The organism is Streptomyces sp. NPDC002004 (genome assembly GCF_053593975.1).
The window spans coordinates 1-55,847 of sequence record NZ_JBSFDP010000010.1; the positions used below are offsets into that span (position 1 = coordinate 1).

49 protein-coding genes (1 of these 49 running past the window's edge) are annotated in these 55,847 nt (G+C 72.2%); 18 read left to right on the plus strand and 31 right to left on the minus strand.

Annotated elements, in window-relative coordinates; all coding sequences use genetic code 11:
- Positions 1-720: 720 nt before the first annotated feature.
- Entirely contained in the window at positions 721-1,812 is a 1,092-nt protein-coding gene (trpS, locus tag ACWCP6_RS17305; RefSeq protein ID WP_450933295.1) for a tryptophan--tRNA ligase, read from the plus strand.
- On the opposite strand, the gene ACWCP6_RS17310 is transcribed toward trpS, so the two are convergent.
- Positions 1,725-2,777, minus strand: a complete 1,053-nt coding sequence (locus tag ACWCP6_RS17310) for a GlxA family transcriptional regulator (protein ID WP_450933296.1) — start codon at positions 2,775-2,777, stop codon at positions 1,725-1,727. The genes trpS and ACWCP6_RS17310 overlap by 88 nt on opposite strands.
- 74 nt (positions 2,778-2,851) lie before the next feature.
- Here ACWCP6_RS17310 and ACWCP6_RS17315 point away from each other — a divergent pair, with 74 nt between their 5' ends.
- Entirely contained in the window at positions 2,852-3,439 is a 588-nt protein-coding gene (locus ACWCP6_RS17315; RefSeq protein ID WP_450933297.1) for a cysteine hydrolase family protein, read from the plus strand.
- Positions 3,440-3,558: 119 nt separating this feature from the next.
- On the opposite strand, the gene proC is transcribed toward ACWCP6_RS17315, so the two are convergent.
- From proC to ACWCP6_RS17330, 3 genes are all read right to left on the minus strand, one after another.
- The gene (proC, locus tag ACWCP6_RS17320; protein WP_450933298.1) at positions 3,559-4,371 is read right to left on the minus strand and encodes a pyrroline-5-carboxylate reductase; all 813 of its coding nucleotides are present in this window, start codon (positions 4,369-4,371) and stop codon (positions 3,559-3,561) included.
- Positions 4,372-4,533: 162 nt separating this feature from the next.
- On the minus strand, positions 4,534-5,271 hold the full coding sequence (locus tag ACWCP6_RS17325; RefSeq protein ID WP_450933299.1) for an ABC transporter permease: 738 nt from the start codon (positions 5,269-5,271) through the stop codon (positions 4,534-4,536).
- Positions 5,272-5,305: 34 nt separating this feature from the next.
- On the minus strand, positions 5,306-6,181 hold the full coding sequence (locus ACWCP6_RS17330; RefSeq protein WP_450933300.1) for an ABC transporter ATP-binding protein: 876 nt from the start codon (positions 6,179-6,181) through the stop codon (positions 5,306-5,308).
- Positions 6,182-6,812: 631 nt separating this feature from the next.
- Between ACWCP6_RS17330 and ACWCP6_RS17335 the strand changes: the two genes are divergently transcribed.
- A complete protein-coding gene (locus ACWCP6_RS17335; RefSeq protein ID WP_450933498.1) occupies positions 6,813-8,312 on the plus strand; it encodes a SulP family inorganic anion transporter in 1,500 nt (499 codons plus the stop codon).
- Here the strand turns inward: ACWCP6_RS17335 and ACWCP6_RS17340 are convergent.
- From ACWCP6_RS17340 to ACWCP6_RS17350, 3 genes are all read right to left on the minus strand, one after another.
- The gene (locus ACWCP6_RS17340; protein ID WP_450933301.1) at positions 8,279-9,142 is read right to left on the minus strand and encodes a class I SAM-dependent methyltransferase; all 864 of its coding nucleotides are present in this window, start codon (positions 9,140-9,142) and stop codon (positions 8,279-8,281) included. The two genes, ACWCP6_RS17335 and ACWCP6_RS17340, sit on opposite strands and share 34 nt — an antisense overlap.
- 338 nt (positions 9,143-9,480) lie before the next feature.
- Positions 9,481-9,981, minus strand: a complete 501-nt coding sequence (locus ACWCP6_RS17345) for an EamA/RhaT family transporter (RefSeq protein WP_450933302.1) — start codon at positions 9,979-9,981, stop codon at positions 9,481-9,483.
- 124 nt (positions 9,982-10,105) lie between these two features.
- On the minus strand, positions 10,106-10,444 hold the full coding sequence (locus ACWCP6_RS17350) for an SH3 domain-containing protein (RefSeq protein WP_450933303.1): 339 nt from the start codon (positions 10,442-10,444) through the stop codon (positions 10,106-10,108).
- Positions 10,445-10,606: 162 nt separating this feature from the next.
- Here ACWCP6_RS17350 and ACWCP6_RS17355 point away from each other — a divergent pair, with 162 nt between their 5' ends.
- The gene (locus ACWCP6_RS17355) at positions 10,607-12,883 is read left to right on the plus strand and encodes an outer membrane protein assembly factor BamB family protein (protein WP_450933304.1); all 2,277 of its coding nucleotides are present in this window, start codon (positions 10,607-10,609) and stop codon (positions 12,881-12,883) included.
- Between the two features lie 7 nt (positions 12,884-12,890).
- Here the strand turns inward: ACWCP6_RS17355 and ilvD are convergent, their stop codons facing one another.
- The 4 genes from ilvD to ACWCP6_RS17375 all read right to left on the minus strand — a co-directional run bounded on the left by ilvD (position 12,891) and on the right by ACWCP6_RS17375 (position 18,094).
- Positions 12,891-14,741 (minus strand): dihydroxy-acid dehydratase, encoded by a 1,851-nt coding sequence (ilvD, locus tag ACWCP6_RS17360; RefSeq protein ID WP_450933305.1) that lies wholly within the window; start codon positions 14,739-14,741, stop codon positions 12,891-12,893.
- 278 nt (positions 14,742-15,019) lie between these two features.
- Complete coding sequence (locus ACWCP6_RS17365; RefSeq protein ID WP_450933306.1) at positions 15,020-15,658, minus strand: TetR/AcrR family transcriptional regulator; 639 nt, start codon at positions 15,656-15,658, stop codon at positions 15,020-15,022.
- On the minus strand, positions 15,655-16,479 hold the full coding sequence (locus tag ACWCP6_RS17370; RefSeq protein WP_450933307.1) for a sugar phosphate isomerase/epimerase family protein: 825 nt from the start codon (positions 16,477-16,479) through the stop codon (positions 15,655-15,657). Before ACWCP6_RS17370 ends, ACWCP6_RS17365 begins: the two co-directional genes overlap by 4 nt.
- A 682-nt stretch (positions 16,480-17,161) precedes the next feature.
- Positions 17,162-18,094 carry a Ppx/GppA phosphatase family protein gene (locus ACWCP6_RS17375; protein ID WP_450933308.1) on the minus strand — a complete coding sequence of 311 codons (933 nt, stop codon included), beginning with the start codon at positions 18,092-18,094 and terminating at the stop codon, positions 17,162-17,164.
- Between the two features lie 302 nt (positions 18,095-18,396).
- On the opposite strand from ACWCP6_RS17375, the gene ACWCP6_RS17380 reads away from it, so the two are divergent.
- Complete coding sequence (locus tag ACWCP6_RS17380; RefSeq protein WP_450933499.1) at positions 18,397-19,275, plus strand: hypothetical protein; 879 nt, start codon at positions 18,397-18,399, stop codon at positions 19,273-19,275.
- 295 nt (positions 19,276-19,570) lie between these two features.
- On the opposite strand, the gene ACWCP6_RS17385 is transcribed toward ACWCP6_RS17380, so the two are convergent.
- Positions 19,571-21,316 carry a BACON domain-containing protein gene (locus tag ACWCP6_RS17385; RefSeq protein WP_450933309.1) on the minus strand — a complete coding sequence of 582 codons (1,746 nt, stop codon included), beginning with the start codon at positions 21,314-21,316 and terminating at the stop codon, positions 19,571-19,573.
- 273 nt (positions 21,317-21,589) lie between these two features.
- Between ACWCP6_RS17385 and radA the strand changes: the two genes are divergently transcribed.
- Positions 21,590-22,999 carry a DNA repair protein RadA gene (radA, locus tag ACWCP6_RS17390; RefSeq protein WP_450933310.1) on the plus strand — a complete coding sequence of 470 codons (1,410 nt, stop codon included), beginning with the start codon at positions 21,590-21,592 and terminating at the stop codon, positions 22,997-22,999.
- 70 nt (positions 23,000-23,069) lie between these two features.
- Positions 23,070-24,194, plus strand: a complete 1,125-nt coding sequence (gene disA, locus ACWCP6_RS17395) for a DNA integrity scanning diadenylate cyclase DisA (RefSeq protein WP_450933311.1) — start codon at positions 23,070-23,072, stop codon at positions 24,192-24,194.
- A 52-nt stretch (positions 24,195-24,246) separates the two neighbouring features.
- Here the strand turns inward: disA and ACWCP6_RS17400 are convergent, their stop codons facing one another.
- Both ACWCP6_RS17400 and ACWCP6_RS17405 read right to left on the minus strand, forming a co-directional pair.
- Positions 24,247-24,915, minus strand: a complete 669-nt coding sequence (locus ACWCP6_RS17400; RefSeq protein WP_450933312.1) for a hypothetical protein — start codon at positions 24,913-24,915, stop codon at positions 24,247-24,249.
- 105 nt (positions 24,916-25,020) lie between these two features.
- Positions 25,021-25,824, minus strand: coding sequence for a hypothetical protein (locus ACWCP6_RS17405; protein WP_450933313.1), 804 nt, complete (start codon positions 25,822-25,824; stop codon positions 25,021-25,023).
- A gap of 169 nt (positions 25,825-25,993) precedes the next feature.
- On the opposite strand from ACWCP6_RS17405, the gene ACWCP6_RS17410 reads away from it, so the two are divergent.
- The 6 genes from ACWCP6_RS17410 to cseC all read left to right on the plus strand — a co-directional run bounded on the left by ACWCP6_RS17410 (position 25,994) and on the right by cseC (position 31,502).
- Positions 25,994-26,644, plus strand: a complete 651-nt coding sequence (locus ACWCP6_RS17410; protein ID WP_450933314.1) for a phosphatase PAP2 family protein — start codon at positions 25,994-25,996, stop codon at positions 26,642-26,644.
- 339 nt (positions 26,645-26,983) lie between these two features.
- Positions 26,984-27,916, plus strand: a complete 933-nt coding sequence (locus ACWCP6_RS17415; RefSeq protein WP_450933315.1) for an A/G-specific adenine glycosylase — start codon at positions 26,984-26,986, stop codon at positions 27,914-27,916.
- A 203-nt stretch (positions 27,917-28,119) separates the two neighbouring features.
- Positions 28,120-28,659, plus strand: a complete 540-nt coding sequence (locus ACWCP6_RS17420; RefSeq protein WP_450933316.1) for a SigE family RNA polymerase sigma factor — start codon at positions 28,120-28,122, stop codon at positions 28,657-28,659.
- A complete protein-coding gene (locus tag ACWCP6_RS17425) occupies positions 28,647-29,318 on the plus strand; it encodes a hypothetical protein (RefSeq protein ID WP_450933317.1) in 672 nt (223 codons plus the stop codon). The genes ACWCP6_RS17420 and ACWCP6_RS17425 overlap by 13 nt, the downstream gene beginning before the upstream one ends.
- 131 nt (positions 29,319-29,449) lie before the next feature.
- On the plus strand, positions 29,450-30,166 hold the full coding sequence (gene cseB / locus ACWCP6_RS17430; protein WP_450933318.1) for a two-component system response regulator CseB: 717 nt from the start codon (positions 29,450-29,452) through the stop codon (positions 30,164-30,166).
- Between the two features lie 7 nt (positions 30,167-30,173).
- The gene (cseC, locus tag ACWCP6_RS17435) at positions 30,174-31,502 is read left to right on the plus strand and encodes a two-component system sensor histidine kinase CseC (protein ID WP_450933319.1); all 1,329 of its coding nucleotides are present in this window, start codon (positions 30,174-30,176) and stop codon (positions 31,500-31,502) included.
- A gap of 22 nt (positions 31,503-31,524) precedes the next feature.
- Here cseC and ACWCP6_RS17440 read toward each other — a convergent pair whose 3' ends face one another.
- From ACWCP6_RS17440 to ACWCP6_RS17450, 3 genes are all read right to left on the minus strand, one after another.
- On the minus strand, positions 31,525-31,968 hold the full coding sequence (locus tag ACWCP6_RS17440; protein ID WP_450933320.1) for a VOC family protein: 444 nt from the start codon (positions 31,966-31,968) through the stop codon (positions 31,525-31,527).
- Between the two features lie 58 nt (positions 31,969-32,026).
- Positions 32,027-32,485, minus strand: coding sequence for a helix-turn-helix transcriptional regulator (locus ACWCP6_RS17445; protein WP_450933321.1), 459 nt, complete (start codon positions 32,483-32,485; stop codon positions 32,027-32,029).
- Positions 32,486-32,581: 96 nt separating this feature from the next.
- Complete coding sequence (locus tag ACWCP6_RS17450) at positions 32,582-34,183, minus strand: MDR family MFS transporter (protein WP_450933322.1); 1,602 nt, start codon at positions 34,181-34,183, stop codon at positions 32,582-32,584.
- A 252-nt stretch (positions 34,184-34,435) separates the two neighbouring features.
- Between ACWCP6_RS17450 and ACWCP6_RS17455 the strand changes: the two genes are divergently transcribed.
- Complete coding sequence (locus ACWCP6_RS17455; RefSeq protein ID WP_450933323.1) at positions 34,436-35,011, plus strand: TetR/AcrR family transcriptional regulator; 576 nt, start codon at positions 34,436-34,438, stop codon at positions 35,009-35,011.
- A 45-nt stretch (positions 35,012-35,056) separates the two neighbouring features.
- On the opposite strand, the gene ACWCP6_RS17460 is transcribed toward ACWCP6_RS17455, so the two are convergent.
- Complete coding sequence (locus ACWCP6_RS17460) at positions 35,057-35,746, minus strand: M23 family metallopeptidase (RefSeq protein WP_450933324.1); 690 nt, start codon at positions 35,744-35,746, stop codon at positions 35,057-35,059.
- A gap of 585 nt (positions 35,747-36,331) precedes the next feature.
- Here ACWCP6_RS17460 and ACWCP6_RS17465 point away from each other — a divergent pair.
- Entirely contained in the window at positions 36,332-39,478 is a 3,147-nt protein-coding gene (locus ACWCP6_RS17465) for an NACHT domain-containing protein (protein WP_450933325.1), read from the plus strand.
- An 82-nt stretch (positions 39,479-39,560) separates the two neighbouring features.
- Here ACWCP6_RS17465 and ACWCP6_RS17470 read toward each other — a convergent pair whose 3' ends face one another.
- Positions 39,561-42,086 carry an ATP-dependent Clp protease ATP-binding subunit gene (locus ACWCP6_RS17470; RefSeq protein ID WP_450933326.1) on the minus strand — a complete coding sequence of 842 codons (2,526 nt, stop codon included), beginning with the start codon at positions 42,084-42,086 and terminating at the stop codon, positions 39,561-39,563.
- Between the two features lie 430 nt (positions 42,087-42,516).
- Here ACWCP6_RS17470 and ACWCP6_RS17475 point away from each other — a divergent pair, with 430 nt between their 5' ends.
- Positions 42,517-43,197: an SCO3374 family protein gene (locus tag ACWCP6_RS17475; protein ID WP_450933327.1), complete on the plus strand. Its 681-nt coding sequence runs from the start codon at positions 42,517-42,519 to the stop codon at positions 43,195-43,197.
- On the opposite strand, the gene ACWCP6_RS17480 is transcribed toward ACWCP6_RS17475, so the two are convergent.
- The 10 genes from ACWCP6_RS17480 to ACWCP6_RS17525 form a co-directional block, all read right to left on the minus strand.
- Positions 43,170-43,508: a histone-like nucleoid-structuring protein Lsr2 gene (locus ACWCP6_RS17480; RefSeq protein ID WP_450933328.1), complete on the minus strand. Its 339-nt coding sequence runs from the start codon at positions 43,506-43,508 to the stop codon at positions 43,170-43,172. The two genes, ACWCP6_RS17475 and ACWCP6_RS17480, sit on opposite strands and share 28 nt — an antisense overlap.
- A gap of 273 nt (positions 43,509-43,781) precedes the next feature.
- A complete protein-coding gene (locus ACWCP6_RS17485) occupies positions 43,782-44,324 on the minus strand; it encodes an amino-acid N-acetyltransferase (RefSeq protein ID WP_450933329.1) in 543 nt (180 codons plus the stop codon).
- A 9-nt stretch (positions 44,325-44,333) separates the two neighbouring features.
- Positions 44,334-44,786, minus strand: a complete 453-nt coding sequence (locus ACWCP6_RS17490) for a BlaI/MecI/CopY family transcriptional regulator (RefSeq protein ID WP_450933500.1) — start codon at positions 44,784-44,786, stop codon at positions 44,334-44,336.
- A 518-nt stretch (positions 44,787-45,304) separates the two neighbouring features.
- Positions 45,305-45,490 (minus strand): hypothetical protein, encoded by a 186-nt coding sequence (locus ACWCP6_RS17495; RefSeq protein WP_450933330.1) that lies wholly within the window; start codon positions 45,488-45,490, stop codon positions 45,305-45,307.
- A gap of 14 nt (positions 45,491-45,504) precedes the next feature.
- Positions 45,505-46,176, minus strand: a complete 672-nt coding sequence (locus ACWCP6_RS17500) for a hypothetical protein (RefSeq protein ID WP_450933331.1) — start codon at positions 46,174-46,176, stop codon at positions 45,505-45,507.
- Positions 46,177-46,331: 155 nt separating this feature from the next.
- Complete coding sequence (locus tag ACWCP6_RS17505) at positions 46,332-47,129, minus strand: type III pantothenate kinase (RefSeq protein WP_450933332.1); 798 nt, start codon at positions 47,127-47,129, stop codon at positions 46,332-46,334.
- Positions 47,129-48,145, minus strand: a complete 1,017-nt coding sequence (nadC, locus tag ACWCP6_RS17510; RefSeq protein WP_450933333.1) for a carboxylating nicotinate-nucleotide diphosphorylase — start codon at positions 48,143-48,145, stop codon at positions 47,129-47,131. Before nadC ends, ACWCP6_RS17505 begins: the two co-directional genes overlap by 1 nt.
- Positions 48,146-48,149: 4 nt before the next feature.
- A complete protein-coding gene (locus tag ACWCP6_RS17515) occupies positions 48,150-49,931 on the minus strand; it encodes an L-aspartate oxidase (RefSeq protein WP_450933334.1) in 1,782 nt (593 codons plus the stop codon).
- Positions 49,928-50,917, minus strand: coding sequence for a pantoate--beta-alanine ligase (gene panC, locus ACWCP6_RS17520; protein ID WP_450933335.1), 990 nt, complete (start codon positions 50,915-50,917; stop codon positions 49,928-49,930). Before panC ends, ACWCP6_RS17515 begins: the two co-directional genes overlap by 4 nt.
- A 64-nt stretch (positions 50,918-50,981) precedes the next feature.
- Positions 50,982-51,902, minus strand: a complete 921-nt coding sequence (locus ACWCP6_RS17525; RefSeq protein WP_450933336.1) for a Rossmann-like and DUF2520 domain-containing protein — start codon at positions 51,900-51,902, stop codon at positions 50,982-50,984.
- Positions 51,903-52,270: 368 nt separating this feature from the next.
- Here ACWCP6_RS17525 and ACWCP6_RS17530 point away from each other — a divergent pair, with 368 nt between their 5' ends.
- Positions 52,271-53,410 (plus strand): threonine aldolase family protein, encoded by a 1,140-nt coding sequence (locus tag ACWCP6_RS17530; protein WP_450933337.1) that lies wholly within the window; start codon positions 52,271-52,273, stop codon positions 53,408-53,410.
- 26 nt (positions 53,411-53,436) lie between these two features.
- Here the strand turns inward: ACWCP6_RS17530 and ACWCP6_RS17535 are convergent, their stop codons facing one another.
- Entirely contained in the window at positions 53,437-53,652 is a 216-nt protein-coding gene (locus ACWCP6_RS17535) for a hypothetical protein (RefSeq protein ID WP_450933338.1), read from the minus strand.
- A 394-nt stretch (positions 53,653-54,046) separates the two neighbouring features.
- Here ACWCP6_RS17535 and ACWCP6_RS17540 point away from each other — a divergent pair, with 394 nt between their 5' ends.
- Positions 54,047-55,156: a DUF5937 family protein gene (locus ACWCP6_RS17540; RefSeq protein WP_450933339.1), complete on the plus strand. Its 1,110-nt coding sequence runs from the start codon at positions 54,047-54,049 to the stop codon at positions 55,154-55,156.
- 189 nt (positions 55,157-55,345) lie between these two features.
- Here the strand turns inward: ACWCP6_RS17540 and ACWCP6_RS17545 are convergent, their stop codons facing one another.
- Positions 55,346-55,847 carry the 3' portion of an AAA family ATPase gene (locus ACWCP6_RS17545; protein ID WP_450933340.1) on the minus strand. It continues 131 nt past the right edge of the window, so the window shows 502 of its 633 coding nt (coding positions 132-633); its start codon lies beyond the right edge, outside the window — the gene reads right to left on this strand; the stop codon is at positions 55,346-55,348.

The window sequence follows — 55,847 nt, forward strand, 5'->3', positions numbered from 1 at the left end:
CCGATCGGCCGGAGACGGGGTATCAACATATCTGGCGTTGATTTTTGGCACGCTGTTGAGTTCTCAAGGAACGGACGCTTCCTTTGTACTCACCCTCTCGGGCTTTCCTCCGGGCGCTTCCCTTCGGTCTTGCGTTTCCGACTCTATCAGATCTTTCCGATCCGATTTCCTCGGTGCTTTCCGGCCCTTCGACCTTTCGGTCTCCGCGGCCTTCCGGCGGTTCCGACTCTATCAGATCCTTTCGGGCCCGATTCCCAGTCAGGGGGTTTGCCTTCCCGGCCGTTGCGGCCGTTCCGACGAGTGAGACTTTAGCGGAATCCCGGCTCCCGAGCTAATCGGGGCCGCGCCCTTTCGAACGCGATTCCTCATTTCGCAAAAACGCATGAAAACGAGACGACAGCGGACCGTCGATCGCTTGGATGGTTGGTGCGGAATGATGTCCGGGGACCGACCGAGGGTCGGCGCTCACGTCGGACAACTCGGAGAACAGTACGGATCGGCCCCAGGGGTGTCAACTCCGTGCCTGCCGGGTGTCGGGAGCGTACGCTGATGGACGTGACTACGCATGCGCACACCCAGCAGTGGTGGGCCGCCTGACGGCGGCCGTACTCACGCATGCGACAACGGCCGCCGCCTCGGCGGCCGTTTTCGTATCCCCCTCCTGGGGGCCCGGAGCCCGGCCGACGGGCAGCGGCGGCCCCGACCAGGAGATCTGGAGACATGACGCGCATCTTCAGCGGGATCAAGCCGACGGGGCATCTGACGCTCGGGAACTACCTGGGAGCCGTCCGCCGGTGGGCGGAGGTGGACCAGTACCGGGCGGACGCCCTGTTCAGCATCGTCGATCTGCACGCCCTGACGGTCGAGCACGACCCTGCGCGGGTACGCAGGCTGACCCGGCAGGCGGCGACCCTGATGCTCGCGGCCGGGCTGGACCCGGACCTGTGCACGGTGTTCGTGCAGAGCCATGTCGACGAGCAGGCCCGGCTCTCGTACGTACTGGAGTGCGTGGCGTCCGACGGTGAGATGCGGCGGATGATCCAGTACAAGGAGAAGGCGGCACGCGAACGGGCCCGCGGCGGGAGCGTCCGGCTGTCGCTGCTGACGTATCCCGTGCTGATGGCGGCGGACATCCTGGCGTACGGGACCGATGAGGTTCCCGTCGGGGACGACCAGACGCAGCACGTCGAGCTGAGCCGGGACCTGGCCGTGCGGTTCAACCAGCGGTACGGGCACACCTTCGTGGTGCCGCGGGCCACACGTCCCGCCGTGGCGGCCCGGGTCATGGACCTGAAGGACCCGAGGTCGAAGATGGGCAAGTCCCATGAGCAGGGAGCGGGCATCGTCTACCTGCTCGACGAGCCCGAGGTGATCCGTAAGAAGGTCCTCCGGGCGGTCACCGACAGCGGCAGCGAGGTCGAGTACGACCGGGAGGCACGGCCCGGAATCTCGAATCTGCTGGAAATCCTGGCGGCGTGCGTGGGCGGGAACCCTGGGGAGCTGGGCTCCGTTTACCACTCGTACGGGGCTTTGAAGAAGGACACGGCCGATGCCGTGGTGGAGCTTCTCAAGCCCCTTCAGGAGCGGCACAGGGAACTGGTTGCGGATCCCGGTTATCTGGAGGGGGTGTTGCGGCGTGGTGCGGAGAAGGCAAGGGATATGGCGCGGCCGAGGGTGGACGCGGCCTATAGCGCCATCGGACTGCTGCCGCCTCCGGAGCCCGTTCATACCCCCTGTTCGAGCGGCGTCGAGCCCTTGGGAGACGCTGCCGGACGCGATACACCGGCCGGGGCGTTGAACGCGGCGCGATAGGCGCGTGGGCTGGTGGCGAGGCGCGATGCGAAGTGCTGGCGCATCGTGACCTCGCTGCCGAAGCCCGAGCGGCGCGCAACCTCCGGCATGGGCAGGTCGGTGCGTTCGAGGAGCTTCTGGGCCGCCGCCATGCGCTGGTCCAGGAGCCATCGCAGGGGCGTGGCTCCGGTCGCCGCCGTGAAGTGGCGCGCGAAGGAGCGTGCCGACATGCCCGCGCGGGCGGCCAGCTGCGCCACGGTGAGCGGTTCGTGGAGGTGGCACAGGGCGTATTCGCGTACCGAGGCCAGGGCGTCGGCGTCGCGGTCCGCCCGGGGAGTGGGGTGCTCGATGAACTGGGCCTGGCCTCCGGTGCGGAAGGGCGCGGTGACCATCGATCGGGCGATGGCGGCCGCGGTCTCCGCGCCGTGGGTGATGCGGACCAGGTGCAGGCACAGATCGATGCCGGCGGCGGTGCCCGCAGCGGTCCAGATGCCGTCGTCCTCGATGAAGAGGGCGTCGGGCTCGACGGTGACGAGGGGGTGGTGCGTGCGCAGCAGCTCGACGAGGCCCCAGTGGGTGATCGCGCGGCGTCCGTCGAGGAGCCCGGCCTGAGCGAGGGTGAAGGCGCCACCGCACAGGGCCGCGATGGTGGTGCCCCGTGCATGGGCGCGGCGCAGGGCTTCGAGGAGCGGCGCGGGTGCGGGGGTGAGGTAGTCGTCCAGGCCGGGGACGACGATCAGGTCGGCGCGCGGCAGCCAGGCGAGGGTGCGGTCGGGGACGAGGGTGAGTCCGCCGCGCATGGTGACGGGATCGGAGGTGACGGCGACACGTCGCAGGTCGAAGGCGGGGACGCCGCGGTCGGTGCGGTCGGTACCCCAGACCTCGGTGATCACGGAGACGTCGAAGGCCCGGATGCCGGGGAAGGTCAACAGGGCGATGCGCTGGGGCCCGGGGGTCGCAGGGGCGTCGGCGGCGGTCTCGGTCACGATGGCAGTAAACCATCGATCGCTGACTTTTGCGCCTCTGGGGCGGCGGGGCGCAGAGCGGCAGCATGACGGGCATGGAGATCGCAGAGAACGCAGCGCTGGTCGTGGTGGACGTACAGAAGGGATTCGACGAGGAGGAGTTCTGGGGGCCGCGGAACAATCCGGCGGCGGACGACAACATCGCGTCGCTGATCGACGCCTGGCAGGCTTCCGGGCGTCCGGTCGTCTTCGTGCGGCACAACTCGCTCAAGCCCGAATCGCCGCTGCGGCCGGGGTATGGGGGCAACGACCTCAAGGAGTACGTCGAGCGGCGGCGTGGAAGGGGGGCGGGGCCGGAGCTGCTGGTGACGAAGACGGTGAACTCGGCGTTCTACGGCACGCCCGGTCTGGACGCCTGGTTCAGGGCGGAGGGGATCGGCCAGTTCGTGCTGGCGGGCATCCAGACCAATATGTGCGTCGAGACCACGGCTCGTATGGGCGGCAACCTCGGCTACGAGGTGCTGTTCGCGCTGGATGCTACGTACACCTTCGACCTCGAGGGCCCGTTCGGCTGGCGGAGCACGGCCGATGAGCTCGCGCGGGCCACGGCGGTGTCCGTGCACGGGGGCGGCTTCGCGACGGTGGTGACGACGGACGAGGTGGTGAAGGCGGCGGCCGGCTGACAGTGGCGGTTCGCGCCGTGTTCGGATCGCCGGTGGTCGGATCCCCGGTGTTCGGATCAGCCGGTGTTCGGCCGGTGGCGGGCGGCGTGCGTGCGGCGCCCGCGCACCGGGGCCGGGGTTCAGCTGCTGGTGCCGGAAGCCAGCTCCCTGCTCCGGTCCCGGGCCGCTTCGAGTGCGGCGATGAGTGCGGCGCGCACCCCGTGGTTCTCGAGTTCACGGATGGCGTTGATGGTGGTCCCCGCGGGCGAGGTCACGTTCTCGCGGAGCTTGACGGGGTGTTCCCCGCTGTCGCGGAGCATCACGGCGGCGCCGATCGCGGACTGGACGATCAGGTCGTGCGCCTTGTCGCGGGGCAGACCGAGGAGGATGCCCGCGTCGGTCATGGCCTCGACCAGGTAGAAGAAGTACGCCGGTCCGGAGCCGGAGAGCGCGGTGCAGGCGTCCTGCTGGGACTCGGGGACGCGCAGGGTCTTGCCGACGGCGCCGAAGATCTCCTCGGCGTGGGCGAGGTGCGCGGCGGTGGCGTGGGTGCCGGCGGAGATGACGGACATGGCCTCGTCGACGAGGGCGGGGGTGTTCGTCATGACGCGTACGACCGGGGTGCCTTCGGCGAGGCGCTCCTCGAAGAAGGAGGTCGGGATGCCCGCGGCACCGCTGATGACCAGGTGGCCGGCGGGGATGTGCGGGGCGAGCTCGTCGAGGAGGGTGCCCATGTCCTGCGGCTTGACCGTGAGGATCAGGGTGTCGGCCGTCTTGACGGCCTCGGCGTTGCTGACGGGGTTCACGCCGTAGCGGGTGCGGAGTTCCTCGGCGCGTTCGGGGCGGCGGGCGGTGACGAGGAGGTCGGCGGGGGCCCAGCCGGCCCGGATCATGCCGCTGAGCAGGGCCTCGCCGATCTTTCCGGTGCCGAGGACTGCGACTTTCTGGGTCATGAGCGGTGCCCTTCACACGTGTGCGTCGTCCGGTGCCATCCTCGCACCGCAGTGCCGGGAGCGGTGGGGATGTCCGCTGGGCGGACGGTGCGCGAGGCGCACCCGGCACCGCGGCCGGACGGCTGCCCGTGGCATGCGCAGGAGCGTTCCCGCCCGCACGGCTCAGGCGGTACGACGCCGTAGTGTCGCCGCGCCCAGGGCCAGGACCAGCACCGCGCAGGCCGCGACGATCACGACGTCCCGGACGAAGTCGCCGGTGACGTCGGTGTGGGTGAGGACGGCGTTCATGCCGTCGACGGCGTAGGACATGGGCAGGACGTCGGAGACGGCCTCGAGGACCGGCTGCATCGAGGAGCGCGGGGCGAACAGGCCGCACAGGAGGAGCTGCGGGAAGATCACGGCCGGCATGAACTGCACCGCCTGGAACTCGGAGGCCGCGAAGGCCGAGACGAAGAGGCCGAGGGCCGTGCCGAGGAGCGCGTCGAGAAGGGCGACCAGGAGCAGCAGCCAGGCGGAGCCGGTCACGTCGAGGCCGAGGAACCACAGGGCGAGGCCGGTCGCGAGGGCCGACTGGACGATGGCGAGGCCACCGAAGGCGAGGGCGTAGCCGCCGATGAGGTCACCCTTGGCGAGCGGCAGGGCGAGGAGGCGTTCCAGGGTGCCCGAGGTGCGTTCGCGGAGGGTGGCGATGGACGTGACCAGGAACATCGTGATCAGCGGGAAGATGCCGAGCAGTGAGGCGCCGATGCCGTCGAACGTGCGTGGGCTGCCGTCGAACACATAGCGCAGCAGGACCAGCATCAGACACGGGACCACGAGCATCAGCGCGATGGAGCGCGGGTCGTGGCGGAGCTGTCGCAGCACGCGGGCGGCGGTGGCGAGGGTGCGGGACATGTTCATGGGGTGGGCTCCCGGGAGGAGAAGGGCTGGGGGGTCAGCTGCGGGCGGTGGCCCCGGCCGCCGTGGCGGACCCGCTCGTCTCGGCGGCGACCGCCTCGTCGACGAGGTGGAGGAAGGCTTCTTCGACCGTGTCGGCGTGGGTGCGGGTGCGCAGGGCGTCGGGGGTGTCGTCGGCGAGCAGGGTGCCCTCGCGCATGAGGAGGAGGCGGTGGCAGCGTTCGGCCTCGTCCATGACGTGCGAGGAGACGAGGAGGGTCGCGTCGCGTTCGGCGGCGATGGAGTGGAAGAGGCTCCACAGGTCGCGGCGGAGCACGGGGTCGAGGCCGACGGTGGGCTCGTCCAGGACCAGGAGTTCGGGGGTGCCGAGGAGGGCGACGGCGAGCGAGACGCGGCTGCGCTGACCACCGGAGAGATTGCCGGCGAGGGCGTCGGCGCGGGAGGCGAGGTCGACGTCGGCGATGGCGCGGGTGACCGCTTCCCTGCGGCGTTCGGCGGCGGCGCGGCCGGGGTCGAGGATCGCCGCGAAGTAGTCGAGGTTCTGGCGGACGGTCAGGTCGTCGTAGACCGAGGGGGCTTGGGTGACGTAGCCGACACGGGACCGCAGTGCGGGGTCGCCGGCCGGGCGGCCGAGGACCTCCAGGGTGCCGGTGACCTTGGCCTGGGTGCCGACGACGGCTCGCATCAGGGTGGATTTGCCGCAGCCGGAGGGGCCGAGGAGTCCGGTGATCTGTCCTCGGGGCACATCGAAACCGAGGCTGTGGAGGACGGTGCGCGAGCCGCGTACGACGGTGAGCGCGTCGGCGTGGATCGCGGGAGCGCCGATGGCGGCACCGCCGGGAGAGTAATTCATCATGCGATGAATAATGGGGACGCCCGGGGGGCTCGTCAAGACGTCACGACGGGTGCGCATGAGGGCGCGCGCTCTCGGGAGGTGACCGGAGGGAAGAGATCCGCGCCCGTGTGCGCCCGTGCCCCCGGAACCACGGGGCGATGACGCCGAGAGGGGTGCGCCGCGAACGCGCTTTCCTGACAATGGATTTCAGTGCACGGTCATATGCCGCCGTATGCAGTCGCATGCGGCCATGCAGCCGCGTACCAGTCCGGAGCCGATTCCCCCCGCCTCCGGCGCCCGCGCATCTCCGTTCCTGTGCAGCTGGAGGTGCCCGTCCATGCGTGAGCAGTCCAGGCGCGAACCGTCCGTTCATGATCAGTCCGCCCGCGATCGGTCCAGTCCCGATCCGTCCGGGTCCGATCCGTCCGGGTCCGATCCGTCCACGTCCGACCCGTCCCCGTCCGGCTCGCCGGTGTCCGGTACGCCGGTGCCCGGCTCGCCGGTGTCCGGTACGCCGGTGCCCGGCTCGCCGGTGTCCGGTACGCCGGTGCCCGACCCGCCGGTGTCCGACCCGCCGGTGTCCGGTCCGCCGAAGTCGGGTGCGCCGAAGCCGGGTGCGCCGAAGCCGGGTGCGCCGGTGTCCGAACCATCCGTGTCAGGTCCACCGGTGTCCTTGCGACGGCCGTCCGGACGGCGGGCGTTCCCGCGGTTGTCCCGCCGCCCGCGCCCGTCGTCGTACCGCCCGCTGCTGCGCGCGGACTTCGGCGCCTCGCTCGTCGTGTTCCTCGTCGCGCTTCCGCTGTGCGTGGGCGTGGCCGTGGCCTCCGGTGTGCCCGCCGAGCTGGGCCTGATCACCGGGATCGTCGGCGGTCTGGTCACCGGCTTACTGCCCGGCAGCAGCCTGCAGGTGAGCGGCCCTGCCGCGGGGCTGACCGTCCTCGTGTACGAGGCGGTGCAGGAGTACGGGCTGGAGACGCTGGGCCTGCTCGTGCTGGCCGCGGGGCTGGTGCAGCTGGGGCTGGGCGCGGCGCGGCTCGGACGGTGGTTCCGTGCGGTGTCGGTGGCGGTGGTTCAGGGGATGCTCGCCGGGATCGGCCTGGTGCTCGTCGCGGGCCAGGTCTACACGATGGCGGACACGCCCCCGCCCGCGGGCGGGATGGCGAAGGTCGCCGGGCTGCCCTGGCTTCCGGGGCCCGCCGACCCACTGGCGCTGGCGATCGGCGGCGGCACCATCGCCGTCCTGATCCTGTGGCCGCGGTGGCGGCGCGGCGTGCGGCTGGTGCCCGCGCCGCTGGTGGCGGTCGGGGCGGCGGCCGCAGTCACCGGACTGCTGGATCTCCCGGTGCGGCGGGTCGAGGTGCGCGGACTGCTGGACGCGGTGCATCCGCCGTCGGACCTCGGACGGCTCACGGAAGTGGGAGTCCTGGGGACCGTACTGGCGTTTGCGCTGATCGCGTCCGCCGAGTCGCTGTTCAGCGCGGCCGCCGTGGACCGGCTGCACGACGGTCCCCGCACCGACTACGACAGGGAGCTGATCGCGCAGGGCGCGGGGAACGCGGTGTGCGGGGTGCTCGGGGCGCTGCCGATGACCGCGGTGATCGTCCGCAGTGCGGCCAATGTGCGGGCCGGGGCGCGGACGAAGGCGTCCCGGTTCCTGCACGGACTGTGGCTGCTGCTGTTCACGGCGGCATTGCCGGCCGTGCTCGGGGTGATTCCGGTGGCGGCGCTGGCCGGTCTGCTGGTGCACGCGGGCTGCAAGCTGGTGCCGGTGCGGGAGATCGGGCCGTTGTGGCGGGCCCACCGCGGGGAGGCCGTGGTGCTGGCCGTGACCGCGGGGGCGATCGTCGTCGGGAACCTCTTCGAGGGGGTGCTGCTGGGCCTCGCCCTCGCGGTGGCCAAGACCGCCTGGGACATCAGCCAGGTACAGGTGGAGACCGACGACCGGGGTGCGGCGGGGCTGGTCGTACGGGTCTCCGGCAACGCCACGTTCCTACGGCTGCCGAAGCTGCTGGACGCCCTGGAGGCGCTTCCGGACGACCGCGCCGTACGACTGGAGCTGGGCGGGCTGCGTCATGTGGACCATGCGTGCGCCGCTGCACTCGACCGGTGGATCGCCGGGCGGGAGGGGGCCGCGGTGGCCGAGGCCGCGGGCCGGGAGGCGGTGGAAGGGGCCGCTCAGGGCGTCGCGACCAACAGGTCGACGACATAGGCCTCTTCGAGCACGCCGTCCGGGAACTCCGAGAGCAGGATCGCGCGTTCCTCCCTCAGGAAGGTCCTCGCCTCCTCCTCGCCGAGGACCAGGAAGACCGAGTGGCTGCCCAGGTTCGCGAGATGCTTGTCGACCGGGACGCTCCGGCTCCAGCGCACCCGGCGGCGCCGGAAGTCGAGGCCCCACGACAGGGCCTTCGCCCGGTCGGCGCTGCCGACCGGGCCACCCTGCGCGCGGCGGGTGTGCTCGGGGGCCCGCGCGGCGAACCAGCGCTCGAGGCGGGCCTCCTGGGCGGCGTGCCACGGTACGTCCCGGTCGGGGATGTTCCACCAGAGGGCCAGTGCGCCACCCGGCCGCAGCACGCGCCTGGCCTCCGGCACGGAGCGTTCCGGGTCCGTCCAGTGCCAGGCCTGGGCGTAGGTGAGGAAGTCGGCGGATGCGTCGGCCAGAGGCAGCGCGTTGCCGTCGCCCCGCACGATCGGTACGTCGGGCAGAGCCCGGCGGAACTGCGCAGCCATGCCGTCGCCCGGCTCCACGGCGATCACATCGGCACCGCGGTCGCGCAGCAGCGCGGTGCCGATCCCGGTACCTGCCCCCACGTCCACCACCCGCGCCCCGTCGAGGGGCCGCCCGGCGGCGTCCTCGACTGCGTCGAAGAGGGCCGGCGGGTACGAGGGGCGGTGCGCGGCGTACTGCGCGGCGGCCTGATCGAACGAGCGGGCCCGCGCGGCATGGCCGAGGGTGCCGGGGGCCGGCGGGGCACCGGGGGCGTGTGCGGCTTCGTGAGCGGTCCGGCTTTCCTGCGCGGCATCGTTCGAGAGGTCTGGCATGGAGCCATCCTGCGCGGTGGGTGGCGACGCGGGAAGCAGCACCCACGCCGCACCCGAACGACTGGCCGAAACCGGATGGGCGGGCCCGGAAACCGGTGGGAGCGCGGGGGCCGGGGCCGGTTGCCGCGCCTCGGGCCGGACGGGGCCGGTGCCGCGCGCCGGGCCGAGCCCCGAGCCCGGTTGCCGCCCCGCCCCGGGCCACTCCGGCTGGTGTCCCACGGCAGGCCTCGGCCGCGGACGAGGATGCTGCCGCGGACGAAGGTGCCGCCCCGGACAGGATGCTGCCGCGGACGAGGGTGCTCTCCCCGGTGCTCGGCACTCCGCCACGGGGACTGCCCCTAGGCCTTGCGCTTCCTCCGGGAGGGGTTGCCCGTGCGGCGCTCGGTACGGCGCGCGTACTGGGCGCGCGCCTCCTCGTACTCCGCGCGGTGCAGCGCTTCCCCGGGGGCCTCGGTGAGGGAGCGGAAGAAGTAGGCGAGGAGGGAGCCGATGAAGCCGATGGCCATCAGGCTGCGCAGGGACGCCTGGGACTCCGGGTCGGGGCGCTTGCCGAAGCCGTCCCAGGTGCGGCGGAAGGCGATGGCGCTGCAGACGGCGAACATGACGACGACGAGGGCGTTCACGAAGGTGCCCACGGCGGCGATGGCGAGCCCTTCGTAGGCGAACCGCAGCACCAGACAGCCCAGTGCCGCCACGACGAGGGAGCCCACGGCCACGCCGAGGCGGCGCGCGCCGTATCCGCCGTCGTGCGCGACCCAGGTCGTACCGAAGAAGCGGATCGCCTCCGGCTGGGGACCCGCGGGGACGGAGGCGGCGTCGGGGCCGGGTTCGTCGCTCATGGGTCGATTATCGCCACCGGGGCGGCCGCCGGAGCCGGCCGCCCCGGGATCCAGGGGCACGGCCGCCCCGCGGCCCAAGGGCACGGCCGCCCCCGGTGATCCACGGGCACGGCCGTCCCGGTGATCAGGCGCAGCGCGCCGCGACGTAGCCGTCGCTGCCGGTCTTCACGAAGGCGTCCGAGATGTACTCGCCGTTGGCGATGTTGTCCCAGATCTTCGTGGTGCCGTAGGGGCCGCTGATCGTCTCCCCCGGGCGCTGGCAGAAGATCGCGACGCGTGACCCCTCCGGGAGCACCCGGATCAGGCGGTAGTTGGTGCCGGGGCCGCTGCGGACGTTCACGGTGCAGCCCGGTGCGATCGGGTAGTAGTGCAGCTGCGTCTCGGCCGCGGCACCCGCGGACTGCGCGCTGGAATCGGTGTTCTCCGGTGCGCTCTGCGCGCCTTGGACGTCCTCGACGGCCATGAGGCCTCCCCCGTTGATGCGTTGCGATGCGATGGCGGACCGCGGCGGGCCCACCCGGCACGCGGAGGCTAGCAAGCCGCCTCGGCGCCGTACGAATCATCGACTAGGCTCCGTGCGTCGCGCGCGCGGACGATCAGGACGATCAGCACGGGGGTGGGGTCGATGCGGCCACAGCGCAGCGCCGGGGCAGGTTCGGAACCGGAACTTCCAGAATACGCCGGGCAGTACCGGCTCGAGGCATGCCTCGGGTCGGGCGGCATGGGCGTGGTGCGCCTGGCGCGCAGTGCGTCGGGGCTGCGTCTCGCCGTGAAGGTCGTGCACGCCGAACTCGCCAGGGATCCCGAGTTCAGAGGGCGGTTCCGGCAGGAGGTGGCGGCGGCCCGGCGGGTGAGCGGGGCGTTCACGGCGCCCGTCGTGGACGCCGATCCGGAGGCCGACCTGCCGTGGATGGCCACCCTCTACATCCCGGGCCCGAACCTCTCCGAGCACGTGAAGCGGAACGGCCCGCTGGAGCCGGAGCAGTTGCGCCGGCTGATGGCGGGGCTGGCCGAGGCGCTGCGGGACATCCACCGCGCCGGGGTCGTGCACCGGGACCTCAAGCCCAGCAACGTCCTCCTCGCGGAGGACGGCCCGAAGGTCATCGACTTCGGCATCTCCCGGCCGTCGGACAGCGAACTGCGCACCGAGACGGGCAAGTTGATCGGGACGCCGCCCTTCATGGCCCCCGAGCAGTTCCGGCGCCCCAGGGAGGTGGGCCCGGCCGCCGACCTCTTCGCGCTGGGCTCGGTGATGGTGCACGCGTCGACCGGGAGCGGCCCGTTCGACTCCGACAGTCCGTATCTCGTCGCCTACCAGGTCGTCCACGACGAGCCGGACTTGACCGCGGTGCCCGAGAACCTTGTTCCGCTGGTCGCCCGGTGTCTGGCCAAGGAGCCGGAGGACCGGCCCACGCCCGACGAGTTGATGGCGGAGCTGCGTTCGGTGTCGGCGTCGTACGACACCCAGGCGTTCATACCGGCGCAGCGCACCCATGGGTCCGTCCCGGTCCACGGCCGCCCGGCGGCCGGGCGCGGTGCCGGGACGGACTCCGCGGGCACGGCCTCCGACGAGCCCACGCACCGGCGCGACGACCCGCGCGCGGGTACGGGCGGCAGGACGAAGGGGAAGGCAGGGGCGAGCGGGACGGGCCCCGGCCCGGATGCCGGCGCGGAACGGCCCTCCGCGCCGCGCCGCAAGCCGCTGTTGCTGCTCGCGGCGGCCGCGGGCGCCGTGGCGCTGGCCACGGCCGGTACGCTCCTGGCCCTGCACGCCCCGAGCGCGTCGGACGACGGTGCGGCACCGCGCCCCGCCGCCCGGGGCGGCGTCCACGCCTGGGCGCTGGCTTCGCGGGACGTCGCAGGCGTGCAGCGGTCGGCGCCGGACGCGATGCCGCTGTGCACCTACGGATCCCGGAGGCTGTTCTGCGCACGGCCGGGTCTGATCACCGCGGTCGCCCCGCAGAGCGGCAAGGTGCTGTGGCGCAGCACGGCGGCGGGCCCGGCGGACGGTCCGTCGGAGCCTCCGGTGATGGCGGGCGGACTGGTGCACGTCGTCACCGACGGCGGCCGGCGGCTGGCCGCGCTCGACCCGGGCTCCGGGGAGCCGCGCTGGTCGACGGACCTCACGGCGTACCAGGGCCGGGTCGCGTACGCCGGGCGCATGCTGCTGCTCACCGCGCAGGACGGCACGGTCACCGGGGTGGACGGCGCCACGGGCGGGCGCCGGTGGAAGGCCGCGGTTCCCGGCCAGTCCCGGCCCACTGTCGCGGCCTTCGCCGGCGGTGGTCCCGCCTACGCCACGAGCACGACCCGGGACGGCTCGGCGACGCTGGTGAGCGCCGTCGATCCGGAGACCGGCTCGGTGCGGTGGCGGCACACCCTGCCCGGCACGCTCAGCCCGATCGGCACGGTGGGCGGCGGGGATGCGCAGCGCACCGTGGTCCTCGTCTCGCTGAACGCCTCGGGTGAGGCGGTGGCCCTGGTCCGGTACGACCCGTCGAGCGGCGCCACGCGGCGGATCCGGCTGGACGTCGCGCTGCCGCAGGCCGCCGGCTCGGTGCACGGCGGTACCGCGTATCTGATGGCGACGGGCGGTGCGCTGACCGCCGTGGACCTCGTCGGCGGGGCGCAGCGCTGGCGGCTGGAGACCTCGGTCAGCCGGGCCTCCGCGCCGGTCGCCGACGGCGGCCGGGTGTACGTCGCCACCGCCGACGGCCGCCTGCTCGCGGTGGACGCCCGCAAGGGCACCCTGCTGGGGCAGACAAAGGCGCGGCCGGGCGGGGCCGGCAGCCGCGTGGTGCCCGAGGTGCCCGCACCGCTCGTCGCGAACGGCCGCGTCTACGGGAGCGCGCCCGACGGCACCGTCTTCGCGGTGGCCGGGCGCGATCCGTCGCAGTGGTGAGGAGCCGTCAGCCGAGCTTCGACACGTCGCGGACGGCACCCTTGTCGGCGCTGGTGGCCATCGCGGCGTAGGCGCGCAGGGCGGCGGACACCTTGCGCTCACGCGCCTTCGGGGCGTACTCGCCGCCGAGGGCCTCACGGCGGGCGGCGAGCGTGGCGTCGTCGACGAGGAGGTCGATCGTGCGCTGCGGGATGTCGATGCGGATGCGGTCGCCGTCCTCGACGAGGGCGATGGTGCCGCCGGAGGCCGCCTCGGGCGACGCGTGGCCGATGGACAGGCCGGACGTGCCGCCGGAGAAGCGGCCGTCGGTCACCAGCGCGCAGGCCTTGCCCAGCCCCCGGCCCTTGAGGAAGGAGGTCGGGTAGAGCATCTCCTGCATGCCCGGACCGCCGCGCGGGCCCTCGTAGCGGATGACGACGACGTCGCCCTCCTTGATCTGCTTGGTGAGGATCTTGTCGACGGCCTCGTCCTGCGACTCGCAGACGACGGCCGGGCCCTCGAAGGTCCAGATCGACTCGTCGACGCCGGCCGTCTTCACGACGCAGCCGTCGACCGCGAGATTGCCCTTGAGGACGGCGAGGCCGCCGTCCTGGGAGTAGGCGTGGGCGACGTCGCGGATGCAGCCGCCCTCGGCGTCCACGTCCAGGGACTCCCAGCGCTCGGACTGCGAGAAGGCGGTTGCCGAGCGCCGGCAGCCGGGCGCGGCGTGGAACAGCTCGACGGCCTCCGCGGACGGCGAACCGCCGCGCACGTCCCAGGTCTTGATCCATTCGGCGAGCGACGCGGAGTGCACGGTGTGCACGTCCTCGTTGAGCAGGCCCCCGCGGTAGAGCTCGCCCAGGATCGCGGGGATGCCGCCGGCGCGGTGCACGTCCTCCATGTAGTACGTGCCGCCGGGGGCGACGTTCGGGGCGACCTTGGCGAGGCAGGGGACGCGGCGCGAGACGGCGTCGATGTCCGTCAGGTCGTAGTCCAGCTCGGCCTCCTGGGCGGCGGCGAGCAGGTGCAGGATCGTGTTGGTGGAGCCGCCCATGGCGATGTCGAGGGCCATGGCGTTCTCGAAGGCCTGGCGGGTGGCGATGTTGCGGGGCAGCACCGACTCATCGCCCTGCTCGTAGTAGCGCTTGGTGATCTCGACGACCAGCCGGCCCGCGTTCTCGTACAGGGCGCGGCGGGCGGTGTGCGTGGCGAGGGTCGAGCCGTTGCCGGGCAGGGACAGGCCGATCGCCTCGGTCAGGCAGTTCATCGAGTTGGCGGTGAACATGCCGGAACACGAACCGCACGTCGGACAGGCGTTCTCCTCGATGCGCAGGACGTCCTCGTCGGAGACGTTCTCGTTGACCGCGTCGACGATGGCGTTGATCAGGTCCAGCTTGCGGACGGTGCCGTCCACGAGGGTGGCCTGGCCGGCCTCCATCGGACCGCCGGAGACGAAGACGACCGGGATGTTGAGGCGCATAGCGGCCATCAGCATGCCGGGGGTGATCTTGTCGCAGTTGGAGATGCAGATCAGCGCGTCGGCGCAGTGCGCCTCGACCATGTACTCGACGGAGTCCGCGATCAGGTCGCGGGACGGGAGGCTGTAGAGCATGCCGCCGTGGCCCATCGCGATACCGTCGTCGACCGCGATCGTGTTGAACTCGCGGGGGATGGCGCCGGCGGCACGGATGGCGTCCGAGACGATCCGGCCGACCGGGGCGAGATGGGTGTGGCCCGGGACGAACTCGGTGAACGAGTTCGCGACCGCGACGATCGGCTTGCCGATGTCCTCGCCGGCTACACCGGAGGCGCGCATAAGGGCGCGTGCGCCCGCCATGTTGCGGCCGTGGGTGACAGTGCGGGACCTCAGCTCGGGCATCGTCGCTCGCTCCTTCAGGCGGGTACCGGCCCGGCGGGGACCGGCACGTATGGCTCAAGTCGAGCGTACGCCGCTGCTCCAGGATCCGGACGGCGTGTCCGAATGGCGGGACGATCGTCTCGGTGGGCGACCGGGAGGGCGGGCCGCTGCGGGCGGCGGCCCCGGGCGGCGGGTGGCGGGTGGCGGCCCCCGGGCGGCGGCCGGCCGCGCCGCGAGGCCCGGCGCACGCACCGGCCGGGCTGCCGCGCGGGACACCGGCGGCTGCCCGCACGGTACGCCTACGGTGCCGTCAGGTGTCCCTGCACGACCGGTGCGACCCGCGCGATGATCTGTTCGACGTCCGCCGAGGCCAGAGGCTCCATCCGGATCACGTAGCGCAGCATCGCCGCACCCACGAGCTGGGCGGCGGCGAGCTCGGCGCGCAGCTCGGCGTCCGGCAGGTCCACCTGCTGGGCGATACGGCGCAGCAGCTGCGTGGCCACGAGGCGGCGGAAGACCGCCGCGGCCGTCTCGTTGTTGACGGCGGAACGCAGGATCGCAAGCAGGGGGGTCCGGGTCGCCGGGTTCTCCCAGACGCCGAAGACGAACCGGGCCAGCCGCTCGCCGATCTCGTCGAGGGGACCGGCGGCGATGGCGTCCGGGGCGTGCAGCACGGGCGAGAAGGCGACCTCGACGGAGGCGGCGAAGACCTGCTCCTTCGTGCCGAAGTAGTGGTGGACCAGGGCCGGGTCCACACCGGCGGACTTGGCGATGCCGCGGACGGACGCCTTCTCGTAGCCGCGCTCGGAGAACTCCTCGCGGGCCGCCTGGAGGATGCGGTCGCGGGTGGCGGGGCCTTCCTCCGCCGTCGTACGCGAGGGGCGGCCGCGGCGGCGACGGGTGCCGTCCGAGGGGGTGGAGGAGCCGGTCCGGGTCATGAGCGGGGCGCCCCGACCGCCGATGCGAGGTGCAGCCGGGTGAAGGCGAGGGCCTCGGCGAGGTCGGCCTCGCGCTCGGCGCTCGACATGGCCCGACGGGTGTTGACCTCGATCACGACATGGCCGTCGAAGCCGGTGCGGGCGAGCCGCTCCAGCACCTCGGCGCACGGCTGGGTCCCGCGGCCGGGGACCAGGTGCTCGTCCTTGCCGGAGCCTCCGCCGTCGGCGAGATGGACGTGGCCGAGGCGGTCGCCCATGCGGTCGATCATCTGCAGCGCGTCCGTGCGGGCGGTCGCGGTGTGCGAGAGGTCGATCGTGAAATGCCGGTAGTCGTCCTTGGTGACGTCCCAGTCGGGCGCGTAGGCGAGCATTTCGCGGTCGCGGTAGCGCCAGGGGTACATGTTCTCGACGGCGAAGCGGACGTCCGTCTCGTTCGCCATGCGCCAGATGCCCTGCACGAAGTCGCGCGCGTACTGGCGCTGCCAGCGGAAAGGAGGGTGCACGACGACCGTGGAGGCGCCCAGCTTCTCGGCCGCCGACCTGGCCCGCTGGAGCTTCACCCACGGGTCCGTGGACCAGACGCGCTGGGTGATCAGCAGACAGGGTGCGTGTACCGCGAGGATCGGAATCCGGTGGTAGTCGGAGAGACGGCGCAGCGCCTGGATGTCCTGGCTGACGGGATCCGTCCAGACCATGACCTCGACGCCGTCGTAGCCCAGGCGCGCCGCGATCTCGAATGCCGTCGCCGTCGACTCCGGATAGACGGAGGCCGTCGACAGGGCGACCTTCGCATCCGGGATGCGCACAACTGGATCTGCCACGAGGGACAGCGTACGGGGATGCGGTGCGCGCGGGGCGGGCGGTCTGAGTGGAATCGGCCACGCCGGGGCGGCTCGTGGGGCGGGCCGGCGGTCCGCCGGGCTCCCGTTCCACGGGGCTGCGGGGCCCCTGTCGCGGCTGGTGGCACCCGCCCCGGCGGTCGGCGGCACCCACGCCGAGGCCCTTGCCGGACCCGGCGGGAATCGGCCCGCGGCGGGTGATCCATCCCACGGGGCCGCCCGCACCCGGACCCCGTGCGGCCAACGGCCGCCCACCGCCCCGACGGCACACGGGCGGCCCTGTGCGAGGCGCCCGGGCCGGTTCCGGCGGAACGCCCGGACCGGCCTTCCGGCGAGCGCCAGGACCGGCCTTCCGGCAAGGCGTCCGGGCGGAGCGCGGGAGCGCATCCGGCCTCGGCGGAGCGCCCCGGCCGCCTTCGGCAGCGGGGCGAGCCCGGCGGGCCGCTCGGCCCGGTGGGACCGGGCCGGCGCTTCGGGCACTGCGATCATCACAGGCACCGCGGGCCCGGCCGGCGCCGCGGCATTGCGGGCCCGGCCGGCGCCGCGGCATTGCGGGCCCGGCCGGCGCCGCGGCATTGCGGGCCCGGCCGGCGCTGCGGGCACTGCGGGCCGGGAGGTCCGGCTGCTCCGGCAGCTCCAGTAGCTCCGGCAGGCGCCGCAGGGGCTATGCCGTCGGCAGGTGGTCCAGCCTCCGGAGGATGACGCCCTCCCGCAGGGCCCAAGGGCAGACCTCCAGGGTCTCGACACCGAAGAGGTCCATCGCGCCCTCGGCGACCAGGGCGCCCGCCAGCAGCTGGGCGGAGCGGCCCTCGGAGACCCCGGGGAGCTCGGCGCGCTGCGCCGCGGTCATGGCGGCGAGCTGCGGTACCCAGTCCTCCAGGGACTTCCGCTTCAGCTCACGCTGGACGTACAGGCCGTCCGTGGAGCGGGCGGCGCCGGCCAGCCGCGCGAGCTGCTTGAAGGTCTTCGAGGTCGCGACGACGTGGTCCGGGGTGCCGACCCGGCTGAACTCACCGACGGTCCGCGCGATCTCGGCGCGTACGTGGCGGCGCAGTGCCTTCACGTCGGCCGGGTCCGGCGGGTCCCCGGGCAGCCACCCCGCGGTCAGCCGCCCGGCCCCCAGCGGCAGCGACACCGCGGTGTCGGGCTCCTCGTCGATGCCCATGGCGATCTCCAGCGAACCGCCGCCGATGTCCAGCACGAGCAGCTTCCCGGCGGACCAGCCGAACCAGCGGCGGGCGGCGAGGAAGGTGAGCCGCGCCTCCTCCTCGCCCGAGAGCACCTGGAGCGCGACGCCGGTCTCGGACTGGACGCGGCCCAGCACCTCGTCCGCGTTGCTGGCCTCGCGCACCGCGGAGGTCGCGAACGGAAGCAGGTTCTCGACGCCCTTGTCCTCGGCGGCCTGGAGTGCGTCGTGCACCACATCGATCAGCTTCTGGACACCGTCCGGTCCGATGGCACCGTCGTCGTCGAGGAGTTGGGCGAGCCGAAGCTCCGCCTTGTGCGAGTGGGCGGGCAACGGCCGTGCGCCGGGGTGCGCGTCCACCACCAGCAGATGCACCGTGTTCGAACCCACATCAAGGACACCGAGTCTCATATACGGAACGCTACTGCCCGGACCGCGATCGGCTCCCCGCGGGAGCGGTACATCCCGCTCCACGTGACGCATACCCTGGAGTCGTGCCGCAGACGAAAATGGCGAAGCCCGGCAAATCCGCCGGAGGGGCTGTGCCGTCCGGGGCGACAGTGATGCAGGGGAAGACCCCGACGTCGGCGAAGGAGTCGAAGGCATTGAAGGGGACCAAGGGGGCCAAGGGCTCCAAGGGGACCGGAGCGACCAAGGAGCCGAAGGGCGAGCGCTCGCCGGAGTCGGTTCCGCAGTCGCCGGAGGCCGACTCGGTGCCGGGTGCGGCGGAGTCGGCGAGGGCATCGCGCTCTGCGAAGCAGAAGTCGAAGTCGAAGTCGAAGGCTCCGGAGCGGTCGTCGGAGCCGGCGAAGCCGAAGAAGAAGGCTGGGGCGGCTGTTCCCGACGAGAAGGGCCTGGACTTCGCTCGCGCCTGGGTCGAATTCCCGGACCCGGCGGACGACGAGCAGGTCTTCCGCTGTGATCTGACATGGCTGACCTCTCGTTGGAACTGCATCTTCGGCAGCGGCTGCCAGGGCATTCAGGCGGGCCGCGCGGACGACGGCTGCTGCACGCTGGGCGCGCACTTCTCCGACGAGGACGACGAGAAGCGGGTCGCCGAGCATGTGGCGCGGCTCACGCCGGAGATCTGGCAGCACCATGACGTGGGCATGGAGACCGGCTGGGTCCAGGAGGACGAGGACGGCGACCGGCAGACGCGGCGCTGGCAGGGCTCGTGCATCTTCCAGAACCGTCCCGGTTTCGCTGCCGGGGCCGGGTGCTCGCTGCACATCCTCGCCCTGCGGGAGGGCCGCGAGCCGCTGGAGACGAAGCCGGACGTGTGCTGGCAGCTCCCGATCCGCCGGACCTACGAGTGGATCGACCGACCCGACGACACACGGGTGCTCCAGGTGTCGATCGGCGAGTACGACCGCCGTGGCTGGGGGCCCGGCGGCCACGATCTGCACTGGTGGTGCACGTCGGCGACGTCCGCGCACGGCGCGGGTGATCCGGTGTACGTGTCGTACCGGCCCGAGCTGACGGAACTGATGGGCAAGGCCGGATACGACCGGCTGGCCGAGCTCTGCGAGCAGCGGCTGGCCTCGCAGCTCCCCCTGGTGGCACCGCACCCGGCGGACCCGGACCCGGCGTAGGCACGCGCCGGGCGCCGGCCGGGAGACCGGTCCCGGCCCCGGCGCAGCCCCACGCGGGGCACCATCCGGACCACCCGGATCCGGACCACCCGGATCCGGACCGCCCGGTCCCGGACCACCCGAACCCGCCACGGCCGCGCGCCGGCCGCGGCCCGCCTCGGTACCGAGGCACTCGCCACCGCCCGCCCCGGCACCACAGCGCCCGACACCGCGCCGTCCGGGAGCCCGGTGACCCGACGGGCCCCGCGCCCGGACGTCCCGCAGGGCGGGTCCGTCCGTCCGGCACCGGCGCTCCCTACCCCTGCCCGGGACCACCCCCGCCGTCCCCCGGCGGGGATGTGTCCGGGGACGAGCCCGACGGGCTCGATGCGGTCTCCGTCGGCGTCGGGGACGGCGGCGGGTCCGACGGCCCGGAGTCCGTCGGGGTCGGCGTCGGATCCGAGGGGCTCGGGTCGGTCGGGGTGGGTGTGGGGTCGGGCGACGTCGGGTGCGTGGGCGTCGGCGTGGGGTCGGGACGGCCCGGCGGGCGGGACCTGCCGTGGCCGTCGACGGCGATGACGGCGCCCGACGGGTCCAGTGCGATCCGTGCGCTCCAGGGGCCCGCCGGCTCGAGGCGGTGATCCACCCGGACCTGGAGGGTGAGCGACTCGCCCGGAGCGAGCGTCCCCGAGGAACGGCTGAGCCGCAGCCATGCGGCGCCCGTGTGCGCGTGCCACCGCACCGGTGATCCCCCGGACGCGGTCAGCGTGATGAGGGTCGCCCCGCCGCTGGGCTGCGCCTCGACGGTGAGCCGTCCGGGGCCGGTGCCCGAGCGGGACGGCACGGCGCCGGCACTGATGACCTCGACGGAGACGTCGGGCGAGCTGCTGCCGGTGAAGCGCGGGTCGCGGGTCGTCCGGGCGTTCCCGGCGTTCTCGTACGCGTCCCTCGTGCGCTCCCCGTCCAGCACCCGCCCGCCGTTGGCCTCGGTCGCCGTGATGGGGCGTCCGTCCCGGCCCTCACCGGTGAGCGGGGCGCCCCGGTAGGCGGCCCACAGGGCGAGCACCGGCGCCGCGACGACCGTGGCGACGACCGTCGTGGTCACCGCACGCGCACGGAGCCGGTCGCGGCGCGCGGCACGGTCCCGGGGGTCCATCGGGAAGCCGCGCTGGTCGAAACGCGGGGCACCGCCCCGCGCGCGGGGGGCGTGCGCCATCGCGGCGCACAACGCCGGGCGCGGGGCCTCGAGCACGGGCAGCGCGGCCGGCGATGCGCTGGTGCCCGGCCACACGCCCGGCACGGCGCGCTCGGCCGTGCGGCGACAGCGGGGGCAGTCGTCGACGTGCCGGACGAGTTCGCGGCGCAGCGCGGTGCCCAGAAGCACCTGGTTGTCACCGGTGAGCCGGGCGACGATCGGGCAGCTGCCGGTCTCCACGACGGCGAGGGCGGCCCGGGTGCGTTCGACCTCGCAGGCGGCGGAGGCGAGGAGTTCACGGGCGGCGGGGAGGTCGAGCGAGAGGACGGCGGCGACCTCGTGGGCGCCGAGCCTGTGGCGTACGGCGAGTTCGAGGGCTTCGCGCTGTTCCGGGGTGGTGCCGGCGGCCTCCGGCCAGGCGAGCAGGGCGAGTTCGCGGCGCCGGTGCTGCTGCAACTCGTCGGGGACGGGCGGCTCCGACGGCGCCGACTGAGACGTTTCTGCCACGGCCCGCCGGCCGGACGCGTGCGCCCCGTGCCGTGCACCCTGGCGGGTGTGCCGGGCCTCGGCCAGCTTGCGCAGGCAGGACCAGCGGGCGAGGGCGTAGAGCCAGGCCCTGCGGTCACCCTCGGCCTCCGGCCACCGGCGCCGCTCGGCGAGCGCGAGGGCGTCACCGAGCACAACGGTGGCGGCGTCGTGGTCGCAGAGGACGGACAGGCAGTACGTGAACAGGCCGTCCAGGTAGGGCTCGTACCGCACGGGCGGGGTCTGCGACGTCACGCGCGGCACGGCTCGCCGACGCCCCTCGCGCTGCGTCCGTCGCGCGCCGGTGGTCTGCGTGGAGATCTCCGTCCTGCTGCTCATCACCCGTGCGACCGTAGGCGGGCGGAGGCAGCCCTTTCCGCCGACTTGAGCACTTTTAATTCTTACGGGTGAACAGATCCCTCGAAAGAGGACAGGAACCCACCATTCCGTGGCCTGGCCTGTCACGGGGAGGCACGGGAGGCACCACTGCACCCGGGCCGTGGCCGGGGTGTCCGGGGTGACCCGTCCCCTTCCGTCCCGCCCGTCCCCTTCCGCCCTGCTCCCGCCTGCCCGGGCGGGGCCACGCTGTCGGTGGGGCCCGATACGGTTCCCTCCATGGCTGCCCGTACGAAGACCGCCAAGGACCGGCCGTCCTACCGCTGCACCGAGTGCGGCTACCAGACGGCCAAGTGGCTCGGCCGCTGCCCCGAATGCCATGCATGGGGGACGGTGGAGGAGTACGGCGCGCCCGCGGTCCGTACGACGGCGCCGGGCCGCGTCACCAGCTCCGCCGTGCCCATCGGCCAGGTGGACGGCCGGCAGGCGACGGCGCGCACGACGGGGGTGCCCGAGCTGGACCGGGTGCTCGGCGGCGGGCTGGTCCCGGGCGCGGTCGTGCTGCTCGCGGGCGAGCCGGGCGTCGGCAAGTCGACACTGCTGCTGGACGTGGCCGCGAAGGCGGCGGGCGAGGACCACCGCACCCTGTACGTCACGGGTGAGGAGTCGGCGAGCCAGGTGCGGCTGCGCGCCGACCGTATCGACGCCATCGACGACCATCTCTATCTCGCCGCCGAGACCGACCTCTCGGCCGTGCTCGGGCACCTCGACGCCGTGAAGCCGTCACTCCTGGTCCTGGACTCCGTGCAGACCGTGGCCTCGCCCGAGATCGACGGCGCCCCGGGCGGCATGGCACAGGTGCGCGAGGTGGCGGGGGCCCTGATCCGGGCCTCCAAGGAGCGCGGCATGGCCACGCTGCTCGTGGGCCACGTCACCAAGGACGGCGCGATCGCCGGGCCGCGTCTCCTGGAGCACCTGGTGGACGTGGTGCTGCACTTCGAGGGCGACCGGCATGCCCGCCTGCGCCTGGTCCGCGGCGTCAAGAACCGGTACGGCGCGACGGACGAGGTCGGCTGCTTCGAACTGCACGACGAGGGGATCACCGGCCTCGCCGACCCCTCCGGGCTGTTCCTCACGCGCCGTGACGAGCCGGTGCCCGGCACCTGTCTGACCGTGACCCTCGAGGGCCGCCGCCCGCTCGTGGCCGAGGTGCAGGCGCTGACCGTGGACAGCCAGATTCCCTCTCCCCGGCGCACCACGTCGGGTCTGGAGACCTCCCGTGTCTCGATGATGCTCGCCGTGCTGGAGCAGCGCGGGCGGATCAGCGCGCTCGGCAAGCGGGACATCTACTCGGCGACCGTCGGCGGTGTGAAGCTCTCCGAGCCCGCGGCGGACCTCGCGATCGCGCTCGCCCTGGCCAGTGCGGCCAGTGACACCCCCCTGCCGAAGAACCTCGTCGCGATCGGCGAGGTCGGCCTCGCGGGCGAGGTCAGACGGGTCACGGGCGTGCAGCGCAGGCTCGCCGAGGCACACCGGCTGGGCTTCACGCACGCGCTGGTACCGGCCGATCCTGGCAGGGTCCCGGCCGGTATGAAGGTCACCGAAGTCGCCGACATGGGGGACGCGCTGCGCGTGCTGCCGAGGTCGCGTCGCCGAGAGGCCCCGCGGGACGAGGAAGAGCGCCGGTAGACTTTGCCCCGGTCTCGCCCGCCCGTACGAAACCGAGGGCGCCCCCAGAACCTGCGACCGGAGGAGTGCAGTGGCAGCCAGCGACCGGGGAGCAGCTCCCGGCAAGTCCGGCGGGAGCTCCGCTGCCGATGCGCTGATGCGCGCCTCCCTGAGCGCCGTCGCGCCTGGTACGGGGCTGCGCGACGGCCTGGAGCGGATCCTCCGAGGCAACACGGGCGGACTGATCGTGCTCGGCTTCGACAAGACCGTCGAGTCGATGTGCACGGGCGGTTTCGTCCTGGATGTCGAGTTCACCGCGACGCGGCTGCGCGAGCTGTGCAAGCTCGACGGCGCGTTGATCCTTGACAAGGACATCACCAAGATCCTGCGGGCCGGCGTCCAGCTGGTGCCGGACCCGACCATCCCCACCGAGGAGACCGGCACCCGGCACCGCACCGCGGACCGCGTCAGCAAGCAGGTCGGCTTCCCCGTCGTGTCCGTGTCGCAGTCGATGCGGCTGATCGCGCTGTACGTCGACGGCCAGCGCCGCGTCCTGGAGGACTCGGCGGCGATCCTGTCCCGCGCGAACCAGGCCCTCGCCACGCTGGAGCGGTACAAGCTGCGCCTCGACGAGGTCGCGGGCACCCTGTCCGCGCTGGAGATCGAGGACCTGGTCACGGTCCGTGACGTGTCGGCCGTGGCGCAGCGTCTGGAGATGGTGCGTCGCATCGCGACGGAGATCGCCGAGTACGTGGTGGAGCTGGGCACCGACGGCCGGCTGCTCGCCCTCCAGCTCGACGAGCTGATCGCCGGCGTGGAGCCGGAGCGGGAGCTGGTGGCGCGGGACTACGTCCCCGAGCCGACCGCGAAGCAGTCCCGCACGGTCGACGAGGCGCTCGCCAAGCTGGATGCGCTGACCCATGCCGAGCTGCTGGAACTTCCCACCGTGGCACGCGCGTTGGGATACACGGGCTCTCCCGAGACGCTGGACTCGGCCGTATCACCCCGCGGCTTCCGGCTGCTCGCCAAGGTGCCCCGGCTGCCCGGCGCGATCATCGACCGTCTCGTCGAGCACTTCGGCGGCCTCCAGAAGCTGCTGGCCGCGAGCGTCGACGACCTCCAGACCGTGGACGGCGTCGGCGAGGCCCGGGCCCGCAGCGTGCGCGAGGGCCTGTCGCGACTCGCCGAGTCCTCGATCCTGGAGCGCTACGTGTAGCTCGCAGGCGCGCCCGGCCGGAACCCTCGGTCCCGGCCGGGTCCCGCGGGCGTCAGGGGTGCCAGATCTCCTTCATCGTGGCCACCTTGCCCTTGGCGTCGAGCGTGACGTCGTAGATGTTGCCGTAGCAGCCGTAGGGCTCCTTCACCCGTCCGGTGTCGCCCAGTTCGTCGGCCAGGCACCCGTCGATGTGCATCGCCAGCTGGTCGTGGGTCACCCTCTTGTGGGCGCCGGTGCTGTTGATGGCCAGTTCGGCCTTGACCGCGGTCGGGAGCACGTAGTGCTTGGCGTCCTTCTTGTTGCCGCCGCCGTAGATCCAGTCGTTCGGGCTGCAGTGCGGCACGGCGACCGTGGCCTCGAAGCCGCCCGCGTCCCGCATCAGCTCCAGGTGCAGCATCGTGTGCCCTGCGGGCATCTTCGGCGGCGCGCCGCAGTCCCCGCCCTTGCCGTCGCCGTCGACGTCGTCGGACGGGCCCTGGGACGACGAGCCGTCGGAGCCGGACCCCCCGGAACCGCCCTTCCCGGCCTTGCCCGCCTTGGCCGGCGCGTCCGACGGTGCGGAGCTGCTGCCGGAAGCTCCACCGGCGTTGGAGTCGTCCGGCCCGCAGGCCGCGACACCGCTCAGCGCGGCGACGAGCGCAATCGCGCCAAGAACACGGCGAGTTGATGTCATGTGGAATCCCCCGTACGAGAAGTGCGTGACGTGATCATGATCGATCAACGGAGGTTTCTACACCACACGTGAGGGAACGGCGAAATCCGGCCGCGCGCGCCCGTCGTCATGGGGAGCCGGGGCCCGTCGCCCGTCCGAACGGGCCCGCGCGGTTCAGTCCTTGGACAGGACGAAGGACGTACGCGCCGTCTTCAGCCCAGGCGCCTTGGCTTCCACCAGATACGTGCCGGCGCCGGCGGATCCCGCGGACGGGGTCGCGCAGTGGGGCGCGCTGGGCTTGCGGTCCCAGGTGAGGGGCTGCGTGATGCGGCTGTCTGCGGGCACCTTGAGCAGCAGACTGCCGCTGCCCTTCACGCAGTCGTCGGAGGACCAGATGTCCTTGTCCTCGCCCGCCTGCGTGATCGTCACCACCGTGCGCCCGGGGCCCAGGTCGATCTTGCAGTCGGCGCCGGACGAGTTCTTGGCGGTCAGCTCGAAGTGGGGCTTGTCGTCGGGCGCGTACGCGTTGTGCACACTGTGCAGGTCCAATGTGACCGCGTGCGCTGCGCAGTTGGGCAGGCTGGAACCGGCCGGGACCCGGTCGGCGCCGCCACCGCCGTTCGCGCCGCCGTCGGACCCGGCACCGCCGTCCGAGCCGTCGCCGCCGGTGTCCGTCTCGCCCGAGCCGTCCGAACCCCCGCTGTTCCCCGCGCCGTCTCCGCCGCCGGAGCCCGACTCGTCACGTCCGCCCGGGTGTTCACTGATGGCGGGGCCCGAGTCGGAGGGGCCGGGCGTGATCGACGTCACCGGCCTCTTGCCGCCCTTGCCGTCCGACGTGGTCTTTCCGCTCCCGCCAACGGAGTTGACGATCCAGAGGCCGAGCAGCGCAAGCACCGCGACCACGGACAGCAGAACCGCCCTCCGTCGCCAGTAGATGGAGGAGGGAAGCGGCCCGACCGGATTGCGCAGAGATCCCACGGCCCAAACTGTACGAGAGATCGGCGCGTTGTCCGGCCCCACCCGCCACTCGGTGCATCTTCTTTTGCCGATCATCATCACGAACCGGTGGCGCATACGTGGCGGACGTCTCATACGTGACGATCGCCGCAGCGGTCCGGGCGCGGAACACCCCTCGACGTCCCTGACCATGGATGACATGGACTCCGAGCTCTATCTCGACATCACCGGATTCGCGCACGACACCCCGCTCTGGGTGCAGCGTGCCGCGGAGGCCTGGACGGAGGCCGGCCTGCTGCTGTTCGGTGTGCTCTTCGTCGTCGCGTGGTGGCGGGCGCGACACGGTGATCCGCGGGCGCTGGCGATGGCGGTGCTTGCGCCGCCGGCGACTGCGGTGGCCTACGTGGTCAGCGAGTTGATCAAGTCCGGTGTCGACGAGGAGCGCCCGTGCCGCGCGGTGTCCGGGGCGCTCGCACCGCTGGTGTCCTGCCCGCCGCACGGCGACTGGTCCTTCCCGAGCAACCACTCGACCATCGCGGCCGGTGCGGCGGTCGCGCTGATCCTGGTCCGGCCGGGCATCGCGTGGCTGACCGTGCCGATGGCGCTGCTGATGGCGTTCTCCCGTGTGTTCGTCGGCGTCCACTATCCGCACGACGTGCTCGCGGGTCTGCTGCTCGGCACCGTCGTGGCCGTCGTCGCCGTACGGCTCGGGATACGCCCGGCGACGCGCGTCGCCGAAGCCCTGAGGACGTCCGACGCGGGTCCCGCCCGCTGGTTCGCGGGGCCGGGCCCGAGGGCGCACAGGGCGCACGCATCGGCCGCACCGGCACACCGGCGCTGACCGCACGGCGCCTGACACGGGGACCTCTTCGTCACGGGGCGCCTTCACGGTGGCCGGGGCGGTGCTCACCCGCCGGGCGCCTCACGGTGCCGGGGCGGCGCTGCCTCTCCGGGGCGCCCTTCCCTGAAGGGCGCCTCTGCCTTGCCGGGGCACGGGGGCACGAGGCACAGGGTCACCCGCCCTCGCGCCGGCGCCTTCACGGGGCCGCCGGAGGGTGCGGGGCAGGCCGCGGGACACCGCGGCGGAGCGTCCGCGCACCGCATGATCGCTTTCCCCACACGCCCACGGCCCAGCGCTTTTCCGATCCCCGCCCTCCCCCGTGGCAGGATCGACCCTGCCATGACTGCGCCCACGTCTTCGAAGCCCACGACCACGATCAACCCCGGCGACCTGCACGGCCCCGTCATCGACTGGTTCGACGCGCATGCGCGGGACCTGCCGTGGCGGCGGGACGACGCAGGGCCCTGGGGTGTGATGGTCAGCGAGTTCATGCTCCAGCAGACGCCGGTCAGCCGCGTTCTGCCCGTGTACGAGCAGTGGATGGCCCGCTGGCCCCGCCCTGCCGACCTGGCGGAGGAGGCGCCCGGCGAGGCCGTCCGCGCCTGGGGACGGCTCGGGTATCCGCGGCGCGCGCTGCGGCTGCACGGCGCCGCCGTCGCCATAACGGAACGGCACGACGGCGACGTACCCACCGACCATGCCCAGCTGCTCGCCCTGCCCGGCATCGGCGAGTACACCGCGGCCGCGGTCGCGTCGTTCGCCTACGGGCAGCGGCACGCCGTCCTCGACACCAATGTGCGGCGGGTCTTCGCCCGCGCCGTGACCGGCACCCAGTACCCGCCGAACGCCACCACCGCGGCCGAACGCAGGCTCGCCCGGGCCCTGCTGCCGGAGGACGAGCGCACCGCGTCCCGCTGGGCCGCGGCCTCCATGGAGCTGGGCGCGCTCATCTGCACCGCGAAGAACGAGAGTTGCGAGCGGTGCCCGATCGCCGGCAGCTGTGCGTGGCGAGGGGCAGGGAAGCCCGAGCACGAGGGGCCGGCGCGACGCGGCCAGACCTACGCGGGAACCGACCGGCAGGTGCGGGGCAAGCTGCTGGCCGTGCTGCGGGAGGCGGTCGGACCGGTTCCGGAGGCGGTGCTCGACCGCGTGTGGCACGAACCCGTGCAGCGCGCCCGCGCCCTCGACGGTCTGGTCTCCGACGGTCTGGTGGAGCCGCTGCCCGGCTCCCTCTACCGGCTGCCGCAGAGCCGCCCCCACGGACCCGCCTGAGGACACCCGCCACCCGATCCATAAGACGGCATAAGAACCCCTCTTACCCAGGCCTTATGTCTGTTACACAACCGACGGACAGCCGTGCGTCCTCCGCAGGCTGCTTCGGACAGCGCCGTGACAACTCGTCCGTAACTTCTTCGCCGTGCCCCACGAACGGGGGGCGAGGCACGGCTACACGGGTCGGAACGGAGGCGGTTGGCATGGCGCACGGCGAGGTGCTCGAATTCGAGGAGTACGTCCGCACACGACAGGACGCGCTGCTGCGCAGCGCCAGGCGCCTGGTCCCCGACCCCGTGGACGCACAGGACCTTCTCCAGACCGCGCTCGTACGGACGTACGGCCGCTGGGAGGGGATAGCGGACAAGCGCCTCGCGGACGCCTACCTCCGCCGCGTCATGATCAACACGCGGACCGAGTGGTGGCGGGCCCGCAAGCTCGAGGAGGTTCCCACCGAGCAGCTGCCCGAGGCTCCGGTCGACGACTCCACCGAGCAGCACGCCGACCGCGCCCTGCTGATGGACATCATGAAGGTGCTGGCACCGAAGCAACGCTCGGTCGTGGTGCTGCGACACTGGGAGCAGATGTCCACGGAGGAGACGGCCGCCGCCCTCGGTATGTCGGCCGGAACGGTCAAGAGCACGCTGCACCGGGCGCTCGCCCGGCTCCGCCAGGAGCTGGAGAGCCGCGACCTGGACGCACGCGCGCTCGAACGTGAGGAGCGGGAGCGTTGCGCGGCCTAGGCACGGGGATCCCCCCTCTCGAACGCAGTCGGGAGTGGGGGAGGACCGGAAGAGCCCTGAAGGCGGGGGGTGCGGCGGCGGCCGCGCTCGCCGCCCTCGGCCTTTTCCTCGCCGCCTGCTCCACGGGCGGCACCGGTGCGCGGGACGAAGGACCCGCCCACACGGACCCGGTCGGCCAGGCCAGCCCCTCCCCCGAGACGACCTTCGCCGTGAAGCGGGTGAACGCGGTGCGGCTCGTCAAGGACGACCCGAAGGTGAGCGCCGAGGTCAAGCGCGACCTCAAGCCGTGCGTCGGCGACGAGTACCCGGTCGACGTGAGCTACGGCAAGCTGACCGGCGGATCGACGACGGACGTCGTCGTGAACGTCATGACCTGCGGGGACGCCGTCGGCATAGGCTCGTACGTGTACCGCCTGGAAGGCAGGAAGTATCAGAATGTCTTCCTGGCCGAAGAGCCCCCGGTGTACGCCGAGATAGACCGCGGTGACCTGGTGGTCACCAAGCAGGTGTACGAGAAGGGCGACTCGGTCGCGTATCCGTCCGGTGAGGACGTGATCACATATCGCTGGTCGTCGAGCAGATTCACCGTGCACGACCGTATGCACAACGACTACAGCAAGTCGGTCGGCGGATCCTCGCCCGCACCGGCGGAGAACTGACACGGCCCGGTACCGGGCAGATGAGGCACCGAGCCGGTGGAGAAGATCCGGTGAACCGACGGCACCCCGCTTCCGGCGGGACACAAGACCCCCGCCACGGCGGAGAACAGAGACTGAGAGCAGCGGATTCGATGGCAGAGCAGACCCACGTCCTGTTCGTCGAGGACGACGACGTCATCCGCGAGGCCACCCAGCTCGCCCTGGAGCGGGACGGTTTCGCGGTCACCGCCATGCCCGACGGCCTGTCGGGCCTGGAGGCGTTCCGGGCGGACCGCCCCGACATCGCCCTGCTCGACGTGATGGTGCCGGGCCTCGACGGCGTCAGCCTGTGCCGGCGCATCCGCGACGAGTCCACGGTCCCGGTGATCATGCTGTCGGCACGCGCCGACTCGATCGACGTGGTCCTGGGCCTGGAGGCGGGCGCCGACGACTACGTCACCAAGCCCTTCGACGGTGCCGTGCTGGTCGCCCGCATCCGCGCGGTGCTGCGCCGCTTCGGCCATGCGAGCGGCCCGGCGAACGGCAACGGCTCCGCGCACGACGACAACGCGGCAGCGACCGGTGGCGTGCTGCACTTCGGCGACCTGGAGATCGACACCGAGGGCATGGAGGTACGGCGTGCGGGTGCGCCCGTCGCGCTGACGCCCACCGAGATGCGGCTGCTGCTGGAGTTCTCGGCCGCGCCCGGCACGGTCCTGTCCCGCGACAAACTCCTCGAGCGGGTCTGGGACTACGGGTGGGGCGGTGACACCCGTGTCGTCGACGTCCATGTGCAGCGGCTGCGCACGAAGATCGGCCAGGACCGGATCGAAACGGTCCGCGGGTTCGGCTACAAGTTGAAGGCCTGATCCGGGTATGAGGGGGCTTACGCGGGACGTGCGGATACGCACCGGACTCAGGTGGAAGCTCAGTGCCGCGATCGCGCTGGTCGGCGCCCTGGTGGCACTGGCCCTGAGCCTGGTGGTGCACAACGCCGCCCGGGTGTCGATGCTCGACAACGCGCGCGACGTGCAGGACGAGCGCATCCAGTTCGCCCAGCGCATCTACGACGCCACCGGGCGGCTCCTGTACGGCACGAAGGTCGACGCGCCGGACACACCGCACGTACTGCGGCAGAAGGCGGCGGACGGGCGCCGGGCCACCTATGTCGCGGAGTCGGCGGCCGGGGTACCGGACATCTGGGCGGCGGTGCCGCTCAAGGACGGCCATGTGCTGTCGATCCACACCCGCTTCACCGACCGCAGCGCCACCGTGATGAAGGACCTCGACCAGGCGCTGATCATCGGCTCCATCTCCGTGGTCTTCGGCGGCTGTGCGCTCGGCGTGCTCATCGGCGGGCAGCTCTCGCGGCGGCTGCGCAAGGCCGCAACGGCGGCGGGCGAGGTCGCGCAGGGGCAAACGGACGTCCGCGTCCGGGAGGCCATCGGCGGGGTCGTACGCGACGAGACCGACGATCTCGCCCGGGCCGTGGACGCCATGGCGGACGCCCTCAAGCAGCGGCTGGAGGCCGAGCGCCGGGTCACCGCCGACATCGCGCACGAGCTGCGCACCCCGGTGACCGGGCTGCTCACGGCCGCCGAACTGCTGCCCCCGGGCCGGCCGACGGAGCTGGTGCGGGACAGGGCGCAGGCGATGCGCACGCTCGTCGAGGACGTCCTGGAGGTCGCGCGCCTGGACAGCGCCGCCGAGCGGGCAGAGCTCCAGGACCTCCTGCTGGGCGAGTTCGTCACGCGCCGCGTCGCCCTGCTGAACTCGGACGTCCAGGTGCGCGTGGTGCACGAGTCGGAGGTCACCACCGATCCGCGCCGGCTGGAACGCATCATCGGCAACCTTCTCGCCAACGCCGCCAAGCACGGCAGGACGCCCGTCGAGATCAGCGTCGAGGGCCGGGTGGTCCGGGTACGCGACCACGGTCCCGGCTTTCCCGAGGAACTGCTGCGCGAGGGGCCGAGCCGCTTCCGCACCGGCAGCAGCGACCGGGCCGGACACGGACACGGGCTCGGTCTGACGATCGCGGCCGGTCAGGCGCGGGTCCTCGGCGCCCGGCTGACCTTCCGCAACGTCCGTGCCCCCGGCGCGCCCACGGACGCCCCGGCCGAGGGCGCGGTCGCGGTGCTGTGGCTGCCGGAGCACGCGCCCACGAACACGGGGAGCTTTCCGATGCTGAGGTTCTCCGAGGACTGAGCCCGGACCGGGACCGTGGCCGTCAGGCCCAGTCCTTGTCCAGGTCCAGGCCGCCCTCGCGGCGCTGGGTGAAGGAGAACCAGTTCCCGGAGTCGTCCCGGAGGATCGCCTCCGTGCCGTACGGACGCTCCTGGGGCTCCATCAGGAACTCCACGCCCCGCTCCTTGAGCTTGGCGTAGTCCGCGTGGATGTCGTCCGTCGCCAGGACCCCGGCGCCCAGTACGCCCTTGGAGACCAGCTTCCTCATGGCCTCCGCCGACTCCGGGTCCATGACGGGCGGGCCCGGCACCATCAAGGTGAGCTCGACGTCCGGCTGGTCCGGCGCACCGACCGTGATCCAGCGCATGCCGCCGTCGCCCATCGTCATGTCCGTACGGACCTCGAGCCCGAGCTTCTCGGTGTAGAACTCCTTGGCCCGGTCCTGGTCGAGGACCCAGACGGTGGAAATGGCGAGTCCCTTGATCATTGCGTGCTCCCGGTGGGCTGTTGTCGTGCGTGCCCTGCCACGGTAGGCAGCGGCCGGGTCAGCCCGCTTCTTCAGAATTGCCGTCCTCGGACGCGCCGCCCCGCGGGGGCCCGGGGCCCGGTTTGAAGCCGCCGGCCCACAGCATCGCGTAGCACCCGGGGATGAGCGCGGCCCCGCGCCCCACGTGCTGGGAGCGGTACTCGCTCGGGGTGAGACCGGTCAGGGCCTTGAACCGCGCCGAGAACGTGCCGAGGCTGCTGAACCCCACCAGGTGGCATATCTCCGTGACCGACAGGTTCGCCGTCCGCAGCATGTCCTCGGCCCGCTCGATGCGGCGGCGCGAGAGGTACTGGCCGGGTGTCTCGCCGTACGCCGCCTTGAAGGCCCGTACGAAGTGGTAGCGGGAGTAACCGGCATGCGCGGCCACCGCGTCCAGGTCGAGGTCCGGCTCGGCCCAGTCGCGGTCCATGGCGTCCTTGGCCAGACGCAGCAGCCGCAGCTTGTCCACGCTCCGCATGGTCGCACCCGCCACCGACAACGCTCCCGGTGCGCACACGGAGAAGGCCCCCGGCGGTGCATGCCGAGGGCCTTCGGACCGGGAGGAAGGGGCGAGTCAGACCGCCTCTGCCACTGCCTTCTCGTCCCGCACGGCGTCCCCGTCCGCGCCCCCGGCCGTCTTCTTCTGCGGGCCCGCGCCCCGCAGCGGAACCTCCTTGACGAAGAACGCCGCCACCAGCACGACCAGACCGACGGCCGAGCCGAGCAGGAACGCCGAGTGCGTACCGGCGGACACCGCGTGCTGGTAGGCGTCGCGCACCGGAGCAGGCAGCTTGGCCAGGCTCGCGGCGTCGAGCTGGGCGGACTTCTGCGTGATGCTGCCGCCCAGGCCGCCGGCCAGCTTGGTCATCTCGTCCTGGACACGGTGGTTGAAGAGAGCGCCCATGATCGCGACGCCGAAGGAGGAACCCAGCGTCCGGAACAGGGTGGTGGAGGACGAGGCGACGCCCATGTCCTTCATCTCGACGCTGTTCTGCGCGACGAGCATCGTGATCTGCATCAGGCAGCCCATGCCGGCGCCGAGCACCGCCATGTACAGACCGGAGGTGACGCGGGTGGTCTCGGTGTCCATCAGCGAGAGCAGGTAGAGCCCGCCGACCATCAGGACGCCGCCCACGATGGGGAAGACCTTGTACTTGCCGCTGCTGGTGGTGACGCGGCCCGCGATCAGCGAGACGACCATCATCGACAGCAGCATCGGCAGCAGGAGCAGACCGGAGTTGGTCGCGGACGCGCCCTGCACGGACTGCTGGTACAGCGGGAGGAAGAGAACCGCGCCGAACATCACGAAGCCGGTGAAGAAGCCGATCAGCGACATGAGGCTGAAGTTGCGGCTGCGGAAGATGTGCAGCGGCATGATCGGCTCGGCGGCCTTCGTCTGGACGAAGAGGAAGCCGACGAGCGCGGCGACTCCGAGGCCGATCAGCTCCATGATCCGGGCCGAGTCCCAGGCGTACTCGGTACCGCCCCAGGTGGTGACCAGGACGATCGACGTGATGCCGACGGTCAGCAGGGCGGCGCCCAGGTAGTCGATACGGCCCTCTGCCCGCTTCTTGGGCAGGTGCAGCACCGCGGTGACCATGATCAGCGCGACGGCGCCGAGCGGCAGGTTGATGTAGAAGGACCAGCGCCAGCCGAGGTGGTCGGTGATGGAGCCGCCGACCAGCGGTCCGCCGATCATGGCGAGGGCCATCACGCCGGCCATCATGCCCTGGTACTTGCCCCGCTCACGGGGCGGAATCAGATCGCCGATGATGGCCATGACGCCGACCATCAGACCGCCGGCGCCCAGACCCTGGATCGCCCGGAAGCCGATGAGCTGGTTCATGTCCTGGGCCATTCCGCTGAGGGCGGAGCCGATCAGGAAGATCACGATCGAGGTCAGGAAGGCGCCCTTGCGCCCGTACATGTCGCCGAGCTTGCCCCAGATGGGCGTGGAGGCCGCGGTCGCCAGTGTGTAGGCGGTGACCACCCACGAGAGGTGCTCCAGTCCGCCCAGGTCACCCACGATGGTCGGCATCGCGGTGCCCACGATCATGTTGTCGAGCATCGCGAGGAGCATCGCGATCATGAGGGCCAGCAGGACGACGCGGACGCTGCGCGGCCGTGCCCCGGTTTTCTCCTCTGCGCCGCTGTCCACGGCTGCGGTGTCCGTCATGGCCCCCACTTTCAGGTACTTACTTGCCGCCCGGCTAGTTTCTTTACAGTGGGGAAGGTAGCTTCATAACTTGCCGGTCGTCAAGTAAGTTTCTGGGGGTCGAGGAGGTCCCGGCGGGGCAGGTACCCGGCAGGAGGGCGAGAGGCCCGAGAATTGCCGGACCGGACCGGTGCAGCACTGGCACCGAACCGGACCGAACGGCCGTCGGCCGGGCGGGTTTCGAGCGAGTCGAGGAGCGCGAGGAGCACCACGATGGACAGCAGCAGGCAGCAGCGGCGCGGGAACACGCGCCAGCGCATCCAGGACGTGGCGCTCGAACTCTTCTCCGAGCAGGGATACGAGAAGACGTCACTGCGGGAGATCGCCGAGCATCTCGAGGTCACGAAGGCGGCGCTGTACTACCACTTCAAGACCAAGGAAGACATCCTGATCAGCCTCTTCGAGGACCTGACGCGGCCCATGGACGAGCTGATCGAGTGGGGCAAGGAGCAGCCACGGACGCTGGAGACCAAGCAGGAGGTGCTGCGCCGCTACAGCGGCGCGCTCACCGACGCGGCCCCGCTCTTCCGCTTCATGCAGGAGAACCAGGCCACGGTCCGCGAGTTGAGCATCGGTGAGATGTTCAAGGACCGCATGCTCACGATGCTCGACATCATCAAGAAGCCCGACGCACCGCTGACCGACCAAGTGCGCTGCGTCAGCGCCCTGTTCACCATGCACGCCGGGATGTTCGTCCTCAAGGACGTCGAAGGCGACCCCGAGGACAAGCGGAAGGCCGTCCTCGAGGTCGCCATCGATCTGGTGACCCAGGCGCACACCGGCGCCTGAGCCGGACCCCGTGGGGGGGATCGGAGCGGGTCGGTCAGGACCCGGTCAGACGACGATGCCGACGGAGCGCAGGAACGCGACCGGGTTGACCGCCGAGCCGTAGTTCGGGGTCTTGCGGATCTCGAAGTGCAGGTGCGGGCCGCTGGAGTTGCCGGTGTTGCCGGAGAGCGCGATGTGCTGGCCGGCCTTCACCGCCTGGCCTATGCGGACGTCGATCCGCGACAGGTGCGCGTACTGCGAGTAGGTGCCGTTGCCGTGCTGGATCACGATGGCGTTGCCGTAGGCCGGGCCGTCACCGCCGCCGTTGGGGCCCGCCTTGACGACGACACCGTCGTGCGCGGCGGCCACCGAGGTGCCGACCGGCACGGCGAAGTCCTGGCCGGAGTGACGGTGGGACCACATGCCGCCCGCCTGGTTGAAGCAGGCCGAGAGCGTGTACTTGCCGACCGGCTTGACCCAGCCGGCGGTCTTCGCGGCGCCGGTCTTCTGCGCCGCGGCCTTCTTGACCACGGAGGCGACCTCGGCCTTCTGCGCGGCCTTCGTCTGGGCGGCGGCCTGCGCCTGCACCGATGCGGCGACCGAGGGGGCACCCGCGTGCGTCATCGCGGGCTTCTCGGCGGCGGCCGCGACCCCGGCCCCGAACACGGCCGACGCTCCCAGGCCGACGGCGACGACGGTCGCACGGGTACGGAGCAGGGACGAGCCGGGCAGGTAGGACGTGGCGCGCTTCGACATTCGGAATCCTCCGGGCATGAACGGACCCGGCGTACATGCCGTACAAGCCGGGCGGGACCACACTTTGGTAACCCGATCGGCGCGAATCGCCCAAATGCCCCATCTACTACGCGAGGCCGTATGTCGGAGACGTGTGACTCACGCTCTTGACGTCCGGACGCATAGTCGTCCGAAGTGCCCGTTTCAGTGGTTATGGGGAGGTTTAGCGGCACTTCGCCATGCAGGAGCAGGGGGTCCACCGCGCACCCCGTGGAGCACGGGCCCGGACGCCGGGCAGCCCCTGCCCGTTCCGGGCCGGAAGTCCCGTCCAGGCCCCGGGGCAAACCCACTATCGCGCCTAGTACCCGATGTACCGCCTGTGCGTCATGTCACCGGGGGCCAAGATCGAAGGGGCGCAGGATGTGACCTGGGCTACTCCCGCAACGCCCTCCGGGCCCCACTCGCGCGGGTGTTGGGACACCGCGTCCGGGGACTGTCGAGCCTCCGCACCGGCCCGGATCGGGCCCCGCCGCGCACCCGCCCGCACTAGGCTCGTGACGCCGGCAGGGGCAGCCGGCCTACGGCCTTCCGAGGGGGGACAGCCGGATGGATCCCGCGGTTCTCGGCACGCGTCTGGCGTCGAGCCTGGTCACACCGCTGATCAAGAAACTCCTGGTACGGGACGGCCCCGGAGCGGGCCTGGTGGACCGGCCGGTCCGGCTGTCCCGGCTGGTCTCCTTCCGGGGCGAGCAGCGCACGCTCACCGACCGGGACGTGCGCAGGCTCGCCGCCACCCTGGTGGCCCAGGCCGTCGGCTCACCCGGCGAACGTCCCTTCCCGCCGGACGAGGACACGGCCGTCGCCGACGCCCTGGCCCGGGCCCTGCTGGCCCTCGGCGACCTCGACATGGACGACGTCCAGGCGGTCCACCTGGGCCACCGGGAGCTCGCCCGCACGCTGCTCGCCCGCTCCGGCGCCCACGCGCCCGCCTCAGGTCTGTCCGCGGACGCCTCGATCTTCCTGGACTCGGCGACCGAGTGGGCCTGTCTGCACATCCTGCACTTCTTCACCCAGCGCTCCGCCTTCGTGCCGCGGACCCTCGTGGAGCAGAGCCGCGCCCAGGCAGAGATCATCGCGAAGCTCGACCAACTGATCATGCGCGCGCCGCGTCCCGACGCCCGCGACGCGGCGTTCGAGCGGACGTACCGGGCGCACATCGCCGCCAAGCACGGCAAGCTGACGATCTACGGCATCGACCTCACGAACTCCCCGGGGAAGTGGCCGCTCGACGCCGCCTATCTGAGCCTGGAGGCGACCGCACCGCAGCGCGCGCTGTACGAGCAGGAGACCGGTGAGCACGGCCTGCGGGACCCGCTGGCCGGAGCGGCGAGCCCCTCCCCCGCCGACCGGGCCCTGGCCGAGCACGAGCGGGTTCTGCTGCGCGGGGTCGCGGGCTCCGGCAAGACCACGCTCGTCCAGTGGCTCGCGGTCTCCGCGGCGGGCGGGGATCCGGGCGACCGCATGGCCTATCTGCGCGACCGCGTCCCGTTCGTGCTGCCGCTGCGCACCCTCACCCGGCACGGCGAGCGCCTGCCCGCCCCCGCCGCCTTCCTCTCCGCCGTCGGCTCGCCGCTCGCCGGAACCCAGCCCGAAGGCTGGGAGGCGCGGGTCCTCGACGCGGGCCGCGGGCTGCTGCTCGTCGACGGCATCGACGAGGTGCCGGAGACCGAACGCACCCGCGCCCGGGCCTGGCTGGGCGACCTGATCGACGCCTACCCCGGGAACCGCTGGCTGGTCACCTCGCGCCCCTCCGCGGTACGGGAGGAGTGGCTCGCCGGCGAGGGATTCACCGAGCTCACCCTCACCGCCATGAGCCCGTCCGACGTCGCGGCCTTCATCCGGCGCTGGCACACGGCGGCACGCACCGGCAGCGACGACGAGGACGCCCTGCTGGTCTCGTACGAGAGTCAGCTCCTGGACGCCGTCCGTGCCAAGCCCGATCTCGGGCGGCTCGCCACCAACCCGCTGATGTGCGGTCTGGTCTGCGCGCTGCACCGGGACCGCCGCGGCTATCTCCCGCACGGCCGCAAGGAGCTCTACGAGTCCGCGCTCTCCATGCTGCTGATGCGCCGGGACCGGGAGCGCGACATGGCGGGTCCCCGGCTGGGCGAGGAGCCCCAACTGCAGCTGCTGCAACGGCTCGCGTACTGGCTGATACGCAACGGGCGCACGGAGATGGACCGTACCCGCGCGGAGCGGACCGTCGCCGAGGTCCTGCCCGCCGTCCCGGCCGCGGCCGCGCTGGGCGACGCCCCGGTCGTCCTCAAGCACTTCCTGGACCGCACCGGTCTGCTCCGCGAACCGGCACCGGGAACGGTGGACTTCGTCCACCGCACCTTCCAGGACTACCTCGGCGGCCGGGCCGCCGTGGAATCCGGCGACTTCGGCCTCCTCGCCGAGCACGCCACCGACGACCAGTGGGCCGACGTCATCCGTATGGCGGTGGCCCAGGGACGGCCGCGGGAGCGGGCGGAGCTGCTCCGGCTCCTGGTGGCGGCGGGCGACGCGGCCACCGACGGCCGCGCCCGTGCGCGGGCGCATCTGCTCGCAGTGGCCTGCCTCGAACATGCGACCGAGCTGGACCCCGGCGTACGGGCCGTGGTCGAGGAACGCGCCTCCGCGCTGATCCCGCCCAGGACGACGGAAGAGGCCCGCTCACTAGCGGAGGTGGGCCCTCTGGTGCTCGAACTGCTGCCGGGACCCGAGGGGTTGTCGGCGGAGGAGGCCCGCCTGGTGACCGGCACGGCCGCACTCGTCGGCACGGAGGCCGCACTGCCGGTTCTCGCGCGGTACCGGGCCCATCCCGATTCGTCGGTGCGCGTGCAACTGGCGCTCGCCTGGCAGCGATTCGACGCCGTGCAGTACATCGACGAGGTCCTCGGACACCTCAGGACCGATGACATCTGGCTCTCGGTGAAGCAGCCCGAGCAGCTTCGTGCCCTGCCCCGTCTCGGGCGGCCGCGCCGTCTCAATGTCCATGGTCAGCACACGATGGAGGACCTGCTCGCCCATCTGCCGTCCGGCCTGCACGGACTGACCCTGTGGGAGAACGAACGCCTGGAGTCGCTGCGTCCCCTCGCCCGGTTCACATCCCTGCACCATGTAACGCTGCACGACTGCCCACGGGTGACCGACCTTGCCCCGCTCGCGGAGCTGGAGCTCAATGAACTGGCTCTCTCCCGGCTCACTGGCGTCGCCGGCCTGGACCGGTTGACAACGCTCACGCGCCTCAGCATCGGCCAACACCTCCCCGGTGTACGGCTGGACGCGCTGCCGGCCACGGCTCCGCTCAGCTGGCTCGTGCTCCGCAACGACGCCCTTGCGTCGGCCGGCCTGCGCGGACTGAGCCGCTGGACGACGCTGGAGGGCCTGGTCCTCGGCGAGGAGTCGGCCCCCCTCACCACGCGGGACTGGGCCGAGGTGGCCGACCTGCCCCAGCTCCACACCCTGCATCTGCACCGCGACGTCCTGCCCGCAACGGAACAGGCGCCCGTACTCCCCGGAATCGAGACCCTGTATGTGGAGGGAATTCACGGCGGAGAGGATCTCGCTCCGCTGCGGCGCTTCCTGCCCTCCCTGCGTGAGGTCCATCTGTACGTCAGCGGAGAGCGCGCCCTCGACGCGAACCGCTACGACGGCCTCTTCCCGGGGGCGCGCGTCACCGTTCCCACACCGATGACCGGGCTTCTCTGAGGGCGGGAAGGGACGCGGAAAGGGGCTGCCCGGGACTCGGAAGTCCCGGGCAGCCCCTTTCACTGCTTGCGCGCGCCGGAGGCTACGCCTCCTTGCTCAGGTTCGGCCCCGTGCCGCCCGTCGCCTGCTCGATCGGCGGGACGTCCGGGAGGGCCGACTTCTCCTCGCCGCGGAAGGTGAAGGTCTTGCTCTCTCCCTCGCCCTCCGTGTCGACGACCACGATGTGACCGGGACGCAGCTCGCCGAAGAGGATCTTCTCGGAGAGCACGTCCTCGATCTCGCGCTGGATGGTCCGGCGCAGCGGCCGGGCGCCCAGCACGGGGTCGTAGCCCTTCTTCGCGAGGAGCGACTTGGCCGTCGGGCTGAGCTCGATGCCCATGTCGCGGTCCTTCAGGCGCTCGTCGACCTTGGCGATCATGAGGTCGACGATCTGGATGATGTCTTCCTCGGTGAGCTGGTGGAAGACCACCGTGTCGTCGACACGGTTCAGGAACTCCGGGCGGAAGTGCTGCTTCAGCTCGTCGTTGACCTTGGCCTTCATGCGCTCGTAGCCGGTCTTCGTGTCGCCCGTGGCGGCGAAGCCCAGGTTGAAGCCCTTGGAGATGTCCCGGGTGCCGAGGTTGGTCGTCATGATGATGACCGTGTTCTTGAAGTCCACGACCCGGCCCTGGGAGTCGGTCAGCCGACCGTCCTCCAGGATCTGCAGCAGCGAGTTGAAGATGTCCGGGTGGGCCTTCTCGACCTCGTCGAAGAGGACGACGGAGAACGGCTTGCGGCGGACCTTCTCGGTCAGCTGGCCGCCCTCTTCGTAGCCCACGTATCCGGGCGGGGAACCGAAGAGACGCGACACCGTGTGCTTCTCGCTGAACTCCGACATGTCGAGGGAGATCAGCGCGTCCTCGTCGCCGAACAGGAACTCGGCGAGCGTCTTGGACAGCTCGGTCTTACCGACACCGGACGGGCCGGCGAAGATGAACGAGCCACCCGGACGCTTCGGGTCCTTCAGGCCCGCACGCGTACGGCGGATCGCCTGCGACAGGGCCTTGATGGCGTCCTTCTGGCCGATGACCCGCTTGTGGAGCTCGTCCTCCATGCGCAGCAGGCGGCTCGACTCCTCCTCGGTCAGCTTGAAGACCGGGATACCGGTGGCGGTGGCCAGGACCTCGGCGATCAGCTCGCCGTCGACCTCGGCGACGACGTCCATGTCGCCGGCCTTCCACTCCTTCTCCCGCTTGGCCTTCGCGGCGAGGAGCTGCTTCTCCTTGTCGCGCAGCGACGCGGCCTTCTCGAAGTCCTGCGAGTCGATCGCGGACTCCTTGTCGCGGCGCACGGCCGCGATCTTCTCGTCGAACTCGCGGAGGTCCGGCGGGGCCGTCATACGGCGGATGCGCATCCGGGAACCGGCCTCGTCGATCAGGTCGATCGCCTTGTCCGGCAGGAAGCGGTCCGAGATGTAGCGGTCGGCCAGGGTGGCGGCCTGGACCAGGGCCTCGTCCGTGATGGAGACGCGGTGGTGCGCCTCGTAGCGGTCGCGCAGACCCTTGAGGATCTCGATGGTGTGCGGCAGCGACGGCTCGGCGACCTGGATGGGCTGGAAGCGGCGCTCCAGGGCCGCGTCCTTCTCCAGGTGCTTGCGGTACTCGTCCAGCGTCGTCGCACCGATGGTCTGCAGCTCGCCGCGCGCCAGCATCGGCTTCAGGATCGAAGCGGCGTCGATGGCGCCCTCGGCGGCACCCGCACCGACCAGCGTGTGCAGCTCGTCGATGAACAGGATGATGTCGCCGCGGGTGCGGATCTCCTTGAGGACCTTCTTCAGGCGCTCCTCGAAGTCACCGCGGTAGCGGGAGCCCGCGACCAGTGCGCCCAGGTCGAGGGTGTAGAGGTGCTTGTCCTTCAGGGTCTCGGGCACCTCGCCCTTGACGATGGCCTGGGCGAGGCCCTCGACGACCGCCGTCTTGCCGACGCCGGGCTCGCCGATGAGGACCGGGTTGTTCTTCGTACGGCGGGACAGCACCTGCATGACCCGCTCGATCTCCTTCTCGCGCCCGATGACCGGGTCGAGCTTGGACTCGCGAGCGGCCTGCGTGAGATTCCGGCCGAACTGGTCGAGGACGAGGGACGTCGAGGGCGTGCCCTCGGCGGGGCCGCCGGCGGCGGCGGTCTCCTTGCCCTGGTAACCGGAGAGCAGCTGGATGACCTGCTGCCGCACCCGGTTCAGATCGGCACCCAGCTTGACCAGGACCTGGGCGGCGACACCCTCGCCCTCACGGATCAGGCCGAGCAGGATGTGCTCCGTACCGATGTAGTTGTGGCCCAGCTGAAGAGCCTCGCGGAGCGACAGCTCCAGGACCTTCTTGGCGCGAGGAGTGAAGGGGATGTGCCCGGACGGGGCCTGCTGGCCCTGGCCGATGATCTCCTCCACCTGCTGGCGGACCGCCTCGAGCGAAATCCCGAGGCTCTCCAGGGCCTTAGCGGCGACACCCTCACCCTCGTGGATCAGGCCCAGGAGGATGTGCTCGGTGCCGATGTAGTTGTGGTTGAGCATCCGGGCTTCTTCCTGAGCCAGGACGACAACCCGCCGCGCGCGGTCGGTGAACCTCTCGAACATCGTTAATCGCTCCTCAGAGCGGTCAGTCAGTTAGGGGTCGATCCCCTCCCTGTCCTTCCGCAGCTTAGTCCCGCAAGCGGGGACCGCTCATTCCAACTGCCGACACCCGTCGCTGGCCTCCTGACCCGAACGCCGACAACTGCTCCAACACCGATGGTGCGAGACGATGTTCCCGCAGGCCAGGCAGATACCCGTGCCATCAGTACGCCGATGGCGAACGTGAGACCGCCTTTCCTGCGTGTCGCCCCTCCCCACTAGGGATGTCTTACCCGCACGGACGGACACTCCATGCGGCGCACCCCGGTTCCCTCCGCTACGGGCGAACATCCTTGCGCCGGCGAGCGCCCCGGCACGCCCCCATTTTCGCACGCTGTGCAATCAGGTGCACACTCTGCGTAACTCGTCGGCGTTCTGCGGGGTTCCTTCGGATATGGCAGAGCCCACCGATTCCTTCACCGAGCACGTCGTCCGGAATTCCGGTCACGCCGTTCCGGCCGCGGAGGCCGTCGTACGGCTTCCGGAGCGGACGGACACGCTCCGTCGCCATGCGGCGGCCGAGGGCCGGGAGGTGCGGCGGTGGTACGAGAACGTCCTGGGCTGGGCGGCCGTGGACGGGCCGCCGGCGCAGCTGCTCACAGGGCTGCGCTTCGACGTTCTGGAGATGCCCGCACAGGCGGGTTCCGCGGTGCTGCGCCGGCTGCGGACGCGCTGTCCGGTCGCGCTCTGCGGGGATCGGATGCGCCTGCTGGTGGCCGCGGGCGGCGCGGACGAGCTGCCGGGCCTGCTGGCCTGGCTGGAGTGGGGGGCGCTGGCCCCGGATCTCAGGGCCGTCGGCGCGGGCGGGCGCATCGAGGCGCCACTGCCCCCGGGACGGGCCGGCGGGCGGGGGGCCGCTGTGTGGTTGCGGCCCCCGGAGCCCGGTTGCGAGGTCGAGCCGACACTGCCCGCGCTGCCGTCAGTGGCTGCACTGGGGGGTGGAGGGACAGTGCCGAACAACGGCTCGGCCGTGGGCCCCGATCTCGTACGACTGGTGGACACGGCGGCAACGGAGTGCCACCGCGCCCGGCTGTGCCATGTCCGGGATCAGCGCTGTGCGTCCTCGTACGCCTGACGGATGTGCGCGGGGACGCGGCCGCGATCGTTGACCTCGTAGCCGTTCTCCTTCGCCCAGGCACGGATCTGCGCCGTGTCCTGACCACTGCCCGCCGCCACGGCGCGCGCCTTGCCGCGGCCGCTCGAGCCACGGCCACCGGTGCGGCGGCCGCCCTTGAGGTAGGGCTCCAGCAGGCCACGGAGCTTGTCCGCGTTGGAGGTGGTGAGGTCGATCTCGTACGACTTGCCGTCCAGCGCGAACGTCACCGTCTCGTCCGCCTCGCCGCCGTCGAGGTCATCGACAAGAAGGACCTGAACCTTCTGTGCCACCGGATTTCCTTTCTCGATAACTTCAGGGTCGGGAGCCGGCGGCGTCGGCCGCGGTTTCACGGGCCCCTGTTATATGCAGTACTGCAGTACGTCGGAAAGCAAACCGCTTTTGCTGGAAAAACACAAACCCCTGGGAGAGCCCTACCTCGCCGAGAAGACCGGAAACATGCGCGTTTCGGACATAGGGCACCTGGGCAAGACCTTGGCGGGACCGCCCGGAACGCAGGGGAACGCAGCGGAACACCATGGAACATGCCGGAAAAGCCGCGACGATCACAGATGCAGAAGCATCCGGCTGTTGCCCAAGGTGTTCGGTTTCACTCGTTCGAGACCGAGGAACTCCGCTACGCCCTCGTCATAGGAACGGAGCAGCTCGCTGTAGACATCGGTGTCAACCGTATCGTCGGGCGTCTCACCGATCTCCACGAAGCCGTGCTTCGCGAAGAACTCGACTTCGAAGGTCAGGCAGAATACGCGGCGAACGCCCAGCCAGCGGGCGGTCTGCAGCAGCTTCTCCAGCACTTGATGACCCACTCCGGCGCCCTTCACCAGGGGGTTCACCGCGAGAGTGCGGACTTCCGCGAGGTCTTCCCACATCACGTGCAGAGCGCCGCAGCCGACCACCTCGGCGTTGTCGTCGCGTTCCGCGACCCAGAACTCCTGGATGTCCTCGTAAAGAGTCACCGTCGCTTTGTCGAGCAGGATGCCTCGCTGCGCGTACGAGTCGAGGAGGCGGCGGACCTCCGGGACATCGCTCGTCCTGGCCCGCCGGACGGTGACGCCATTTGCGGGGACTTCGTGAAGCTCTGCTGGCATGAGCGGACGCTATCGCTCTGCCTCGCCGCCCGGGGAGCCGGGGTTCTCGGGGGCCGGGTTCTCGGGCGGCCGGTTCTGCGGAGGCGGGTTCTGCGCGGGCGGGTTCTCGGGAGCCGGGTTCTCCGGAGGCGGGTTCTCCGGCACTTGCACGATGCGCATGGCTGCGCGCAGTGCCTCACGCTGTTCCGCGGACATCATCCCGAAGAAGGCGACGAGTGCGGCCGCGGGGTTGTCGCTCTGGGACCACGCCTCGTTCATCAGTGCGGCTGCGTAGGCGGCGCGAGTGGAGACGGCCTCATATCGATAGGCGCGGCCTTCCGCTTCCCTCCGCACCCAGCCCTTCTGATGGAGATTGTCCAAAACGGTCATCACCGTGGTGTAGGCGATGGACCGTTCCTGCTGTAGATCTTCCAGGACTTCTCGAACGGTCACGGGGCGGTTCCACTTCCAGACCCGCGTCATGACCGCGTCTTCGAGTTCTCCCAAGGGGCGAGGCACACCTGAACAATAGTGGGAGATTCCTCCGCCCACACGGCGGGACGTGGCTTTCTCCAACAAAAAGGGCGTACGACCTGAATAGCCACCCTGCCGCCCGCCATCGGCCTCCACCGGCCCACGCGCAGCCTGCGCAGGCCTCGGTGCGGCTCACGGCGACGGAGACGGGAGCACACCCGGGCGACGGCCCGGGGCCGTAATGTGCGGGCATCCGGGCATTCGGGCATGGGCATGCCGGAGGCCGGGAGGCGGGGAAGCGCGCAGACAGGCAGCTGCGCCGGAACGCCGGGAACGCGCCGGCCCCGGAGACGGGACGGGCCGCCGCACATGGCGCCGGAAACGCGGGGGGACTGGACGGTCGGCCGTCACCCGAACGCGGAGCGGCAGCGGCGGCCGGTCTGCCGACCGGCGCGCGCCGCGGAAAGACCGCCGGGAAGGCGCGCCCGCGGAGCCGGCGGACCGTTCAGGCGGAGCCGGAAGTCCGCTCAGGCGGCGCCGTCGGCGGAGCCGGAGACCTTGTGGGCACCCTCCGCGCGCGCGAGGACGGCGTCCACGGCCGCGTCCTCCTTGGCCTTGTTGGCGCCGCCCTGGCTCTTCACGATCGTCACGATCAGGCCGATGAAGAACACGGCCATCACTACGGGGGGCACGAGCGCGGAGACATAGTCCATGCCGTCCAGAGTAGCTACCCCACCGCCAGCTTCTCCGGCGGGTTCGCGGGTGGCGCGGGGCGGCGCTTGGGCGGGAAGACCTCGCCGGGGGTCGGCACGGGCCGACGGCTGGGGGTGGGGCGGCCCGGCGTGGGCGGAACGGCGGGGGCGGCAGGCTCGGGCTTGGGCTTCGGTTTGGGCTTCTCCTCGCCCTCGTCCGCGGCGGCGCGCCCGCCGGGCAGGGCGAGAAGCCGCGTACGCGCCCCGGGGACGGCCGCACGCCGCTCCCCCGGCACGGCGGCCGCACGGCTCGCCGACCGGGCCCGTACGGCCTGCTCGGCGACGTCGCGGCAGCGGTCCAGCAGGGCCGCCGCCACCGGGTTGCCGCGCAGGGCGCCCAGCGCGGCGAGATCGTCGGAGGTGGGCTCGTACCCGGCGCTCAGAACCTCCTCCAGGAGGCCGAGATAGCCGGGCGCGGCCCCGGGAAGGGCGAGACGGTAGCGGCCGAGGTCGGCCAGCACGAAGGCCCGGAGCCTGGCGCCCTCACGGACCGCCTCGTCGACGGAGTCGGCGAGGCGAAGGCAGTCCTGGACGTCCTCGGCGGATGCGGGGCTGGGGTGCAGGGCGAGGGCGAGGGCGCGTCGGAGCACACGCAGCTCCTGCGCGCCGAACGCCATTCCACCGTGGGATCCGTATGGCGTGGGCATGCAGTGACGATACGCGCTAATCAGACAAACTTCGCCTATCCGACATGGTGTGGCGCGCCCCCGGCCGGGCAACGTCCCTGGTCAGCGACGTGAAAACGTCCGCCGACGGGACACCGCCGACCAGGGGACACGGCCCCGGTGGACCGTCGGCGCGATCAGATGCGCGAGACGTTGCGCTCGTAGACGAGACGCAGTCCGATCAGGGTAAGCCAGGGCTCGTGCTCGTCGATCACATGGGCCTCGCCGAGAACCATGGGGGCCAGACCGCCCGTCGCGATGACGGTGACGTCCTCGGGGTCGTCGGCGAGTTCGCGTGCCATGCGGTTCACGACACCGTCGACCTGGCCCGCGAAGCCGTACACGATGCCCGCCTGCATGGCCTCCACGGTGTTCTTGCCGATCACGCTGCGCGGCCGGGCCAGCTCGATCTTGCGGAGCTGCGCACCGCGCACACCGAGGGCCTCCACGGAGATCTCGATGCCCGGCGCGATGACGCCACCGGCGTACTCCCCGCGCGCGGAGACCGCGTCGAACGTCGTCGCCGTCCCGAAGTCCACGACGATCGCCGGGCCGCCGTAGAGCTCGACCGCCGCCACCGTGTTGATGATGCGGTCGGCGCCGACCTCCTTGGGGTTGTCCATCAGGATGGGCACGCCCGTCTTGATGCCGGGCTCGACCAGTACGGCGGGCACGTCCCCGTAGTAGCGCCGGGTGACCTCGCGCAGCTCGTGCAGCACGGACGGCACGGTCGAGCAGATGGCGATCCCGTCGATGCCGTCGCCCAGGTCGTCGCCGAGGAGCGGATGCATGCCCATGAGGCCGTTGAGGAGCACGGCCAGCTCGTCGGCGGTGCGGCGGGCGTCCGTGGAGATGCGCCAGTGCTCGACGATCTCCTCGCCGTCGAAGAGGCCGAGGGTGGTGTGGGTGTTCCCGACGTCGATGGTCAGCAGCATCAGCCCTGCTCCGCCCCGTCCTCGGAGCCGGACTCCCGCAGGTCCAGGCCGATGTCGAGAATCGGCGAGGAGTGCGTGAGGGCGCCCACCGCGAGGTAGTCGACGCCGGTCTCGGCGTAGGCGCGCGCGTTGTCCAGCGTCAGCCGGCCGGAGGACTCCAGGAAGGCCCGGCCGTGCACGATGGCGACGGCCTCCTCGGTCTCGCCCGGCGTGAAGTTGTCCAGCAGAATCAGGTCGGCGCCCGCGTCGACGACCTCGCGCAGCTGGTGCAGCGTGTCGACCTCGACCTCGATCGCCACGTCCGGGAACTGCTCGCGGACCGCCTTGAAGGCCTGCGCCACGCCACCGGCGGCGACCACGTGGTTGTCCTTGACCAGCGCCGCGTCCGAGAGGGACATGCGGTGGTTGACGCCACCGCCGCAGCGGACCGCGTACTTCTCCAGGGCGCGCAGCCCGGGCGTGGTCTTACGGGTGTCGCGGACCCGCGCCCCGGTGCCCTCCAGGACGTCCGCCCACGCGCGGGTGGCCGTGGCGATACCGGAGAGCCGGCACAGGATGTTGAGGGCGCTGCGCTCGGCCGTCAGCAGATCGCGGGTGCGGGTGGTGACGGACAGCAGCTTCTGTCCGGCGACCACGCGGTCGCCGTCCTCCACGTGCCGCTCCACCTCGAACTCGTCGGTGGCGACGACCGAGATCACCGCCTCGGCGATGCGCAGGCCCGCCACGGTGCCCGCCTCGCGGGCGGTGAAGTCGGCGACGGCGACGGCGTCCTCGGGGATGGTGGCGACGGTGGTGACGTCGACGCCGCCGTCCAGGTCCTCCTCGATCGCCATGTGCGCGACGTCCTCGACCAGCACCGGGTCGAGCCCGGCGTCGGCGAGCAGCTGCGCGAGGTCGGGGTCGAGGCCGCACTCCAGGGCTTCGACGTCGTGCTCGCCGTCGGCGGCGCAGCCGCAGCCGTCGCCGCAGCCACCGCTGCCCGCGGCCGGAACGAAGGGAAGGTCGGGGGTGCTCACGGGGTCACTGCTCCTGGGGACGGGGGCTGGGCTTCGCGTGGGGACGGGTCGGGTCCTCATCGGGCCGGGTCGGCGGGAACCCGGCCGTCGTGGTGGTGTGCACGGCGAGGGTCCGGTCCGCGGCCAGACGTACGACGATATGGCGCCGCCAGGTGTCGTCGTCGCGGTCGGCGTGGTCCTCGCGCCAGTGGCAGCCGCGGGTCTCCTCGCGGCGCTGCGCGGCGGCCACGAGCACCCGCGCGACACACAGGAGGTTGGTCGCCTCCCAGGTGTCGACGCCGGGTTCGGCCGTCTTGCCGTTCTCCGCGAGTGCGTCCATGGCGTCGGCGTGCAGCCGCTGGAGCCGCTCCGCCGCACGCGCCAGGGACTCGGCGGAGCGCAGCACCCCGGCGCCCTCGGTCATGATCCGCTGGAGCGCGAACCGGGTCTCGGGGGCGAGCAGCGGGTGCTCGGGCTGCTCAGGACAGGGCACCGGGGCCGGTACCCGCGCGCGGAGGCCGTTCTCGCGGTGGCCCGCCACGATGTCCTCGGCGATGCGCTCGGCGTAGACCAGCCCCTCCAGGAGGGAGTTGGAGGCGAGCCGGTTGGCGCCGTGGACACCGGTGCAGGCCACCTCGCCGCACGCGTACAGGCCGGGCACGGTGGTACGGCCATGCAGGTCGGTGCGGACGCCGCCGGAGGCGTAGTGCGCCGCGGGGGCCACCGGGATCGGTTCGGTGACCGGGTCGATGCCGTGGGCGCGGCAGGCCGCGAGGATCGTCGGGAAGCGCTGCTCCCACATCGCGGCGCCGAAGTGCCGGGCGTCCAGGTACATGTGCTCGGCGCCCTGCTCCTGCATACGGCGCGTGATGCCCTTGGCGACGACGTCGCGGGGCGCGAGCTCGGCGAGCTCGTGCTGCCCGACCATGAAGCGCACCCCGTCCGCGTCGACGAGATGGGCGCCCTCGCCGCGTACCGCCTCGGACACCAGCGGCTGCTGGCCCTCCGCGTCGGGTCCGAGGAACAGCACGGTCGGATGGAACTGCACGAATTCCAGGTCGGAGACCTCGGCGCCGGCGCGCAAGGCGAGGGCCACTCCGTCGCCGGTGGACACGGACGGGTTGGTGGTCGCCGAGAAGACCTGGCCCATGCCGCCGGTCGCCAGCACGACCGCGGGCGCGTGCACGGCGCCCACGCCGTCGTGCTGGCCCTCGCCCATGACGTGCAGCGTGACGCCGGCGGCCCGCCCATCGGCGTCCGTCAGGAGATCCAGCACGAGCGCGTTCTCCACGGTGCGCACGCCCCGCGCGCGGACCGCTTCGACCAGGGCGCGGGAGATCTCGGCACCCGTCGCGTCGCCGCCCGCGTGCGCGATACGGCGGCGGTGGTGACCGCCCTCGCGGGTGAGCGCGAGGTCGCCGGTCTCCGCGGACAGGTCGAAGCGCGCACCGGTCCCGATGAGCCGGCGCACGGCGTCCGGGCCCTCCGTGACGAGGGTGCGCACGGCGTCCTCGTCGCACAGGCCGGCGCCCGCGACGAGCGTGTCGTCGAGGTGCTGCTCCGGGGTGTCGCCGTCGCCGAGTGCCGCCGCTATGCCGCCCTGGGCCCAGCGCGTGGAGCCGTCGTCGAGCCGGGCCTTGGTGACGACGACCGTGTCGAGTCCCGCGGCCTGGCAGCGCAGCGCCGCGGTGAGTCCGGCGACGCCGGACCCGACGACCACGACGTCGGCGGCGAGCGACCAGCCGGGCGCGGGGGCGTGCAGCCGTATCCCGGTGGCCGTGCCGGTCGGGCGTGCTGTGGCGCTCATGTCGCGGCTCCGAACGTCAGGGGGAGGTTGTCGATCAGCCGGGTCGTGCCGACCTTCGCGGCCACGGCGAGCACCGCCTCGCCGGTGAAGCCGTCCTCGACGTCGGTGAAGTCCGACGGGTCGACGAGGGCGAGGTAGTCCAGGACGAGCGGCGGGTCGAGCCGGGCGGCGTCGTCCAGCACCAGGCGGGCCGCGGCGCGCACCGCCGCGGGGGAGCCGGGCGAGGCCTGGGCGACGGCGTGCGCGTCGGCGGCCGCCCGGGACTCGCCCAGCGCGTTGAGGGCCTCGGCGCGCGCGTGCGTGGTGGGGGCGAGGGCGGCACGCGCGCGGAGGGCCTCCTGGGCGGCATGCCGGTCGCGTCCGGCGAACAGGGCCTGGGAGAGCGCGAGTGCGGTGCCGCGCTCGGCGGGCGACAGGTAGCGGTTGCGGCTGGACAGGGCCAGGCCGTCGGGCTCACGCACCGTCGGGACGCCGAGGATCTCCACGCCGAAGTTGAGGTCCTTCACCATGCGCCGGATCAGCGCGAGCTGCTGGGCGTCCTTCTGCCCGTACAGCGCGACGTCCGGGCGGGTGAGGTGCAGCAGTTTCGCGACCACGGTGAGCATGCCGTCGAAGTGACCGGGGCGCGACGCGCCCTCCAGGCGCTCCCCCATGGGGCCCGCGGTGATGCGCACCTGGGGCTCGCCGCCCGGGTAGACCTCGTCCGCGGAGGGCGCGAACACGATGTCCGCACCGGCCTGCTCGGCGATCTTGACGTCCGCGTCCAGGGTCCGCGGGTAGCGGTCGAGGTCCTCGCCCGCGCCGAACTGGAGCGGGTTCACGAACACGGTGACGACGACCTCGCCATCGGGTCCGGCAAGCCCGCGCGCAGTGCGGATCAGCGTGGCGTGGCCCTCGTGCAGCGCCCCCATCGTCATGACGACGGCACGACGGCCGCGCCGCGCGCTGGTGCGCAGCTCATCGGCGGTGTGCAGCACGGTGGTCATCGGGCCTTCCCCTCGGCCGCAGCGTTCATCAGGACCCCTCCCTCGGAGCCGTTCACCGGGACCGTCATCGGGCCCCTCCCTCGGAGCCGTCGGCCAGCACGCCCAGCAGGTCCTCGGCGAGCTCGGGTTTGAGCAGGCCGTGGGCGAGGGCCCGGTCGGCGGTGGCCCGCGCCATCGCCAGATACCCCGGAACGGCAGCCGGGGCATGCCTGCGCAGCTCGGCGACATGGGCGGCGACGGTGCCCGCGTCACCCCGCGCGACGGGCCCCGTCAGGGCCGCGTCCCCGGACCTGAGGGCGTTGTCGAGGGCGGCGCCGAGCAGCGGGCCGAGCATCCGGTCGGGGGCGCCGACCCCGGCCGCCCGCAGCAGGTCCATGGACTCGGCGACGAGCGTGACCAGGTGGTTCGCACCGAGGGCGAGGGCAGCGTGGTAGAGCGGCCGGGCCTCCTCCTCGATCCACTCGGGCTCGCCGCCCATCTCGATGACGAGCGCCTCCGCGGCCAGCCGCAGCTCCTCGGGCGCGGTCACCCCGAACGAGCACCCGGCGAGCCGCTGCACGTCGACGGGGGTGCCGGTGAAGGTCATCGCCGGGTGCAGCGCGAGAGGCAGCGCGCCGGCGCGCAGCGCGGGGTCGAGCACGCGCGTGCCGTAACGCCCGGAGGTGTGCACGAGCAGCTGGCCGGGGCGTACGGCTCCGGTCCCGGCGAGCCCTTCGACCAGGCCCGGCAGGGCGTCGTCGGGGACGGTGAGCAGCACGAGCTCGGCGCGCTCGAGGACCTGCGCGGGCGTCACGACGGGGACGTCCGGGAGCATCTGCGCGGCGCGCCGCACGGAGGTGTCGGAAACCGCGGACACGGCGACCGGGTGGTGCCCGGCGAGCTGGAGGGAGGCGGCGAGTGCGGGGCCGACACGGCCCGCCCCCACGACGCCCACGGACAGTCGCGCGGGGCGGTCCTTCGGGTCTGGCAGTTGAGGTCTGTTCACTCGTCGACGGCCTTCCGTTCCAGTCCGCTCGGGGTACCGGACGATTTCTCGTCATGCTAACGCTATCCGTGTCGGGGCCTCTTCCCCCCGTCCACAGGCTGTGGGTATCGAGAGGCCTTCCTCAGCATGATTCCCATGTCCCGGGACGATCCGACACCGCATGCCGAATGCGGTCCCGGCCGTCCGGGAGCGGGCCGGGCACGTGTGGCGGGTCGGGAGCGGGCCCGCGTGGAACGGGCCCTGCGCACGGGGCAGGTCCGGTGCGCGGGGCAGGCCCGGTGCGCGCGGGGCGGGGGCACGGCACGGGAAGCCGTCCGGTGGGCGACGTGCCGTTCCGGGTCCGGGTGCGCGGGAGCCATGATCGGGGGATGAGCGATACGAATGAGCAGATGCGCAGACGCCGCAGGGCGGCGCGGCAGGCCGCCGAGCGGACCCTGTGGCGGCCGTCGTTCGAGGGCACGCTGCGACAGGCGCTGGCCGCGCTCACGGAGGCGGCGGACGGCGCGTACGACCTGGGCGAGCCGGTCGACCACTACGGGGACGGGGTCGTCGAGGCGCTGGAGGAGAGGGTTGCGGGCCTGCTGGGCACGGAGGCCGCCGCGTTCTTCCCCACCGGCACGATGGCGCAGCAGATCGCCCTGCGGTGCTGGGCCGGCCGCACCGGCAACGCCACGGTGGCCCTGCACCCGCTGGCCCACCCGGAGATGCACGAGCGGGACGCCCTCACCGCGCTCGGCGGACTGCGCACCGTCCACCCGACGCAGGAGCGGCGGCTGCCCACCGCCGACGAGATACGGGACTTCGACGAACCCTTCGGGACGCTGATGCTGGAACTGCCCCTCCGGGACGCCGGCTTCGTCCTCCCGTCCTGGGAGGAGCTCGACGAGGTCGTGGAGGCCGCCCGCGCGCGGGACGCCGTCGTGCACATCGACGGGGCCCGGCTGTGGGAGACCACGGTGCACTTCGGGCGCCCGCTGGACGAGATCGCGTCGCTCGCGGACAGCGTCTACGTGTCGTTCTACAAGTCCCTCGGCGGTCTCGGCGGCGCCGCCCTGGCGGGGCCGGCCACGCTCGTCCAGGAGGCCCGCGCCTGGCGGCACCGTTACGGCGGGCAGCTCTTCCAGCAGTACCCGACGGCGCTGTCCGCGCTGATCGGTCTGGACCGGGAGCTGCCCCGGCTGCCGGAGTACGTCGCCCATGCGCGCGTGGTCGCACAGGCCCTGCGCGCCGGCTTCGAGGAGTCCGCGGCCGCCTGGGCCCGGGTGCACCCGGAGGTGCCGCACACGCATCAGTTCCAGGTGTGGCTGCCGTACGACGCCTCGGTGCTCGACGACGCGGCGGTGCGGCAGGCCGAGGAGACGAAGACCTCGCTGTTCCGCCACTGGAACGCGGGCCCCGTGCCGGGGGTCGCGTTCACCGAGGTGACGGTGGGCGCGCCGGGCCTGGAGTGGACGGCGGACGACGTGGCGGCGGCCGTCGGGGAGTTCGTGCGGCGGCTGTCGGGCTGAGGCTCACCGCGCCGCGTGGCCGCCGCTCATGCGGCCCCGCGGTGACGCTGCGGGAACAGGCGGGCCAGAGTGGTCCGCCATCTCCCGCGCGCGGGGCGCTCCTCGACGACGGCCCGGAACCGGCCGTAGTCCCGCAGCTCCCGGACCACGTGCCAGTCGTTCGCCCCGGGGGCCGGCGGAGGCGGGTCGCCATGCAGGGCGGCGCGGTAGGCGTCCAGTGCGTGCTGCTGGATCGTGCTCATGAGGTACACCTCTCGTTCGTCCGGGCCGCAGGGGCCGGCCGCAAGGGGCCGGTTCCAGGCCTCGGGGAGTCGTTCGTCCGGGCCTCGGCAGGTCGTTGGTCCGGGCCCTGGGGGGCGCTCGTCCGGGCCGTGGGGCGCGGACCGTTCCGGCCACGGGTCCGCCCGCCCCGGCCGTGGCGGGATCGCCCGCACGGGCCGCGGAGTCGCGTCGTCCCTTCGCGGGACGGCGGCATCGGACGGTCGGCATGACGGGCCCGCACCTGCGGTGCATGTGGTCGTGGTCGTTCGTTCGCCTGCTCCGAGGCTCCGTCCGCTCCGGGGTGCGGGTCACGTCGATTGACGGGAGACGTCAAACGGCGGCCGCTTCGTCGGTGGTGCCGGGCACCATGGGCCCATGAGCGTGAGCATCGACATCAGCGGACTGCCGAAGGAGCGGATCACCGCCGCCCCCTCTCCCCTCGCGGAGCTGGGCATGGCGCTGCACGCGCTGGCCGAGCCGGCTCACCACCCGGGTCTCCAGGGCTGGGCGACGGGCGTGTCCGCCCGCCTGGACCCGTGCCTCGCGGACCGGCTGTGCGAGGCGGACTTCCTGTGGCGCACGACGTTCTCGGACGTCTTCATGCCGTTCGCCGGGGTGGCGGGCGGCCCTACGCTGCCCGGCGGGACGCTCGCCGAGGACCTGGACCTGCTCGACAAGCTGACCGACGAACAGTTCGTGGACGCAGCCCTGGAGTTCACCTGCGAACTGAGCAACGGGACACGCGGTGCGTCCCCGCTCGCCGACCCGGGGACGAGGGAGCGCGTGCGGGAGCTCGCGGCCGCGCGCGGCCCGCGTCAGCTGCGGTTCACGCTGCGTCTGCTGGAGGATCCCCCGACCGTCCGCGGCTGGTTCCGGCAGCTCCTGGAGGACTGCGAGGACGCGTTCTTCGGCGACACCTGGGCGCGACTGCGGCACCAGCTCGCCGCCGACGCCCGCCACAAGACGGAGCTGCTGCGCCGCAAGGGTCTCGCCGAAGCCCTGGAGTCGGTCTCCGCCGCGATCTCGCTGGACGAGGAGGCCGGGCTGATCACGGTCGACAAACTCGCCGTCGAACGCACCGCGGCGGGCGATGCGGGCCTCGCCCTCGTGCCCACCAGCCTCGGCTGGCCGCATCTGATGGTGCTCTACCGCAGCAACTGGCAGCCGGTGCTGCACTACCCCGTCAGCTCGCCCGGTCTCGGCTCGCCTCCGCCGTCGGTCGAGCAGCTGACCCGCCGGATGACCGCCCTCGCGCACCCGGTGCGGATGCGGCTGTGCCGTCACCTCGCGCGCGGGGCGTACACGACGGGGGAACTCGCCGACGCGCACGGGATGACGGCGCCGGAGATATCCCGGCACCTGGGCGTCCTGAAGAAGGCCGACCTGATCACCACGCGGCGCCGCGGCCGGTATGTGCAGCACCAGCTCGACCTGGGCGCCGTGGCACGGCTCGGCAGCGACTTCATCGAGGGCGTGCTGCGCTGAGCCGGTGCACCGCGGGGCACCGGCGGACACCCGGAGGCGCCCCGGGACACCTCCGGCATCACGGGCGGGCTCGCAGGCATCGCGGGTATCGCAGGCATGGGAGCCCCCCCCCGAGCCGCCCGGAGCCGGACCAGGGCCCCGGGCCGCCCGGAGCCGGGGTCGGTGCCGCGGGCTCGCCCGGAGCCGGGATCAGTCGAACCGGATGTGCCTGACGCCCGTCCGCGCCCGGCGCAGCCGCCCCCGCAGCGCACCGTCCCGGTTCGGCTCCAGGGTCAGGCCCGCCAGGACGCCGATGCGGTCGGCCGTGCGCGCCACGGTGGTGTCGTCCGTCCACAGGTGCTCGGCGAACTCCGGTGCGCGCAGTCGCTCCAGGCAGTGGTCGAGCTGCTGCACGGCCCAGCTCTCCCGGCGCAGGGGGGCGTCCTTGCCCGCGACGTACTGCAGGACATGGCCGAAGCCGCGCTCGCGCAGACGCCGCAGCACGGTCTCGCGCTGGGCGAGCAGCGCGAAGTGGCGTACGTCGTGACCGCGGTCGCGCAGGCGTCCGAGGGTCTCCTCGAAGTGCACCGGGTCGGTGACCGTCATGGGCACGATCACCGGGCCGCCGTGCTCGGCGAGAGCCCGGTCCAGCACCTCGAACACGCCCTGCCGCCAGGCCGGCACGTCCCGGAAGTCCCCGCGCAGTCCGGGC

What these genes read in the sequence shown, in the direction of transcription:
- trpS (WP_450933295.1), top strand. Translation starts at nt 721, where the DNA reads ATGACGCGCATCTTCAGCGGGATCAAGCCGACGGGGCATCTGACGCTC.
- ACWCP6_RS17315 (WP_450933297.1), top strand. Translation starts at nt 2,852, where the DNA reads ATGGAGATCGCAGAGAACGCAGCGCTGGTCGTGGTGGACGTACAGAAG.
- proC (WP_450933298.1), bottom strand. Translation starts at nt 4,371, where the DNA reads ATGACCCAGAAAGTCGCAGTCCTCGGCACCGGAAAGATCGGCGAGGCC.
- ACWCP6_RS17325 (WP_450933299.1), bottom strand. Translation starts at nt 5,271, where the DNA reads ATGAACATGTCCCGCACCCTCGCCACCGCCGCCCGCGTGCTGCGACAG.
- ACWCP6_RS17330 (WP_450933300.1), bottom strand. Translation starts at nt 6,181, where the DNA reads ATGCGCACCCGTCGTGACGTCTTGACGAGCCCCCCGGGCGTCCCCATT.
- ACWCP6_RS17340 (WP_450933301.1), bottom strand. Translation starts at nt 9,142, where the DNA reads ATGCCAGACCTCTCGAACGATGCCGCGCAGGAAAGCCGGACCGCTCAC.
- ACWCP6_RS17345 (WP_450933302.1), bottom strand. Translation starts at nt 9,981, where the DNA reads ATGAGCGACGAACCCGGCCCCGACGCCGCCTCCGTCCCCGCGGGTCCC.
- ACWCP6_RS17350 (WP_450933303.1), bottom strand. Translation starts at nt 10,444, where the DNA reads ATGGCCGTCGAGGACGTCCAAGGCGCGCAGAGCGCACCGGAGAACACC.
- ACWCP6_RS17355 (WP_450933304.1), top strand. Translation starts at nt 10,607, where the DNA reads ATGCGGCCACAGCGCAGCGCCGGGGCAGGTTCGGAACCGGAACTTCCA.
- ilvD (WP_450933305.1), bottom strand. Translation starts at nt 14,741, where the DNA reads ATGCCCGAGCTGAGGTCCCGCACTGTCACCCACGGCCGCAACATGGCG.
- ACWCP6_RS17365 (WP_450933306.1), bottom strand. Translation starts at nt 15,658, where the DNA reads ATGACCCGGACCGGCTCCTCCACCCCCTCGGACGGCACCCGTCGCCGC.
- ACWCP6_RS17375 (WP_450933308.1), bottom strand. Translation starts at nt 18,094, where the DNA reads ATGAGACTCGGTGTCCTTGATGTGGGTTCGAACACGGTGCATCTGCTG.
- radA (WP_450933310.1), top strand. Translation starts at nt 21,590, where the DNA reads ATGGCTGCCCGTACGAAGACCGCCAAGGACCGGCCGTCCTACCGCTGC.
- ACWCP6_RS17410 (WP_450933314.1), top strand. Translation starts at nt 25,994, where the DNA reads ATGGATGACATGGACTCCGAGCTCTATCTCGACATCACCGGATTCGCG.
- ACWCP6_RS17415 (WP_450933315.1), top strand. Translation starts at nt 26,984, where the DNA reads ATGACTGCGCCCACGTCTTCGAAGCCCACGACCACGATCAACCCCGGC.
- ACWCP6_RS17420 (WP_450933316.1), top strand. Translation starts at nt 28,120, where the DNA reads ATGGCGCACGGCGAGGTGCTCGAATTCGAGGAGTACGTCCGCACACGA.
- cseB (WP_450933318.1), top strand. Translation starts at nt 29,450, where the DNA reads ATGGCAGAGCAGACCCACGTCCTGTTCGTCGAGGACGACGACGTCATC.
- cseC (WP_450933319.1), top strand. Translation starts at nt 30,174, where the DNA reads ATGAGGGGGCTTACGCGGGACGTGCGGATACGCACCGGACTCAGGTGG.
- ACWCP6_RS17440 (WP_450933320.1), bottom strand. Translation starts at nt 31,968, where the DNA reads ATGATCAAGGGACTCGCCATTTCCACCGTCTGGGTCCTCGACCAGGAC.
- ACWCP6_RS17445 (WP_450933321.1), bottom strand. Translation starts at nt 32,485, where the DNA reads ATGCGGAGCGTGGACAAGCTGCGGCTGCTGCGTCTGGCCAAGGACGCC.
- ACWCP6_RS17450 (WP_450933322.1), bottom strand. Translation starts at nt 34,183, where the DNA reads ATGACGGACACCGCAGCCGTGGACAGCGGCGCAGAGGAGAAAACCGGG.
- ACWCP6_RS17455 (WP_450933323.1), top strand. Translation starts at nt 34,436, where the DNA reads ATGGACAGCAGCAGGCAGCAGCGGCGCGGGAACACGCGCCAGCGCATC.
- ACWCP6_RS17460 (WP_450933324.1), bottom strand. Translation starts at nt 35,746, where the DNA reads ATGTCGAAGCGCGCCACGTCCTACCTGCCCGGCTCGTCCCTGCTCCGT.
- ACWCP6_RS17465 (WP_450933325.1), top strand. Translation starts at nt 36,332, where the DNA reads ATGGATCCCGCGGTTCTCGGCACGCGTCTGGCGTCGAGCCTGGTCACA.
- ACWCP6_RS17470 (WP_450933326.1), bottom strand. Translation starts at nt 42,086, where the DNA reads ATGTTCGAGAGGTTCACCGACCGCGCGCGGCGGGTTGTCGTCCTGGCT.
- ACWCP6_RS17475 (WP_450933327.1), top strand. Translation starts at nt 42,517, where the DNA reads ATGGCAGAGCCCACCGATTCCTTCACCGAGCACGTCGTCCGGAATTCC.
- ACWCP6_RS17485 (WP_450933329.1), bottom strand. Translation starts at nt 44,324, where the DNA reads ATGCCAGCAGAGCTTCACGAAGTCCCCGCAAATGGCGTCACCGTCCGG.
- ACWCP6_RS17490 (WP_450933500.1), bottom strand. Translation starts at nt 44,786, where the DNA reads ATGACGCGGGTCTGGAAGTGGAACCGCCCCGTGACCGTTCGAGAAGTC.
- ACWCP6_RS17495 (WP_450933330.1), bottom strand. Translation starts at nt 45,490, where the DNA reads ATGGACTATGTCTCCGCGCTCGTGCCCCCCGTAGTGATGGCCGTGTTC.
- ACWCP6_RS17500 (WP_450933331.1), bottom strand. Translation starts at nt 46,176, where the DNA reads ATGCCCACGCCATACGGATCCCACGGTGGAATGGCGTTCGGCGCGCAG.
- ACWCP6_RS17505 (WP_450933332.1), bottom strand. Translation starts at nt 47,129, where the DNA reads ATGCTGCTGACCATCGACGTCGGGAACACCCACACCACCCTCGGCCTC.
- ACWCP6_RS17515 (WP_450933334.1), bottom strand. Translation starts at nt 49,931, where the DNA reads ATGAGCGCCACAGCACGCCCGACCGGCACGGCCACCGGGATACGGCTG.
- panC (WP_450933335.1), bottom strand. Translation starts at nt 50,917, where the DNA reads ATGACCACCGTGCTGCACACCGCCGATGAGCTGCGCACCAGCGCGCGG.
- ACWCP6_RS17530 (WP_450933337.1), top strand. Translation starts at nt 52,271, where the DNA reads ATGAGCGATACGAATGAGCAGATGCGCAGACGCCGCAGGGCGGCGCGG.
- ACWCP6_RS17535 (WP_450933338.1), bottom strand. Translation starts at nt 53,652, where the DNA reads ATGAGCACGATCCAGCAGCACGCACTGGACGCCTACCGCGCCGCCCTG.
- ACWCP6_RS17540 (WP_450933339.1), top strand. Translation starts at nt 54,047, where the DNA reads ATGAGCGTGAGCATCGACATCAGCGGACTGCCGAAGGAGCGGATCACC.